This window comes from Hymenobacter sp., assembly GCF_031398885.1.
Classification (GTDB): Bacteria; Bacteroidota; Bacteroidia; order Cytophagales; family Hymenobacteraceae; genus Hymenobacter.
In genome coordinates, this window is the sequence record NZ_JANNOD010000025.1 from 1 (window position 1) to 54,279 (window position 54,279).

Here is a 54,279-nt window from a genome sequence, read left to right on the forward strand (position 1 = left end):
TTAAGAATTAAGAATTAAGAATTAAGAATTAAGAATTAAGAATTAAGAATTAAGAATTAAGAATTAAGAATTAAGAATTAAGAATTAAGAATTAAGAATTAAGAATTAAGAATTAAGAATTAAGAATTAAGAATTATACTCTGCTGCGAAAGAACCCGACAATCAGATGTTAGATAATGATTGTTAATTGTTAATTACTAATTGTTAATTCTTAATTGTCAAAGAATGCCCCGTATTGCCCTTTTCCCCGGTTCGTTTGACCCCTTCACCAACGGGCACCTCGACGTGGTGCGGCGCGGGGCGGAGTTGTTCGACCGGGTAATTGTGGCCATTGGCACCAACAGCAGCAAGCAGCGCTACCTGCCCGTGGAGCAGATGGTGGAGCTCATCACCGGCGTGTTTCGGGATGAGCCGCGGGTGTCCGTTGCCCCGTTCAAGGGCCTGACGGCGGAGTTTGCGCGCGAGGTGGGCGCCCGGTATCTGCTGCGCGGCCTGCGCAACAGCCCCGACTTTGAGTACGAAAAACCCATTGCCTACGGCAACCAGCACGTCAACCCCGGATTGGAAACCGTGTTTTTGCTTACCTCGCCCACGCTCGGGGCCATCAGCAGCACCATTATCCGGGACATTCACCGCTACGGCGGCAACGTGGACGCTTTTTTACCCTTCGCGTTTCCGCCCCTCCCCGGCCAAGCAGGGGTGCCGGGTGGCCCCGCGGCTACTGGTTGAGGGCGGTGCCCACCACCCGCAAGCCCAGCAGCCGCGTGGGGTGGCGCTCCTGAAAAACGGGCAGTACCAGGTATTTTGCCGCCCCTATTTGCAGTTGGCCACGGCTCATCAACTCGCTTTCGTTGCTGCCCAGCAGCAGCAGGTCGCTAACCCGGCGCGTGCGGTGGTCGTAGGACGCCACCAGGGCCAGCCCCTGGTGCCGAAACAGGACCATCGAATCCAAGGGGGCGTTGCGCTGCACCAGCGGGGCCACCACTGGGTCAACAAAACCCGCCGGAACGGGCAGGCGCGGCCCCAGCCGTTGGCTGACTTCGTCGATGGACAGGCCGAGCAAACCCGGCACGTCAACTTTTGCCCCGCTTCGCAGCGGGACGGCAACGACAGGCGCAGCGCGGTCCTGCAGGGGCTCGTGGGTGCCCGAGCAGGCCCCCACGAGCCCCCCGCCCACCACGAACAGCACTGCCAGCATAGGTCGCATGACCGTAAGATACTGCTATTTTCCAGCCGCCGGAATTTCCTTCGTCGGCTTGCCGGCCATGGTGGTCAGGTAATGGCGCACCACCAAGGCAATCGAAGCGTAGGAATCCTCCAGCTTGGCCAGCGCTTCTTGGGGCGACATCCAGCGCACCTCTTCAATGTACTCTTCCGTTTGGGGCTTCATCAAGCTGTCGTCCAGGCTTTTCATGAGGTACCAGTCGGTCTTCTTCAGCATCTTGTTGCCCTTGTAGGCGTAGCTGTGCCAGGTGCTGGGCAGCTTTTCACCCAGCTCCAGCTTGATATTGGTTTCTTCCTCTACTTCGCGCAGGGCGCCGGTGGCCGTGTCCTCGTCGCTCTTGAGCTTGCCCTTGGGCAAGTCCCATTTTCCGAGGCGGTAAATCATGAGCACCTGGTCGTCTTTCACCACCAGGCCGCCGCCGGCTTTGGCAATTTTGAACTGGTCTTTGAAGTGCAGAGTGATGAATTTTTTCTTGCGCACGAGCATGGTCAGCGACTTCAGCTTTTTCAGCTTCTTGACTTCCATCAGGCGCAGCAGGCGGTCGACAAACAGCGGGCCGGCGTCGCGCACCAGCACGTCGCCCACCAGGTCCTTCGACGTAAAATCGTCGTCGGGGCTGAGAATCAGGTCGAACTTGTGCTTGTATACCTTTTCGCTGAGCTTCTTGATGACCAGCGGTATATCGTTGATGAAAATATTCATCGGGAGATGCGAATTGAGAAGTTGATGACGAGCAACGGGGGACGCCGAAGCCGGAAAATGAATTGATAATGAAGCCTCAGGCCGCGCCTGCAAGATACGGGGCCGTGCCGGTTTGCCCGCCCGCCGCATCTTTGCGGCATGACGCGCATCGGCCTGCTTTCCGACACCCACGGCTATTTCGACGAGCGAATGGCGCACCACCTGCGCGGCTGCGATGAAATCTGGCATGCCGGCGATTTCGGCGATGCCCGCGTGGTAGACCAGCTGCGGGGCCTGGCGCCGGGCTTTCGGGGCGTGTACGGCAACATCGACGGCACGGACGTGCGCCGGACGCAGCCGCTGGTGCAGGACTTTGTGGTGGAAGGCCTGCGGGTGCTCATCACCCACATCGGCGGCTACCCGGGGCACTACGCGCCCGCGGCCCGGCCCCTGCTGGCGGCCGCCCGGCCGGGGCTGTTCGTCACCGGCCACTCGCACATTTTGCGGGTGATGCCCGACCCCAAGCTGCGGCTGCTCCACCTCAACCCCGGCGCGGCGGGCCGGCACGGATTTCACCAGGTGCGCACGCTGCTCCGGTTTGGGATTGAGGCCGGCAAGGTGGTGGACCTGCAGGCCGTGGAGCTGGGCCAGCGCGGCAGCTGAGTGCGCGGGCAACGGGTTTAAAAATTGCTGCACGACCGCCGGGACGCACCCGCCGCCGCAGGCCGCCGAAACCAACAAGCCCCGCTGCCTGCATCACAGGCAACGGGGCTTGTCACATTTCTGGGCTGGTCGTACTGGCCGGCGGCATGAATTGCCGCGCGCGGCTGGCGGACGAGGGCGCAAGCGCCTTACAGCGCGATTTCGGGCTTGGGGTGTTCGCCTTCCTGGCCGTCTTCGTTCACGGGCTTGGTCACAGCTTCGGCGGCGTCGAACGCGGCGGCGTTGTCGGCCTTCTCGTCGGCATCCGAGCCGGCTACGGCGTCTTTCACCTTCTCCACGGCGTCGCCCAGCACTTCTTTGGCTTTCTCAACGGCGGCAGCGGCGGTGGTTTTCACGGCGGCAACGGCGCCGGCTACCCCAGCGGGGGCGGTGAAGCGCGACTTCAGCTCTTCCAGGTCCACGTTTTTGAGGACGGGCGTGCGGAGCAGCTCCTTGATGATGTGCTGCTTGTTGTTGGCGCGGGCAATGTTCTTGCGGTGCTTGCGCTTGAGGCGGGTAACGGACATGGTGGCCGGAATGGTTAAAGTCTGGGGGCTTACGAAACGGAGGGCAAAAGTAAGGCTTACTTGTTGAAAGTGCAAGCCCGTGAGGCATTTTGCTGAATTCCGGCGTCTTCGGGCAAGCGTCGGACGGACGGGTTCGGGCGCTACTTTTGCCGGGGCCGCCCCGGCGCCCAGGGCCAGGCTGCCAGCGTTTCGATTTCTTCGTTTTCACTCCGCCCGTTGTTCGCCTTCATGACCGCCGAAATCCCCGCCCCGCCCCTTGTTGACCTGCGCTCCGACACCGTGACGCGCCCCACGCCGGCCATGCTGGCGGCCATGTTCGCGGCTCCCGTCGGCGACGACGTGTACGAGGAAGACCCCACCGTGCGCCGCCTGGAAGAAGCCGCCGCCGCCGCCCGGTTCGGGCTCGAAGCCGGCCTGTTTTGCCCCTCCGGCACCATGACCAACCAAATTGCCATCAAGGCGCACACCGAGCCGCTGAGCGAGGTCATCTGCGAGCAGACGGCCCACGTGTACCTCTGGGAAGTGGGCGGCATTGCCTTCCATTCGAGCGCGTCGGTGGCGCTGCTGGCCGGGCACCGGGGCCGCCTCACGGCCGCTCAGGTGGAGGCCGCTATCCGGCCCGAAAACCTCCACTACCCCACCACCCGCCTCGTGTGCCTCGAAAACACCCACAACCGCGGCGGCGGCAGCTGCTACCGCTGGGACGATTTGGTGGCCATCAGCGACGTGGCCCGGCGGCACGGGCTGGCCCGGCACCTCGACGGGGCCCGCATTTTCAACGCCCTGGTGGCCACCGGGCAGCGCAGCGAGGACTACGGGCGGGTCTTCGACTCGATTTCGGTGTGCCTTTCCAAGGGCCTGGGGGCACCGGTGGGCTCGGTGCTGCTCGGCTCGGCCGCGTTCATTCAGAAGTGCAAGCGCATCCGCAAGGTGATGGGCGGGGGCTGGCGGCAGGCCGGCTACCTGGCCGCCGCCGGCTTGTACGCCCTCGACAACCACGTGGACCGCCTGGCCGACGACCACGCCCGCGCCGCCCGCCTGGCCGAGGCCCTGCGCCCGCAGCCCTACGTGGCCGAAGTGCTGACCCCGGACACCAACCTGGTCATCTTCCGGCTGCACGAAAGCCAGCCCGCCGCCGAGTTTCTGGCGGCGCTGGCGCGGCAGGGCGTCCGGGCCAGCAGCTTCGGTCCGCAGTGGATTCGCTTCGTGACCCATCTCGACGTAGACGACGCCATGGTGGCCCGCATCGAAGAAGCTTTGGCGGGGGTAGCGCAAGTCGCGGCGTAGCGCGGGCCGGGCGGGTTGGTGCGCGAACGGCCCGCGGGCGGCCGCGCCAAATCCGCACCCCACCAAATCCGCGCCTGGCCAACCTTACGTAGCAGTACCTCCCGCCCTTCTTTCGTCCTGCTATGAATCTGTTCCTCATCGGCGATGTGCACGGCTGCTTCCACACCTTCAGCGAGCTGCTGACGCACTGGCGGCCGGCTACCGACCACCTCATTCAGGTGGGCGACCTGGTGGACCGCGGCGCCCACGTGCCCGAAACCGTGGAGCTGGCCCGGCAGCTCAGCGCGCAGCACCCCGACTCCGCCACCTTCCTCATGGGCAACCACGAAGACGCCCTGCTGCGTCATTTCGGCCCCGGTGGGCCGTATGCGGGTTGGCTGGAATGGGGCGGCCGCAGCACCTCCAACCAGTACAGGCTCCGGCCGAAGCAGCTGGCGCAGCACCTGCCCTGGCTGGAAAAACGGCCCCTGCTCTGGCAAAACGAGCACGTGCTGGCAAGCCACGCCGGCATCACTGCCTCGCCCCACGCCTTCGACCCCGAAAGCCCCGACGGCCTGCTCTGGGCACGGGGCCCGCTCAAGCGGCTGCCCGGCCAGCTGCAAGTGGTGGGCCACACGCCGATGAACGGCGGCGAACCCGTATTCGACCGCGCGTCCAACACCTGGTACATCGACACGGGCGCGGTGTTTGGCCGCAGCCTGACCGGCGCGCGCCTCTCGCCCACCGGCGCGCTGCTCGATATCGTATTGGTGCCGGTTGACCCGCGGGATTTGTTGAACAGGCCCCGTTTCACTCACCCTTCTCTTCGCTGATTTATGCCCAACCAAGCCGCCATTGACCACCTTTCCGCCGCTGACCCGCTGCTGGGCGGCCTGATTGCGCGGGGCCGCGACATTCATCCGAGCCAGCACGAGGACCTGTACCTGGCGCTGCTACGCGCCATCGTGAGCCAGCAGATTTCGACCAAGGCGGCGGCGGCCATCTGGAAACGGTTTCAGGCGCTGTTTCCACCCGAGGGCTACCCCGAGCCGCGCGCGGTGCTGGCCCTGAGCGAAGATGAGCTGCGCGCCGCCGGCCTTTCGCGCCAAAAGGCGGGCTACCTCAAGGCCATTGCCGAATACAACGAACGCGGCCTGCTCGACTACGAGCACCTTACCAGCCTCTCGGAAGAAGCATTCACCCAGCACCTGACGGCGATAAGGGGCGTGGGCCGGTGGACGGCCCAGATGCTGCAGATATTTGCCCTGGACCAGCCCGACGTATTTTCGGAAGGCGACCTGGGCGTGCAGAACGCCATGCGCCGGCTCTACGGCCTCGAAGAAACCGGCCGGGCCCTGCAAAAGCGCATGGTGCTCATCGCCGAGGCGTGGCGGCCCCACCGCACGCTGGCCTGCAAGTACCTGTGGCAGTCGCTGGACCAGGGCACCCAGGTTCCGCCCACGGTGTAGGTGATGGAGCAACAAGGCGGCGGGCGAGGCTCGTCGCGCGGAGCGCGGCGAAGCATTCCGCGTGAATAGCTAAACCTTGGTTGGTTACTGGCCCGCGCGCGCGGTTTCGTCCCGGACTTGATGCGCCGCGTGCGCCGCATGACGGGCTTGCCCCGTCTTTCCCATCGCAAAAACGTCTTCTTTGATAAAAATTTCGCCGTCCTGGCGCAGGATGGCGAGGTTATCGACGAGGATGCGCAGGTTGTAGGTTTCCTGGTTGAGATAGCGGAGCACGGGGCCGAGCAGGTCGGGCGTGGTGTCGTGCAGGGCCAGCGAGATGTGCGGCAGCCAGCAGTCGGGGCCGCTGAACTTGTCGGTGCGCAGGCACAACGGGGCGGTGGCGGCCAGGATGCGACGGTGCAGGGCGTTGAGAGCATCGGAGCGCAGCACGGGAACGTAGATGACCGGCTGCGCACCCGGAAACACGCCCAGGCCGGTGGTAAAGGCCGGAAACGGCTCGGTGGTGGCCGCGACTTTGGCCACCACGGCTTTGAGCGAGCTGAGCTTTTTCACCCCGGCCAACTGGTAGGTCAGGTGCGGGTCGAGGGTGGCCTGCACGTCGTCGAGGCCAAATTTTTCCTCCAGCTTTTTGATGACGGCGTTGATGCGCAGCGCGTGGGGCGCGCTCAGCAGCGAAGTAATGGCGAGCATGGGGCGGATACGTTCGTTGAATGCGTGGGGCTTCGCAGCGGCTCGGTGACTCAACTTCCCGACCGCGCAAATGTTGGCGGCTGGAGTGCCCCAGCCGTCGCCGGCGGGCCGCAGGGCAGATGGCAAATGCGGCCTTACCGCCGGCCGGCCATCTGCTGGTTGAACTGCTCGCTCTGCCCGCGCGGTATGCTCAAGAACCTAAAATCTTCGCCTCGAATACTCTTGGCAAGCTGCACCAACTGGCCGACGTGGTAGGCGTAATGGGCCACCTGCCGCTGCACGGCGGCCAGCACCGCATGCTCCTCGCCCCGAATGGCGACCGTGCGCAACAAGTCATCGGGCGTGAGCTCATCGAGCAAGTCAAACAGGACACGCCACGCCGCTTCCCACTCCCGCCGGAGCGCAGGCACGGCAGCGGCGGACGTCGGCTCGTCGAACTCGGCATCGCGCCGCCGGGTAAGCGCACCGGCCGCTGTAGGCCGAGCGGGCGTATCTTCCGGCGGTATTGGCTGAACCCTGCCAGGGGTTGCGGCAAACATTGCCGAAGCAATAGGCCTTACTCTGCTGCCGCCGAGCCGGTGGCCCCACGCTTTCCTTGCCCATGGTAATTCTCCTGTTCTTCGCCGCGCACTGGTACCTGTCGCTGTTCACCCAAACGTTTTTCCAGCACCGTTACGCGGCCCACCGCATGTTCACGATGGCACCCCTGACCGAGCGGCTGTTCTTCCTCCTGACCTATGCCACGCAGGGCAGCAGCTTCATGTCGCCGCGGGCCTACGCGCTGCTGCATCGCATGCACCACGCCTACTCCGACACGCCCCAGGACCCGCACTCGCCCCACAACAGCACCAACGCTTTCACCATGATGTGGAAGACCCGCAGCATCTACCAGGACTGCGTGAAGGGCACTTCGGTGGCCGCCCAGCGCTTCGCGGGCGACTACCCGGTCTGGAATTCGCTTGAAGACTTCGGCAACAAGTGGTACTCCCGAGTGGGCTGGGGCGCGGTGTACGTGCTGTTCTACGTCAACTTCGCCACGGCGTGGTGGCAGTATTTGCTGCTGCCCGTTCACCTGAGCATGGGCGCGGTGCACGGCGCTATCGTGAACTGGGCCGGCCACAAGTACGGCTACCAGAACTTCGACAACCACGACCAGAGCCGCAATTCCCTGTTTTTTGACTTCCTCACCGGCGGCGAGTTGTTCCAGAACAACCACCACAAGCTGCCCAGCCGCGTCAACTTCGGCGTGAAGAAGTGGGAGCTGGACCCCTCCTACCCCGTCATCTGGGCGCTGGACAGGCTGGGCGTCATCCAACTGCGCCTCGTGAAGGTGGCCGCCCAGGAAACGGCCGCCGCCCAGGCCGCGGCAGCAGCGTAGCGGCCCCACAGCTACAACTGACAAACGAAGAAGGCCCCTTCCAGACGGAAGGGGCCTTCTTCGTTTAACTTCAAACGGACGCTATTGGAAGCTAACCCGGTTGATGCTGTATTCACTAATTGGCTGAGTGGGTGCGGGCATCCGCATGCCAAATAAGACGTCGAGGTTGGCGTAGAGCACGTAGCTGGCGCCATCGCGCCGGGCCAGGGTGGTCGGAAACTGCGCCGCCGTGGTGAACGAGCCCGCCAGCGTGGCCGCCCCGAAGGCGTTGGTCGTGGCCAGGCGGAACACCCGGGCCTGGGCGTTGCTCACAACTTGCAGGGTGTTGTTGTCTTGCAGCAGCAGGCCATCGGCGGCCGTCAGGTTCTGGGTGGTGGCCACGGTGGTGAAGGTGGCGGGGGCGGCGAGCGGAATCTTGAACAGCTTGCCCTCGTCGGATTTAACGGCCAGTAGGTAGCCGTCCGGGTGAAACACGATGCCGTTGAGCCCAAACGCACCGGCCGGGGCCGCAAATTGCGGGCTTTCCACGAAAACCGAAGCCGCGTTTGTGGTGGCATCGACTTTGTAGATGATGCCCGAGAAGCTGTCCGTCACGTAGGCGTTGCCGCTGTTGTCCACGGCCACGTCGTTGGCGAAGTGGTTGGCGTTGGGGCGCAGGGTACCCAGCTCCACTATTGTGGGGGCCGCCGAGGCGTTGGCGTTGTTGTAGATGGCCAGCCGGGCCAGCTTGTTCAGGGTAGTCATGGAGGTGCGCTGCTGGTTGGCGCCGGGGTCCGACACGGCCACGAGCACGCGGTTGCGCCCTTGGGCGTTGTCCAGGTACAGGCCAATGGCCGACACCAGGCCGGTGGTGTTGGTAAAGGCGGGGCTGTAGGTGCCGTCGTCATCCACCTGGCCCACTTGGCCAGTGGTGAGCGAGGTCACCAGGAAGCGGCTGTTGGGGGCATCGTACTGCACGCCCTCGGGGTACAGGCCGGCTTGCGTAAAGATGACGACGGCCGGCGCCGCGGGCGCGGCCGGCGAGTCGTCGTCGTCGGAGCAGGACGAAAGCAGGGCCAGGCCCAGCAGGGCCACCGGGGTCAGGCGCCGGACGGCGGCGGATGAGGTATTGAAGGGGAAAATGGACATGGGTAAATAAAATGGTGAATAAGAACGAAGACGGGAGAATTCGTGTACAAACACGGATTATACAACAAGTACCGTCGTTTGGTTATGATATCGCGCCGCAACCTTTTTTGACCGGCGGGCCCAACCGGGCGCCGTACCTTTGCCCTGCTATACTGCTGACCCGATGATTTCTATTTCCGACCTCGACTTCCACTTTGGCTCCCGCACGCTGTACGACAACGCCAGCCTGCACATCAAGCCCAAGGACAAAATCGGCCTCATCGGCCTCAACGGCACCGGCAAGTCCACGCTGCTGCGCCTGCTGGTGGGCGAGTACAAGGCCGACGGCGGCTCAATTTCAATGGCCAAGGACGTGAGCCTGGGCTTCCTGAACCAGGACCTGCTGAGCTACGACACCCACGAGAGCATCCTGCACGTGGCCATGCAAGCGTTCGAGGAAGCGCTGGAATTGCAGCACAAAATCGACGACATCCTGGTGTTGTTCGAAACCGACTACTCCGACGACCTGGTGGACCGGCTGGCCGCCATGCAGGAGCGGTTTGAAGCGCTGGGCGGCTACACCATGCAGTCGCGCGCCGAGGAGATTCTGGAGGGCCTGGGCTTTAGCACCGATGAACTGGCCAAGCCGCTGAAGACCTTCTCGGGCGGTTGGCGGATGCGCGTGATGCTGGCCAAAATCCTGCTCCAGCAGCCGTCGCTGCTGCTGCTCGACGAGCCCACCAACCACCTGGACCTGCCCAGCATCAAGTGGATAGAAAATTATTTGGCTGATTACGAAGGCGCGGTCATCATCGTGAGCCACGACCGCGAATTCCTCGACCGCACCACCACCACCACCGTGGAGGTGACCGGCGGCAAGCTGGTGCCCTACGCCGGCAACTATTCCTACTACCTCGAAGAAAAGGAGGAGCGCAACCTCATTCAGAAGGGCGCTTTCGAGAACCAGCAGTCGCAGATTCGGGCCGCCGAGCGGTTCATTGAGCGCTTCAAGGCCAAGGCCAGCAAGGCCAAGCAGGCCCAGAGCCGCGTGAAGGCGCTCGACAAGCTGGAGCGCATCGAGGACGTGGCCAGCGACGCGGCCAAGATTAACATGAAGTTTCAGTTTAAGGTGGAGCCCGGCCGGCACATCCTGCGCATGGAGCACGTGATGAAGAAGTACGACCAGAAGCTGATTTTCCGCGACACCCACGTGCACATCGAGCGGGGCGACAAAATCGCCCTCATCGGCGCCAACGGCAAGGGCAAGTCGACGCTCATGCGCCTGGTGGCCGGCACCGAAGCCCCCACAGATGGCAAGCACCAGCTCGGCCACAACGTCATCATGTCGTTCTACGCCCAGCACCAGTTGGAGTCGCTGACGATGGACAACGAAATCATCCAGGAGATGCTGGAGGCCGGCTCGAAGCGCAGCGAAATGGAGCTGCGCTCGGTGCTGGGCTCGTTCCTGTTCACGGGCGAGGAGGTATTCAAGAAAATCAAGGTGCTGAGCGGCGGCGAGAAGAGCCGCGTGGCCCTGGCCAAGACCCTGATTTCGGAAGCCAACTTCCTGCTGCTTGACGAACCGACCAACCACCTCGACATGGTGTCGGTCAACATCCTCATTCAGGCCCTGGAGCAGTACCAGGGCACGTTCATCGTCATCAGCCACGACCGATTTTTCGTGGAGAACGTGGCCACCAAAATCTGGTACATCGAGGATTTCCAGCTCAAAGAATACCCCGGCACCTACGCCGAGTACGAGCAGTGGCAGGACGACCGGGAGAAGGCCACCAAGAAAGCCGGCCTGCCCAGCCCCTCGGCCGCGAAGCCCATGCCCAAGGTGGAAACGCCCAAGCCGAGCAGCAACGGCAATAGCAACGGTGCCAAAAAGTCGTCCAAAGAACTACAGGAAGTCGAAGCCCGCATCATGCAGCTCGAGAAAGAGCTGGCCGTGTACGAGGCCCAGCTAGCCGACGCCGGCACCTACTCCAACGCCGCGAAGCTGAAAGACGCGACCGTAAAATTCGACGTCGTGAAGAAGGAATTAGACGTGCTGAACCGGCGATGGGAAGAGCTGGTGTAGTTATCCTAATCCACTTCTCTCCTTTGCATGACTGCTTAAGAGGCTTTTTGGTTAATACTACAAACCCAATGGCTAAGGGCTTGGTGATGTAGCGGCATTCTGTATTCCGACAATCTAGACTATTTCTGAAAAACACTAACTAATACAGTAATAAATATTTTTAAATCATTTTTTCAGCTAAGCAAGCAGGTGGATAATAGACCGGGAGTTGAGGATTTATTCACCGGTCGCCATTTTATCAGCTCAATATTAGAGGTCGTCAGATTATTGAGCAGGCTTTGTACGAATCAATGTTTACTCGTATTTAATTCTACTTGCTTGAGTAAATCATCCAAATTATTACGTTGGAAAAGTTTTCCATTTACAATTACAGCATTAATCTTTTTTGTATTGCTGATGTTTTCAAGTGGATTTGCATCCAATAACACCAAATCTGCCAGCTTTCCTTTCTCGACTGACCCAAGTTCTTTTTCTTTATTTAAGAACTTTGCAGGGTTGATGGTTGCTGTTTGTAACGCCTCTGAAGGTAACAAACCTGCTTTTACCATCAGCTCAAGTTCGTCATGCAGACTAAAGCCAGGAAATAAAAAAGGATTTGCTACATCAGTGCCAGCAAGCATCTTTACTCCTGCCCGTTGCATAGCGGCGACTATCCTCAAAGATTGCTGAAACAACAAAGCCCTTTGGGTACTGTCACCAATTATCCGAGAGGGTAATTGCTTTTTCCAGTTTTCAATGATGGATGAAGGCATATACTTCAAACGATAGTCCTTTAATAGTTGGCTTACATCTTTCTCGTAGGATACAACCTGCAAATTTCGCAATGTTGCGCACTGCCAGGTCTGATTACGAATAAAAGTAGCGAACAAAGCGCGTGCCTTTTCCTCGTTATAAAATTGGCTAGCTTTAAAATTTTCCTGATTTCTTTTGATGGAGCTATACGCTGGAGACAGTGCAGGGTCAATAATTTCTAGCTCCTTTCTGATTTCTGTTTCATTATCCGCAACAGAAATAAGGATATCGGATAAGTGCTCTACGCTGCTCTGCCCTAAATTTGAAGCCTCGGTAGCAGTGGACGAAAAAGGTACGTGACCAGCAAAATCAATGCGCTGTTTTTTTGCTTCATCCACGATAGCTAAGTATATCTCTCTGTTTAGCAGATTGTAAACTTTTATGAAATTTACTCCTTTGGTTTTATACGAACGCACAATACTTCGGGCGTTTTCGGAATCAGAGGGATAAGCGAAAAGAAGCGTGTCCCGGCGGCCGGGGGGGCCGTCTAAAATCTTTCCGGTTACTGCCCCAAATCGTGGCCCTGGTAGTTTTGATGCACTGATAGCGGAACGCAGTTCATTAATATCTTCCAGGCTCATATCCGAGGCCATGTCACGGATACCAGTCACACCATTGGCAATGAAAAGCGCACAGAAGTACTCTGCTCTGCCTGGACGCAAACTGTGCGTGTGCATATCCCAAAGGCCGGGCATTAAGTATTTTCCTTGCCCGTCAATAATGACAGCCTGACTTGGAGGTTTAGCAGCACGACCGACAGCAACGATTCTGTTACCCTTGATAACTACCGTTTGTCCGGCTGCTACTTTATTGTTTACTGCATCTATAATGGCAATGTTCTTTATCGCCAGAAATTCATTCTGTGCAGAACTAATAAATGGAGCGAAAAGAAACAAGAAAAAGAAAGCGTAATTTTTCATATAATTGAAATTTGAGTGAAGAAAGTTGATGACCACTAACGGATTGCTGATGTACCAGCATTAGCGTACCGCCAGTCTGAGTTTGTTAAAATAATTAAATATAAAAAATTATTTTAGTGCTTACGCATCAGCCAGTACATTGAAAAATTCATGTTGTGGAAAGCTTTCTTAGCATAATTTATCACAACACCCGAGTTGCCTGAATCATTATATCTGGTGGAAAAGTCAAACCCATTTTTTTTGCAGCACTTAAATTTAGTGTCAAATAATATTTTTCAGGACGTTTAATAGGTAAATCACCTGGCTTTGCCCCATTTAGAATTTGCATTACATAATGAGCGGCTTCTCGAAATTGTTGTAGTAAATCTGGTGCCCAGCTCATGAGTCCACCCGCTTCCGCAAATAAAGTCGCTTGGTATATTGCAGGTATCTGTTTTTGCGCAGCAAAATCTGCAATCAACTTGCGGTTGACAACAGAAAGGCCGCCCTGAAAGCATAAGAGGCCATTCATCTTTTCATCGGATATAGTTTGTAGCGCCAATTCTAATTGCGCCAATGAATTAGCACGGTATGGTTTCACTTCTATTCCAAGCTCAGCAGCAGTTGTTGTTGCTTCAGAAAGCTGTGTCTCATGGCCACCTTTACCGGGGGTAGTTGAAAGAAGGGCCACGCGGGTTACAGCAGGAACTGTTTTTTTTAGCAGCTGGAGGCGCTTCGAAGTAACACCAGGAGGAAGTTCATCCATACCTGTGTAGATACCACCCGGTCGTTCAAGGCTCTCAGCAAATCCATTACTTACCATACCGGGACAAGTACCAATTACCATTGGCATGTCAGGATTAGCCTTTCGTACTTCAAGTGCTAGTGGAAGCGAAGTAACAACGATAAGAGTTAAGTCTAATTTTAAAAGTTCAGTCGCCATAATACTGTTGTCAATAGTATTGGGGCGGATGAATCTTTTTTCGATAATGATATTTTTGCCCTCTCTAAAACCAAGATTGTATAGCTCTTGCGTAAACGCTGTAGCAATTTCCGGAAAACCAGCACTGGATAAGTACCCGACACGATGCATTTTTGAGGATTGAAAATATCTATTGCAGGATGAAATGAACGGTGCTGCGCAAATTAGAATAGCGAGTTTTTTTATAACCCTTCGTCTGCATTTTAATTCGTAGTTGCGCTCTGTTGAGTTAATTAGCATATAATGAGTTGTGAAAGAGTTGTGGAAAAATTAATTTAATTAGAAATCCAGGGCAACTACAGCTAACGTCCGCATTGCCGATACTCGCATGTTGCAGCAATGTCTGCTCAGTGCGCAATATTTCTGCGGTTATCGAGTCAGATTAGGCTGCTTGCCGCAACTGATATGTTATAAATACAGGCTAAGGGGAGAAGCCGGACGGGTGCGCTGGGCAACGTGCGTGTAGATTTCGGCGGTTTTGATGCTGCTGTGGCAGCGCAAATTCTGAACGACGCGAATATGTAATATTTTTTCATCGCCTTGTTTCCACGGTAATCAATCCGGCAGCCCTCGGCGCCCACCAACCATAGAATCATGCCCTCCCCGGGGACAGACCACCGCCAACACTTTATTCGGGCCTGCTTTGCATTCGCGGCTTTCAGGGCGCCGCGGGCAGGTCCATGTTGTGCATCACGGCGATGAGCCAGACGTCGTTGTTCTTGGTCATGACAAAATTCAGCAGGCCTTTTCGGGGCGGCATCTCCTGGCCTTCCGGGCTTTTGGCGCCGGTCATTTCCCACCAGGCGTCCACGCCGGCTACGTCCGGCTTGATGAACCGGACGGTGCTCCGCGCAATGTTCTGATGGGTGTCCTTGAACCGGGTGGCGAACAGCGGAGCATACAGCTTCTCCACTTCGCTGCGTCCGTGGGCGCTCACGCCCCGCACGTTGGTAAAATCCGCCTCCTCGGCGAATACCCCGGCAAAGGCTTTGGCGTCGTGCTTGTTCCAGGCATCCAGAAAATCAGTCAGCACTTTTTCGATACGGGCTTCCTCTTTGGCGTTGCGGCGCTCAGGGATTTGGCCGCTTACGGGCACCGAAGCCAGCAGGAGCAGGAACGCGGTTAGAAAATTTTTCATCGGGCAAAAATTTGTGGCGAAGTGGGACTGCGTTATTTCTCCCCGCTGATAACCAGCGCCCCCGAGTCAATCAGGATGTCTCCTTGCGGATACTTGTGCCGCACGGCCTGGTACACTTCGGCTTTGATTTCGGCCTGCGTTGCTTCGTCTGCTTTGCTCAAGCCGGCCACCACCGGGGCGGCTATTTCGGTCATCATGTCCCAGTACACGTCGACGGTTTGGCAGTTCAACTGCCCGCTGACTTCCTGTTGGGCAACGTTTTTGAAGCCGGCCTGCGAGAACAGGTCGGCCATGAGGCCCTCTTTCGCGCAGCGAAACATGCCGGGCGCCCCGGACGGCGGCGGCGATAATTCCAGCTTGCGGTTGATGGCGCCCATGATGGCCGTCACCCAAAAGTTTTTCTCCGGCCCACCCCACACCGCCGCGGCGACTTTTCCGCCGGGCTTGAGCACGCGGTATATTTCCGCGGCGGCCATCGTCATGTCGGGAAAGAACATGAAGCCGAACCGGCAACTGATGGCGTCGAAGTAATTATCGGCAAACGGCAGCTCCGACACGTCGCAGGCCCGCGTCTCGATGTTCGTGATGCCCCGGCGCGCGGCATTTTCCCGGGCGATGACCAGCATGTCGTCGGCCAGGTCCGTGATAACGACTCGTCCGCCGCGCAGGCGGGCGGCAATGGTGAGGCCCGGCTCGCCGGTGCCGGCGGCCACGTCCAGCACCACCTCCCCGTTTCGGGGGTTGAGATGGTCAACGATGGCATCGCCCATGGGCTGCAAAAAGTTCATGGTCAGGCCGTCCCATTTCTTCCAGCCGGCGGAAAATTTATTCCAGGACTCCTTTTGCTGCTCGCGAATTTGTTCGAGTTGTGCTTCCATAGTTGAGGCTGTTGCGGTGGCGTGACGAGAAAATCCTGCTAATATAATAATATAAATTACTATATTTTTAATTCGGGAGTGGTCAAGTTGCCTGCGCTAGCGAGGCAATGCTCCCCTGGTCAGGCCGGCATCAGGGCGGCGGCGTTACTTTCGCGGCATGCGCTTCCCGCTTTCCGCTTGCCTGCTCCTGGCCACCGCTTGCCTGCTCCTGGCCACCGCTTGCGTGCCCCTGGGCACGCCCATCACCGACCCCAACGCCGCCGGCCGCGCCCCCGGCCAGCAGAAACCGCCCGAGTACTACGCCGACAAAACCCTGCGCTACCAGGACTACACCTACGCGCCCGAGGTGCGCAGCGTGCAGTGCTACGTGGCCTCGGGCCAGCCCAACGAGGTATTTCAGCCGCCGGTGGTGCCGCTGGGCCAGAGCCCGGCCATTACGCTGGAGTTCGACGTGCTCGGTGAGCAGAGCCAGCGCTACACCGCCCGGCTGGTGCACTGCAATGCGGACTGGCAGCCCTCGGTGCTCACCGACCTGCAGTTTCTCAATGAGATAAACGAGTTTTTGGTCACCGACTACCGGGTGGGCGTGGGCGGCAAAACGCCCTACTTCCACTACCGCCTGCGGGCGCCGGGCGTAAAGCTGAGCGGCAACTTCCTGCTGGTGGTGCAAAGCCCGGGCGGCGTGCCCGTGGTCTCGCGCCGCATTTTGGTGTATGAAAACCGCGTGCAGGTGGGCCTCCAGCCGGGGATTGTGGTGGGCGGGCAGGAGCGCTATACCCTGCAGCAGCTCGATTTCGGCATTAGCTACGCCAGCGTGGATTTGGTGAACCCGGCCGTGGAAGTGAAGGTGGTGCTGCGCCAGAACTTCCGCTGGGACAACGCCAGGTACAACCTGCGCCCCACCTTCGTGCGCGACGCCGAGCGCCGGCTCGACTACCAGTACTTCGGCTTCGAAAACGCCTTTCCGGGCCTGAGCGAATACCGGTTTTTCGACACCCGCTCGGTGCAGGCCGCCGGCATTGGGGTCTTGCGCGTGGACCCGCGCCCCAACCCGGTGACGGCCACGCTACAGCCCGAAGTCAGCCGCGCCAAGCAGGCCTACAACCAGTACCAGGACGCCAACGGCCAGCGCGTGTTCGAGAGCCGCGAGTACGGCAACGGCGACGTGAATGCCGACTATGCCGACGTGACCTTTCAGTTGAAAGCCGACCAGCCCGCGCCCGGCCCGGTGTACGTGCTCGGGGCCCTCACCGACTGGCAGCTCAAGGACGAGTTTCGGCTGGCCTACGACGAGACCACCCAGCTTTACACCGGCCACGCCCTGCTCAAGCAAGGCTACTACAACTACGACTTTGCCGTGGCTGGCGGGCCCGGCCAGGCGCCCAACGAAGTATACTTCGAGGGCACTCACCAGGAAACCGAGAACCAGTACGACCTACTGGTGTACTACCGCCCGCCGGGCACCCGCGCCGACCTGCTCATCGGCTACCAGGCCGTGAACATGAACGGCCGGCAATGAGCCCGTTGCCAAAGCATCACCGCGCTGCCCTGCCCGTGCCCATCCGTTGGCGGGCGCATAGCCGCCCCGGGCAGGGGCTCCGCCCGAAACAGCCAAGAATAACTGGCATTATGTTGGTTACCCCCCCGCCGGACACGCCGCGCAACCCTGTTTCGCGGCGTGCGTTTGCAAGCTCAACCGCCGCATCGCACGCGGTACATCCTCACTTCTTTCGTCATGAATTTCTCCTTTTTGCGCACGGGCGCCGCGCTGCTCCTGCCGCTGAGCTTAATCAGCGCCATTCCCACCAGCCCAAACCAGGGCGCCAAGCCTGACCCGCAGGTGCTGGCCCAGTTCGGCCTGTACGAGAACCCCACCCTGCAGCGCCTTATCGTTGACAAAGGCAAGAAGATGACCAGCGTGTCGGACCGCCCCGGCGACTATGGTTTCACCATCGTCGACTCGCCCATCATCAACGCCTTTGCCACGCCCGACGGCCACGTGTACTTCACGCGCGGCATCATGGCCCACTTCAACAGCGAGGCCCAGTTTGCCGGCGTGCTCGGCCACGAGCTGGGCCACATCACGGCCCGCCACGGCCAGAGCCAGCAGCGCCGCTCCACCGTGGCGGGCATCGGCCTGCTGCTGGGCTCGATAGTGGCCCCCAAGCTCACGCAGTCAATTGGCGGCATCGCGCAGCAGGGCCTGGGCGTGCTGTTTCTGAAGTACGGCCGCGACGACGAGCGCGAATCCGACCAGTTGGGCGTGAAATACTCGACTAAGATTGGCTACGACGCCAGCCAGATGGCCGACTTTTTTCAAACTTTGCAGCGCAGCGAGCAGCAGAGTGGCGGCTCCAGCACGCCCACCTTCCTCTCTTCCCACCCCAACTCGGCCGACCGCTACCAGACCGTGAAGGGCCTAGCCGCCCAGGCCAAGCAGAACGCCGGCGGCCGCCAGCTCACCGTAGGCCGCGACTCCTACCTGCGCCTGATTGATGGCCTGCCCTACGGCGAGGACCCGCGCCAGGGCTTCGTAGAGGGCGGCGTATTTTACCACCCCGACCTGAAGTTCCGCCTGCCCATTCCGTCGGGCTGGAAATCGCAGAACTCGCCTACCCAATTCCAGATGGCCGAGCCCAACGGCAAAGCCATTGTGGTGCTCCTGCCCGCCGGCGGCAGCTCCCTAGACGCTGCCGCGCAAGCCCTCGCCAAAGGCATCGGCCTGCAGTCGGCCAACGCCCAGCGGACCACCGTCAACGGCTTCCCGGCCGTGGTGATGCAGGGCGACCAGGCGGCCCAGCAGGGCCAAGCCGGCGCCCGCGTACTGGCCCATGTCATCCAGGATGGCAGCAGCTACTACGGCATCGTGGGTCTGACTTCGGCCGAGGCTTTCGCCAGCTATTCCAGCACCTTCAGCGGCGTGGCCCAGGGCTTCGCCCGCCTCACCGACGCCGGCAAGCTCAGCCGCCAGTCGGAAAAAATCCGCATCCGAACCGCCACCGGCACCCAAACGCTGACCCAGGCCCTCGCCGCTGCCGGCGTGCCCGCCAGTCGCCACGAGGAGCTGGCCATCCTCAACGGCATGCAGCGCACCGACCGACTGAGCAAGGGCACGCTGTACAAGGTGGTGGGGCGGTAACCCAATTCGGCAGGTACCTTTAAAACAAACTCCCACCAGCTTACTCCTACCAGCTTATGGAAACCCAGGCCATTGAGATTATCGAAACCGAGGTTGTTTTAGAGAAGGCCATGTCGCTCAATCACTCCCGCCTCACGAGCCGGCTCGTGGCCTTGCTGTTGCCCTACGAAGACAAGTATGACATCCTGCCTGAGCTGGAGTTTGAGCTGGAAACCGGCCGGCTAAAGCCCGATATTGCGTTGCTTCCGCAGTTGAGTTACAACTGGGAGAAAGACATCATCCGCTACCCGCATCCACCTGTTACGGCCATCGAAATCCTGTCGCCCACCCAGTCCCTCGACAGCCTGATAACCAAAATCAGGGAAGGCTACCTGCCAGGCGGAGTTCAGTCGGCATGGCTCGTGCTGCCTGGCATTCGCACGATTAATCTCTACCTGCCCAATCAGCCCGTCATTCCGTTCAACCAGGGCACTCTGCGCGACCCGACCACCGGCATAGAGCTGCAGTTAGAAACGGTTTTTCGCTAAGGCCGGACAATTGCGCATCAATCAAAAAGGCCCGCGATTGCGGGCCTTTTTACATTCGTAAAGTCCGAAGAATCCGCGCGAATCCGTGGCTTACACGTTAAACCGGAAGTGCATGATGTCGCCGTCCTGCACCACGTAGTCCTTGCCTTCCACGGCCATCTTGCCGGCTTCCTTGATTTTCACTTCGGTCTTGTACTCCTGGTAATCCGGCAGCTTGATGACCTCGGCGCGGATGAAGCCCTTCTCGAAATCGGAGTGGATGACGCCAGCGGCGGCGGGCGCTTTGTCGCCGCGGTGAATGGTCCAGGCGCGCACTTCCTGCACGCCGGCGGTGAAGTAGGTAATCAAGTTCAGCAGCTCGTAGCTGGCGCGGATGAGCTTGTTCAGGCCCGACTCGGTGAGGCCGTACTCGCCCAGGAACAACTCCTTTTCCTCGGGGTCTTCCATGTCGGCAATCTGCGCCTCGATGGCGGCCGACACCAGCACCACTTGGGCGCCTTCGGCTTTCACGTGCTCGCGCAGGGCGGCCACGTGGTGGTTGCCGTCGCTGGCAATGCTGGCCTCGTCCACGTTGGCCACGTAAATCACGGGCTTGATGGTGAGCAGTTGCAGGTCGGCCACTGCCTCCAGCTCGTCGGGAGTGGCGGCCAGGGCGCGGGCGTTCTGGCCGGCTTCCAGGGCGTCTTTGAAGCGCTGGAGCACGGCCACTTCTTTCTTGGCCCCGGCGTCGCCGCCCTTGGCGCTGCGCTCCGACTTCACCAGCTTCTTGTCGACGCTCTCCAAATCTTTGATTTGCAGCTCGGTGTCGATGACGTCTTTGTCGAATACGGGGTCGACGCCGCCGGCCACGTGTACGATGTTGGGGTCGTCGAAGCAGCGCACCACGTGGATGATGGCGTCGACCTCACGGATGTTAGCCAGAAATTTATTGCCCAGGCCCTCGCCCTTGCTGGCGCCTTTCACGAGGCCGGCAATGTCGACAAACTCGATGATGGTGGGCAGCACGCGCTTGGGGTTGACGAGGGTTTCCAGAATCTGAAGCCGCTCGTCGGGCACGGTGATGACGCCCACGTTGGGCTCGATGGTGCAGAACGGGTAGTTGGCCGATTCGGCCTTGGCGTTCGAAAGCGCGTTAAAAAGGGTGGATTTACCGACATTCGGCAAGCCGACGATACCGCAGCGGAGGCCCATTGCTTCGAATTAAGAATGAAGAATTAAAAATGAGGAATTGCGGGCAATTCGGCCGCAAAGGTACGGCAGTGGTGCGCAGCCTTTGCTGCGCGTTGTGCGCGCGGTGAATAGGCAAACCCACAAAACCTACGGCCGGGGCACTCGCGGTGCTTGTACGCGCAGCAAAGGCTGCGAGCCACAACAAAACGGCGCGAACGGACTTTCATCCGCTCGCGCCGTTAAAATTTGGCCGAAAAATTAACCGCTAACCGCTAGTAGTTGTCCTCGCTTTTGTTAGGGTCGAAGCCGGGGCGCTCCACTTCCGGCCGGGGCCGGTCGCGGTCGTCGTACTCGCGGGGGCGGTCGAGCTCAGCCACTTCCTCGGGGGTCAGCAGCTCCTCGCGCACGTACTCCACCGCGTCCTGCAGGGCATCCACGAACTTGAGGAAATCTTCCTTGTAGAGGAAAATTTTGTGTTTTTCGTAACTCACCGAATCGTCGCCGTTCTGGCGGCGCTTGCTCTCGGTGATGGTCAGGTAGTAGTCCTGGCCGCGGGTAGCTTTTACGTCGAAGAAATACGTGCGCTTGCCGGCTTTAATGCGTTGGGAATAAATTTCTTCCTGGTCGTGACGTTCGTCCACGGGAATGGGGCGGGGGTATGAGTGGGAAATAGATTTAGAATGAGTGATTAATGGGCCGAAACTACGAAAGCCGTGCCAAACATAACCACCGGGGGCAGGCGCACTGCCGGCCGGGGGGCCGCGTTGAACGTCCCGCGTGCCGTTCTTTATACTCCCAACCTTTCCCTAATACCCGCCCCGTTCCATGCCCCTCGACCTCGCCGCCGTCCGCTCCTTCGAAAACCTGGAATTTCTGGCCCGCCAGCTGGTTGACGGTTTTATCACCGGGCTGCACCAGTCGCCGTACCACGGGTTTTCGGTGGAGTTCTCGGAGCACCGGCTCTACAACCCCGGCGAGAGCACCCGGCACATCGACTGGAAGGTGTTTGCCCGCACCGACAAGCTTTTCGTGAAGCGCTACGAGGAGGAAACCAACCTGCGCGCCCACCTGCTGCTCGACGTGAGCCCGAGCATGTACTACCCCGCGCCGGGCCACGACAAGCTCAAATTCAGCATCCTGGCCGCCGCCGCCCTCACCACCCTGCTCACCCGGCAGCGCGACGCCGTGGGCCTGGTCACCTTCGCCGACGCCGTGGAGCTGCAGACGCCGGTGCGCTCCACCAGCACCCACCGCCACACCCTGCTGCTGGCCCTGCAACAGCTGCTGGAGCGCCCGCCCGCGCCCAAATCGGGCCGGGGCACCGACGTGGCCGGCGCCATTCACGCCATTGCCCAGCAGATTCCCAAACGCTCGCTCGTCATCCTGTTCAGCGACATGCTGGGCCGCGGCCCAGCCGAGCAAAACGCGGCCCTGGCCGCCTTGAAGCACCTCAAGCACCAGCACCACGAGGTGCTGCTGTTTCACGTGCTCGACCGCGTCACCGAGGCCAACTTTGAGTTTGCCGAGCGGCCCTACATTTTCGAAGACGTGGAAACCGGCCTCGAAATCAAGCTCCAGCCCTCCCAAATCAAGGACCAGTACCGGGCAGCCATGACGGCCTACGAGCAGGAGCTGGCCCTGCGCTGCGGGCAGTTGCGCATCGATTTCGTGCCCGTGGACGTGCGCGAGCCGTTCGAAAAAGTGCTGTACGCGTACCTGGTGAAGCGCGGCAAGGTGCGCTAGCGGGCCGGTTCCGGCGACGCGCGGCCGTAAGTTTGCGCTCTACCTGTTCCGCCCGCCGTGCGCCCCCTTCACCTTGTCCTGATTCTTGCGGTTGCCGCATTGGTTTTCGCGCCCATCACCGGCTACATCGCGGCCAGCCACGGCCGCTCGTTCCGGCGGTGGTTCGCCCTGGGCCTCGTGCTGCCGTTCGTGTCGGTGTTCGTGGCGCTCTTCGTGGCCATGCGGGCCCAGCTGGCCGAAGAGAAGGCAGCGCGAGGGCCCAAGCCACCATCCGAAACCTGATTCCCGGGGAGGAATTCCGGCAGCGGCCGCGCCGAAGGTGCCCATTTTTGGCGCAATGACCGCGGGCTCGTCCGTACCTTTGCGGCTCGCTTGCCATTGTTCTTGTCGCCGTGATTGAAGCGCTTGTTGTCATTCTGACCCCGCTGTTTTTTATGCCGCTCATGACGGCATTTATGGCCTACAGCCACGGCCGCTCGTTCTGGCGCTGGTTTGGCGTGGGGTGTGGCCTGCCCTACGTGTCGTTGTTCATCATCATGTTCGTGGTGCACCGCGACAAGAAAAAGCTGGCCGCGCTGGCGTTGGCCTAAGCGCCGCGGGGCGCCGCCTTGGTTCTTGCTCTCACCCATTTGCTTCTTATGTCCGCTTACTCCGTTCTCCTCGTGTTGCATTCCTGGTCCCGCTGGCTCGTGGTCGTGTTTGGCGTTTTCGCCCTCTACCGGGCCTACGTGGGCTGGACGGGCCGCCGCCCCTTCGCCGGGGCCGACAACGGCTTGGGCGCCAGTTTCGTGGGCTCGATGCACCTGCAGGTGCTGCTGGGCCTGGGCCTGTACTTCGGCCTGAGCCCCTGGGGCCTGAAAGCCATGCAAACCGCCGGCGCCATGAAGAACCCCGAAGCCCGGTTCTTCGGCCTGGAGCACGTCGTCGTGATGCTGCTCGCCGCCGTGCTGGCCCAGGTCGGCCGCAGCCTGTCCAAGAAAGCCGCCGGCGACGCCCTCAAGCACAAAAGGGCCCTGACCTTCTTCGGCATTGCCCTGCTGCTGGTGCTGCTCATGATTCCCTGGGGCATCTGGAATCCTTACCGGCCGGTATTTCGTTTTTAATTTTTCGGGTTTGCGTATTAAGTTTGAAGCGCGACGCACAACCAGCACCCCGCAGCTAGCTATTTTGCCCGGTCGTTCCCTAGTTGTTTTTCCCTTGTCCACCGCGCCGAAACGCTCCTATTCCGTCGAGGACTTCTCCGACTTGATAAGCGCCCGCCTCCGGCAGCTAGAAGGCCGGCAGGAAGCCCGCCAACGCTACGGCAGCCTGCTGGCCGTGCTACGCCAGCAGGTGGACTCCTATCGCCAGCGTAAAACGAACAGTAAATAGCTGTCTTACCGCACAAGAAAAAGCCTTCCCCTACGCAGCGGGAAGGCTTTTTTTTATGCGGCGAAACCCGACTATAAGTTCGTTCCGCCCGACGCCTCCACGCGCTGGCCATTGACCCAACCCAGCGGGCCGCGTCGGAACATGGGAAAGCCACGCGGGCGTTGGCCGGGGCGTTGCCGCGGACGCGACGCCCGCAAAATCGGTTTCGGTGGCCCCGGCGAAACAGGGCTTTGCGGGTACGATGGCAACTTGCCCGCGCGGCCCAAGCTCGGCTGATTCTCCCCTGGCGGCTCCTTAGGGCGGGCGCGGCCCGGCGTCCATGGGGCATGTTATCATATGTCGGCACCCGCATTGCTTTTTCGGCCCTGCTTCCGATATTGCTACGCCGGGCATTTTCCGGCTTTATCCCCTGACATTTAGCGCCTATGTCCTTCGACTACTCCACGCACCTGACGGCGACGGTGGCCGTCAACGCCCTTGAGAACGCCCCGGGCGGCGGTCCGCCCGCCCAGCACGCCTGCCTCGACTGCGGCGCGGCCCTCACCGACCGGTTTTGCGCCCACTGCGGGCAGCCGGCCGACACCCACCGCATCACGCTGAAGCACCTGCTGCTGCACGACCTGCCGCATTCCGTGTGGCACGTCGACAAGGGAATCGCGTACACGTTTTACCAGATGCTCACGCGCCCCGGCCTCACCATTCGGGGGTATTTGGCCGGGCAGCGCACCCGGCAATTCCGCCCGGTGAGCTACCTGCTGCTGCTGACGGGTCTCTCGGCCCTGGTCATGTCGGCCTTTCAGGTCGACCTGCACCGGGCCATGCTGATATCTCAGCCCGCCACGGCGGGTGGGCCCCCGGCGGCGCTCATGTCGGTGGTGATGGAGCGCTACCTGTCCATCGCCATGAAACACCCTTACCTGATGCAGTTGGTGCTCATGCCGCTCAACGCCCTGGTGGCGTGGCGGCTGCTGCGGCGGGCGGGCTACAACTACGCCGAGGTGCTGCTGGCCAATGCCTTCATCGGGGGCACCCTCACGGTTCTCAATCTGACCCTGATGCTGCCCGGGCTGCTGGCGGGCAACCAGACGTTCCTCAAGGTGACCTCGCAGCTAATTTTTATACCCACGATATTTTACTCCCTCTGGGTGAATGCGCAACTGCTGCTGGCCGCCCCCGCGCTTACCGCGGCGCGACGCTACGGCCGGGCCCTGGGCATTTCCCTGCTGCAAATCGGGGTGCTGCTGCTGGCTGCGGTGGTGTGCATCGCCGTGCTTACGGTGCAGGTGCTGAACGAGCGGCCGGATTTGCGGCCGAAAGCTGTTCCGAAGAAGCCGCAGGCGGCCGCCACGCGCTAGCCTATGGATTTGTTCAGCATCTATGACGGCACGGCGTGGTTGAAGCTGAACCGGCCCGACCAAACAGTGCCGAACCCAGCCGCGGTGGGTGAAACCGGCGAGGAAATGCACCGCTTTGGAACGCTTGGTATGGACGAAGGAAGCAGTACGTGATGTGCAGGAAAATCCATATTGGGTGCTTGCTAAACTGCTTTAATTAGGGGCACTCGTGCAAGAGTTACGACCGCAGCACCGAAACCCTGCCCTCCAGCTTCCGGTAAGGCAGGGTTTCGCCTGTAACGCCCGCCTCCCAGACCGGGAGCGCAGGATTTGACCCCTCGGCAAGCCGCCCCAAACAGTGGGCACAGGGTTTCAGACGGAAGCAGGCGACCTAAAGGGTGGGGATGAGGGCTGCGAGGCCCCGCCCCGCGCCCCGCGCCTGGGGCACCCCGCGGCTGGCGCGGGCGGCGGCCCAACCCCAAGAATGCGTTAGCAAAACCGCCTGAGGCGCAGTTATTTTCGCTACCTTCCCGGCTCATCATCCACCGCTTCTCACCACTTTATGTTCCTGTCCTACCTCCGCAACCCGTTTCTGAACAAAAACCTGGCCCGCACGGACTTCCGCGACCTCATGGCCGACCACCTGCGGCTGATGGCCGGGCAGAACGGCACCGGCCAGTACACGGCCATGATGGCCGCCCTGCAGCCCCACCACGACGCCTACGCCGCCTTCTTGGGCACCCAGGACGCGAACGTGGGCCAGCGCCTGGGCAATACCGACGCCGTGGAACAGCTCCTGGCCGAGTTCAAGCGCTGGGCCCGCACCGAGCTGCTCGTGGACGTGGCCTACGTGTTCGGGCGCCAGAAACCCAACCCCGAAGCCCTCACCGCCTTCCTGCCCAAAGGCCGCAGCGAGTACAGCGGGGCCACGCTCCTCACCCTGCCCGTGCTATTGGAGCGCGTGGCCACCCTCACCACCACCCACAAGGCCGAATTAGGCCAGGAGCTGCTTGACCGCGCCGCGCAACTCAAGCGCGACTACGCCACCGCCCGCAACGCCCAGGGCGCGAGCAAAGGCGAGGTGCAGGGCGGCAGCGGGGCCGAAAAAGCCCTGCGCAAAGCCGCCGCCCGCCAGCTAAAGCTCAACCTGCTCGACCAGGTGAAGCTGCACCTCGACGAGCCCGACGCGGTGCGGGCCCTCTACAGCCCCCAAATTTTTACCCAGCCGACCAAGGAGGCCCTGCCTGCCGCCTAGCGGCTGCGGTTCCCGTTTCACCTCACCACCAACCTGATTACCTACTTATATGGGATTTTTTTCTGCCATTCTTGGCAATGCCGGCGTTGCGCAACCCAACGAGCTAAACGCCGAATACGAAGTTCTGCTGGCCGAAGGCGAGGCCATTGAAATTGGCTTTAAGCTGGTGCGCGATGTCTTTATTTTCACCAACAAACGCCTGATTCTGGTCGACAAGCAGGGATTGACCGGCAAAAAGGTCGAATACCTTTCGGTGATGTACAAAAGTATTTCCCGCTTCGCCATCGAAACCGCCGGCCACCTGGACCTCGACGCCGAACTGAAAATCTGGGTTTCGAGCGAAGCCCTACCCAGCGTGACGCGCAAATTCAACAAGCAGGTCAACATTTACGACCTCCAGAAAGTACTGGCAACGCACGTGCTGGGATAGGCGCTGCTTTCGGCTGCCCAGTACCTAGCCAAAGGGCCTGCCGCTGATGAAGCGGCAGGCCCTTTGGCTATAAATTTTTAATCAAGTCTTCCAACTCGCGCTGACTAATGTTGGCTGTATCTGCCTTGTCGTAGATGTAAAGCAAGCTCACCAGTTGGGTAGCTTCATCGGTCACGAACACCGTTTCCAAGTGGGTGATGATGCGAGCTCCACCGCTTTTGCCCCGGCCTTTGCTGCGAATGGCCAGCCGGATTTTGTACGCATTCTGCCCCAGTGGCGTACCGGAATCCGGTTTGGCCAGCAATTGAAGTTCCAATGATGCCAAGTCCGCTTTCAACGATGGGTATTTCTTGAGTAGCTTTTTGGCGGCCAGCAGAAAACTCGGCGTGGTAACAACGCTAACTGGCATCGTCCAGAAACGCCCGCAGCGATGGAAGCGGCTGGCCAGCGCGCCGCGCCGCCTGCACCTCGCGGAAACCATTGCTGATACCCTGCATGGTTTGCAGCTTCTCCCGCAGTTGCTGCTGCTGGCGTTGCAGCTTTTCCCAGTCCGAGTAAGGGACTACAACCGCCGTGCGCTCGCCGGCTTCGTTGGTCAAGTATTGCACGGTTGTTTTCATAAGACTTCAAATTTAAACCGGAGAAATAGCTGGTTCGGCTGGTTCCCGGGTGGCCTACTGCCCCAACACGATGGCAAACACCAGCGGCGCCACAATCGTGGCGTCGCTCTCGATGATGAACTTCGGGGTTTTCTCACCCAGCTTGCCCCAGGTGATTTTCTCGTTGGGCACGGCGCCGGAGTAGCTGCCGTAGCTGGTGGTGGAGTCCGAAATCTGGCAGAAGTAGCCCCAGAGCGGCACCTCATGGCGCTGCAGGTCCTGGTGCAGCATGGGCACCACGCAGATGGGGAAGTCGCCGGCAATGCCCCCGCCAATCTGGAAAAAGCCCACCTTGCTGGCCTCGGTGGCGGTTTTGGTATACCAGTCGGCCAGGTACATCATGTACTGAATGCCCGTGCGCATGGTGTGCACGTTCTTGACATCGCCCGTGATGACGTGGCCGGCGTAGATGTTGCCGAGCGTGGAATCTTCCCAGCCCGGGCAGATGATGGGCAGGTTTTTCTCGGCCGCGGCCAGCATCCAGGAATTTTTGGGGTCAATCTGGTAGTACTGCTCCAGCTCGCCGCTCAGCAGAATCTGGTAGAAGAACTCGTGGGGAAAATACGCCTCACCGGCCTGGTCGGCCTTTTCCCAGAACTTGAGCACGGTGTGCTCCAGACGGCGCATGGCCTCGTGCTCGGGGATGCAGGTGTCGGTCACGCGGTTCATGTGCCGGTCGAGCAGGGCCTGCTCATCGGCGGGCGTGAGGTCGCGGTAGTTGGGCACCCGCTCGTAGAAGTCATGGGCCACGAGGTTAAAGATGTCCTCTTCCAGGTTGGCGCCGGTGCAGCTGATGATGTGCACTTTGTCCTGGCGGATAAGCTCGGCCAGTTGGATGCCCATTTCGGCGGTGCTCATGGCCCCGGCCAGCGTTATCATCATCTTGCCGCCGTCGGCCAGGTGCTGGTTGTAGCCGTCGGCCGCATCGATGAGGGCCGCGGCGTTGAAGTGGCGAAAGTGGTGGCGCAGGAAGTTGGTTACTTGCATTTTTTTAGCTGCTAGCTAATAGCAGTTGGCTGTTAGCTTTTTATCGGAATGAGTTCAATAGGGCTTGGTTACGCAAGAGAGAAAGCTAACAGCCAACCGCTATTAGCTAACAGCTTGCTAAGAAGGCGACTCAATCATCAGGTTGTGATTGGTGTAGATGCAGATGTCGGCCGCGATGTGCAGGGCGTCTTCCACCATTTGGCGGGCCGAGAGGTGCGGGGCGTGCTTCTTGAGGGCCAGGGCGGCGGCCTGGGCGTACATGGCGCCGCTGCCAATGGCGGCCACGTCGGAGTCGGGCTCCAGCACGTCGCCGGTGCCGCTGAGGATGAGCAGCTCGTCGCGGTCGGCCACCACCATCATGGCTTCGAGCTTGCGCAGGTACTGGTCCTTGCGCCACTCCTTGGCCAGCTCGATGGCGGCGCGCTTGAGGTTGCCGCCGTAGCTGGTCAGCTTCTCGTCGAACTTATCGAGCAGCGTGAAGGCATCGGCCGTGGAGCCGGCAAAACCCGTCACGACTTTCCCATCCTGGAGCTTACGGATTTTGCGGACGTTGCTTTTGGCCACGTGTTTGTCCATGGTGGCCTGGCCGTCGGCGCCGAGGGCAATTTCGCCGTTGTGGCGGATGCCGAGGACCGTAGTAGAACGAATTTTTGCTTGCATAAGAAGTCGAAATTACAACGCGCCCTCCCACCACCGGCCCCGCTCCGCAAAAGTGGCCGGATAAACAAGGCGGGACTCGCGGCCGAATGCTGGCCTCGATACGGCGGAACGCCTGGTGAACTAGTCTGTTACGGCACGGACTAAGCTTTGGGCACCCCGGGCCCACCAGGCGCCGGCTTTTTGGTGAAACGGCGAATAAGCCAGTCAAACAACCGGACCCAACTGCTCCGCTGCCGCTCAAGCAGCAGCCCGGCCGCGCCCGCCAGCAGGGTTACGCCCAAGATTACCCAGCCCAGTTGTTGCAGGTTGTTGAGCTGCTGGCCGAACAGCACCCGCCACAGCACGAGAAGCGGGAAATGCAACACGTAGAGCGGAAACGACGCGTCGGCGACAAGGCGCAACGGCTTGGCCCACCTGCGGGGACCCGAAACCGTCCCGGCGGGCAAACCCCAGATTGCCCCCGCGAACAACGCGCCCACCACCCAATCGGTCACGAACTGGCCGGAAAAAAACAAGGGTCGGGTGCCCACCGCCGCGGGCAGCGCGGGCAGCGCGGCAGCTGCCATCCCGCCCAAAGCCAATAACAGCCCCACCAGGAGCCACCCGTGCGCGGCGCTCATTGCCGGTGCGGGCCGGCGGTGGGCCCCCACCCCAAATAGCCAAACGGGCAGCAGCAGCAAAATTTTGGGGCCGGCAACCACGGCCGCGAGGACCAGCCAAAGCCAGCCCCAGCGGGTGAGCCGCCGATACGTCCAGATGCCAAAAAGCGCGTAGTACCAGAATTCGTAACTCAGCGACCACAGGGGCGAATTCAGGGGCGGCGCCGCGGAAAGTGGCCCCACCTCGTTGCCGAAAAACAGGCTTAGCAAGTACCGGGCGCCGGAATATTCCCGCACGTAGCGCGCCGCCACGGCCGCATCGGCGGTGCCAATGAGCCATTCGACCAGCGCCGTGACCACCAGGGCCGGCACCAGCCCCGAATACAGGCGGCTGAGCCGGGCCAGGGCGTATTGCCGGGGCCCGCGGTTGTTGCGGGCCGTAGTGGCGGCAATGACGTAGCCCGAAATCACGAAGAAAAGCACCACGGCCGCGTGCGCCGCTTTGCCCAGCGCAGCGTGCAGGGCCGGGTAGGCGGTGGTCCATTGGCTGCTGGCGTGGAAAACCACCACCACCAGCGCCGCCACGATGCGCAGCGCGTCGAGCGCCGCGCTGGTGGTGGGACCAAAAGCTGGCTTGGGCGGACTAACCATGGGGTTCATGTTGCTTACCGGAGCAATTCCTTCGGCAAAAAAAAACCAGCCGGCGGCGGCTGGTTTTTTGGTGTGCTGGAGGCCGACTCAAATCAGCATCCGCATGGGGTCTTCCAGCAGGCCTTTCAGCGTTTGGAGGAAGGCCGCGCCGGTGGCGCCGTCCACCACGCGGTGGTCGCAGCTCAGGGTCACCTTCATCAGGTTGCCCACCGCCAACTGGCCGTCTTTCACGATGGCCGTTTGCTTGATGCCGCCCACGGCCAAAATGCAGGAATCAGGCGTGTTGATGATGGCGGTGAACTCGTCGATGCCGAACATGCCCAGATTGGAGATGGTGAAGGTGCTGCCCTCCCACTCGGCGGGTTGCAGCTTCTTGGTTTTGGCGCGGCCGGCCAGCTCCTTCACTTCCGTCGCGATTTGCGAGAGGCCCTTTTGGTCGGCATTGCGAATCACCGGCACGAGCAGGCCCTCGTCCACGGCCACGGCCACACCGATGTGGATGACGTGGTTCTGGCGGATTTTGTCGCCCAGCCACGAGGAGTTCACCGCCGGGTGCTGGCGCAGGGCCACGGCCGCCGCCTTCAGCACCAGGTCGTTGAAGCTCAGCTTAATTGGCGACAGCTCGTTCAGTTTGACGCGGGCCTCAATGGCCTTGTCCATGTTAATTTCCATCGTGAGATAGAAATGCGGCGCCGTGAACAGGCTTTCCGACAAGCGCCGGGCAATCACCTTGCGCATCTGCGACACGGGCACGTCGGTGTAGGTACCCGACGCGGGCGCGGCGGGCGCCACCACTGCCGCCGGGGGCTGGGCCGCGGGCGCCGGCTCAGGTGTTGCCGCCGGCTCCGGCTGGGGCGCCGCGGCCAGGGCCGCGGGGGCAGCCGGAGTTGCAAGGGCCGGCGCCGGCGCCGCGCTTGGCTGGAAGTTCTCCACGTCGCGTTGCACAATGCGGCCGTTGTCGCCGCTGCCCACCACCTGGGCCAGATTGATGCCTTTTTCTTTGGCAATGCTCTTGGCCAGCGGCGAAGCCAGAATGCGACCACCCGGCACGGCGGGCACTTCAGCAGCGGACTGGGCCGGGGCGGCTGGGGCGGCAGCCGGGGCAGGCGCTTCGGCAGCTGCGGCGGGAGCCGCCGCCTCGACAGACGCAGGAATTTCTGCCGGAACGACATCAGCCGCCGGCGCGGCCCCGCCGCTCTGCCCACCCAGCAGGGCCTGAATGTCGGCACCTTCTTCGCCGATGATGGCCAGAATGCCATCGACGGCCACGGCCTCGCCGGCTTTGGGGCCGGTATAGAGCAGAGTGCCGTCTTCGTAGTTCTCCAGTTCCATGGTGGCCTTGTCGGTTTCAACCTCGGCCAGAATGTCCCCGGACTTCACCTGGTCGCCCACGTTTTTCAGCCAAGCGGCAATGGTGCCTTCGGTCATCGTGTCGCTCATTTTGGGCATGCGCACTACGGTGGCCTTCTTACCGTTGACAGCCGCGGCCGGGGCCGTGGCTGCCGGAGCAGCAGGCGCGGGCGCAACGGGCACGGACGCCGCAGCCGGCGCCGCAGGAGCTTCTTTCGGAGCCTCGGCTTTGGGCGCCTCAGCTTTTGGGGGTTCCGGCGCGGGCGCAGCGGCCGGTGCGGCGGCCGCGCCGCCCTGGGCCCCGGAAAGCAGGGCCGCGAAGTCCTCCCCTTCCTTGCCCACGATGGCCAGAATACCGTCGACGGCCACCGACTCGGTTTCCTTCGGCCCGATGTAGAGCAGGGTGCCGTCCTCGTAGTTTTCCAGCTCCATGGTGGCCTTGTCGGTTTCGACTTCGGCCAGAATATCCCCGGATTTAACTTTATCGCCTACTTTTTTGAGCCAGGCCGCGATGGTCCCTTCGGTCATCGTGTCGCTCATTTTGGGCATTTTTATGATTTCGGCCATCGGATTTGTCGCGCTTGGATTGAGGAGGCCAAAATTAGCCTGAAAAGTTAGTCGGTCGAATAATATCAGCGGATAAGCAAATAATCTCCGATGAGAATTGGCGCGGTTGTCGGAAATTATTTGCGCACCCGCCAAACTGCCTCAGCCCGCGGCCTGCAGGTGTGTTACGTCCAAAAAGTTCTTTACGGTGAACACCGTGCCCGTAAACTCCAGCTTGTAGAGGCAGAGGTTGCTGTGCTCGAAGCCCTCCATGTAGCGGAGCGGGTAGTTGAGCAACTGGCAGAGCAGCACCCGCATGGCGCGGCCGTGCATGCAAACGAGCACCGTTTCTTCCTCGGGCCGGGCCTTGAGCAGCTCGATGAACGGGCGCTGGCGGGCGGCCACTTCTTCCGGGCTTTCGCCGCCGGTGAGGCGGGCGTTGGTGCGGCCGGCGGCCCAGCCGGCCAGCACGTGGCGGTACTCCTCGTCTTCTTCCAGGGTGATGCGGGTGCCCTCGCGCACGCCCCAGCTGATTTCGTTGAGGCCGGCGTGGGCTTCGTGCGGCCGGCCCAGGTCCAAAAACCGCTGCACCGATTCCTGGGTGCGGCGCAGGGCCGAGGTGTACACCTTGGCGAACGGCACGTGGCCGTAAGCGGCAAAAAACTGCGCGGCCTGGCGGCGGCCGGTGTCGTTGAGGCTTGAGTCGACGCCGCTGCCCTGCACGATGCCCTGCACGTTGAAATCGGTCTGGCCGTGGCGCAGAAGGAAAATGGTCCGGGGCCTCACTTTTGGCGGTAGTTTTGCGGGTCGATGCGTCAACAATCCTTCAAAGTACGAGGTTTGCTTTTTAGCGGTTAACGGTTAGTGATGAATGATTAGAGATTTGCAAAAAACACGCTGGCGTTAAATTCCGCATTTTCGCCACTAACCACTAACCGCTAATCACTATTACATCAGGATGACCCTGGAAGCAATAAAGCGCTGGACGGCCTCGCGGCCCACCCTGGCCGATGCCCTCGGCATCGAAATCACCGCCGTGACGGCCGACTACCTCGAAGGCCGCATGCCCGTCGACGGCCGCACCCACCAGCCCATGGGCCTGCTGCACGGCGGCGCCTCGGTGGCTTTGGCCGAAACCCTGGGCAGCCTCGCCGCCGCCCTGCGCGTGGACCCCGCCAAGCACGCCTGCGTGGGCCTGGAAATCAACGCCAACCACCTCAGAGGCGTGCGCGACGGCTGGGTAGTGGGCCGCGCCACCCCGGTGCACGTGGGCCGCAGCACCCAGGTGTGGGAAATCCGCATCAGCCACGAAGAGACCGGCGCGTTGGTGTGCATCAGCCGCATCACCATGGCGGTGATTGACTTGCCGGCCACCGGCACGAGCCCGGCCTAATGCAGACCGGCGAGCTACGGCACTTGCGCTGGCCCGCCGCGGCCGCCGGCCTCCCGGCGGCGGGCCGCCTGCGCCACTTGGTGGCCGGGGCCCTGCGCACCGGCCGGCCGCTGGCGGTGTGGCGCGAGCCCGGCGCCGACCACCCGCGCCTGCTGGTGGCCCGCTCCCTGGAAGCCGCTTACACCGGCCTGCCCCCGGCGCTCGATGCGCAGGCCCCCGCCGGCTTTGCCTTTTTTCCCTTCCGCGACTCCGACCACACCCCGGCCTTGTTCCTGCCCCCCGACGTGGTGTTCGACACCGGGCAGCCCGAAACCGTGGCCGTGGCCGCCCCGGCCCGCGACCTGGTGCCGGCCCTGACGGCCTGGCTGGCCGCCGCGCCCGTAGAGGAATTGGGCTGGCACCACAGCCCGCAACCGGCGCCGCACGCCGCCACCCGGACCGAGTACACCGCGCTGGTGGACGCGGGCGTGGCCGCCATTGAGGCCGCGGCCGTGGTGAAAGTGGTGACCTCGCGCGCCGCCCGCCGCGCGCTGCCCGCCGGCTTCGACCCGCTCGCGGCCCTGGCCGAGCTGAGCGAGAAGTACCCGCGTGCGTTCGTGTCGCTGGTGAGCGTGCCGGGCGTGGGCACCTGGCTGGGCGCGACGCCCGAAATTCTGGCCGAAGTGACGGCCGACGGCATCTTCCGCACCATGGCGCTGGCCGCCACCCAGCCCCTGACCGCCGCCGTCACGCCCCGCACGGCCATCTGGCGCCAGAAGGAAATCGAAGAGCAGGCCCTGGTGGCGCGCTACGTCGTGAACTGCTTCAAGCAGCTGCGGCTGCGCGAATACCACGAAACCGGCCCCCGCACCGTCATTGCCGGCCAGCTGCTGCACCTGCGCACCGACTTTGAGGTAAACCTCCGGCAAGTACCGTTTCCCAACCTGGGCACCGACATGCTGCGCCTGCTGCACCCCACCTCGGCCGTGGGTGGCATGCCCAAAGCCGCGGCTCTGCAGTTCATTCAAGCCCACGAGGGCTACGACCGCGCCTACTACAGCGGCTTCCTGGGCCCGGTGAACGTGGCCGCCCCCGGCGTGGCCCGCCTCTACGTGAACCTGCGCTGCCTGCAGCTGCGCCCCACCGAAGCCATTCTCTACGCCGGCACCGGCCTCACCGTGGACTCCGACCCGGCCCGGGAATGGCAAGAAACCGAATTGAAATTGCAAACCGTAGCCGCGGTGTTGAATTAAAAATTATGAATTAAAAATTAAAAATGAACCCCCGGTTTCGGCCCATAAATCACCCCGCTCATTACCAATGAATTTATTTTTAATTTTTAATTCATAATTTTTAATTGCTCCCATGCAGGCCGTCTACAACATCGCCGAAATCTGCGCCCGGCACGGCATTACCGACGTGGTGCTTTCGCCGGGCTCGCGCTCGGCGCCGCTCACGCTGGCCTTCGCCCGCCACCCCGATTTGACGGTGCGCGTGGTGCCCGACGAGCGGGCGGCCGCCTTCATTGCCCTGGGCATGGCGCAGGCCCAGCGGCGGGCGGTGGCGCTGGTGTGCACCTCCGGCACGGCCGGCCTGAACTACGCCCCGGCCGTGGCCGAGGCCTTTTTTCAGCAAATTCCGCTGGTAATTTTCACTGCCGACCGCCCACCGGAATGGATAGACCAGCTCGATGGCCAAACCATCCGCCAGCGCAACCTGTACGGCGCCCACGCCAAGGGCGCCTTCGAGTTTCCGGTCGATACTGCGCACACCGATGCGAAATGGCATTCGGCGCGCCTCGTGAACGAGGCCATTAATCTGGCGCAGGCCGCGCCCGCCGGGCCGGTGCAGGTAAACGTGCCGCTGCGGGAGCCGTTTTATCCGAAGACTGGGGAGGTGATTGAGTACGAGCAGGATGTAAAGATTATCCGGGACAGTGGAGCACAGGATTCAACAAACACATTCGGTATAGAACTGGTAACGGAACGACCCGATTGGACTGACCTGTTTACCAGAATTTTAATCGTTGTAGCACAAAAAGAACAGTCTAAAGAGTTGGACGATGCTCTTAGCTACTTCGCGCAACAAAGTGGTGCTATCATTGTAGCTGATGTCATTAGCAACGTCAACGATAAGAAGTCCACTGTTTCTTTACAGGACATATTTTTGACAAGTCCTAATTCACAGTACGCAGAAAAACTGCAACCAAGCTTACTGATTACAGTTGGAAAGTCTCTCATTTCAAAAGCACTCAAGCAATACTTACGGAAGCATCCTTCTCAGCAGCATTGGCACATCCAGCCACACAGTGCACCTGTAGCAGATGTATTTCGTTCGCTAACAGAGGTATTTCGAGTAAACACTACATACTTTTTTCAGGAATTCGCCCGTGAATTTTCGCAGGATACCCGACTGCAAGCCCAAAAATTTGGCAAGAGCTGGCGCGATGCAAACCGTCGGGCAGAGCTAGTATTAAATGACTTTTTTGCTGAACGCTTACAAACACCATTCAGCGAATTTTCGGCCTTTCGCCTCACCCTCAACGCTCTCCACAACAACACCGCCCTGCACCTGGCCAATAGCATGGCCGTGCGCTACGCCAACATCCTGGGCATCCCGCGGGGCCGGCAAATCGAAGTCTTCGCCAACCGCGGCACCAGCGGCATCGACGGCTGCACCAGCACGGCCGTGGGTGCGGCCCTGGCGCAGCCCGAGCGGCCCGTGGTGCTGCTCACGGGGGACGTGGCGTTTTTCTACGACCGCAACGCGTTTTGGCACAACTACCCCACGCCCAACCTGCGGGTGGTGCTCTTCAACAACCACGGCGGCGGCATCTTCCGGCTGCTTGACGGGCCGCGGCAGCAGCCCGAGCTGGAGGAGTTTTTTGAGACGCGCCAGGCCCTCACGGCCGAGAACACGGCCCGGGATTTCGGCCTGCGCTACTTCCCTGTTTCGTCGTTTGCCGAACTTGAAACCGCGCTGCCGGTTTTCTTTGCAGCCGAAACCGGCGGCGCCATTCTCGAAATCTTCACCGACAGCAAGACCAACGCCGCCTTTTTTGAGCAATATCGTAATGCCGTGAAAGCGGCTTTTGCCTGAACATTTAACACCACCCGAACGGTCATGCCGAGCGCAGCCGAGGCATCTCGCCCGCTCCGTCTTCACGATTGAGTCACTACCCCGCGCGAGATGCTTCGGCTGCGCTCAGCATGACGTTCTTTTACTCTACTTAACTCTATGTCCGAGCCCATCACCTGGAGCCCCATCAAGGAATTTAAAGAAATTCTTTTCTCCCAGTACGGCGGCATCGCCAAAATCAGCATCAACCGGCCGCAGGTGCACAACGCCTTCACGCCGCTCACGGTGCAGGAGATGATTGAGGCCATGAACATCTGCCGCGACCGCACCGACCTGGGCGTCATCATCCTCACCGGGGAGGGGGGCCGGGCCTTCTGCTCGGGCGGCGACCAGAGCGTGCGCGGCCACGGCGGCTACGTGGGCGACGACGCCGTGCCCCGCCTCAACGTGCTCGACCTGCAGCGCATCATCCGCACCATCCCCAAGCCCGTGATTGCCATGGTGGCGGGCTGGGCCATCGGGGGCGGCCACGTGCTGCACGTGGTGTGCGACCTCACCGTGGCGGCCGAGAACGCCCGCTTCGGCCAGACCGGCCCCAAGGTGGGCTCGTTCGACGGCGGCTTCGGAGCCTCCTACCTGGCCCGCATCGTAGGCCAGAAGAAAGCCCGCGAAATCTGGTACCTCTGCGACCAGTACGACGCCCAGGAAGCCTTCGACATGGGCCTGGTAAACAAAGTGGTGCCCCTCGACCAGCTGGAGGAAACCACCGTGGCCTGGTGCCACAAAATCCTGCAAAAAAGCCCGCTTGCGCTGCGCATGCTCAAATCCAGCTTCAACGCCGAGCTCGACGGACAAGCCGGCATTCAGGAGCTGGCCGGCAACGCCACGCTGCTCTACTACCTGAGTGACGAGGCCAAAGAAGGCCGCAACGCCTACCTGGAAAAGCGCCAGCCGGACTTCTCGAAGTTTCCGAAATTTCCGTAAGTGGCCGCAAGTTGCCCGCCCCCAGGGCCCGCCGCACTTCCTCCGCGAAGCGCGGCGGGCTTGTTTGGTTGGCGTGGCCCGGGCGCGGATTTGCTACCCCCGCCGCGCCGTCCCCGAAGCAGCGGGAAGGCATGTTTATCCCCGCGCCGCTTCCCGTTTTCCGAAAGTGGACGCCCGAAAGTCAGTTGCGGTAATCCAACCGCTGGTGGCCATTGTAAGAAACTCCCTCAAAATAACAAAACCTTACAGGGTTTCAAAATAATGACAAACGCCAATATCACATTGGCTGAAACAGAAAAAGATGATTTAGACGCATTTTTTCAATTTCAGCTTGACGAAGAAGCGAATTATTTAGCAGTCTTCACATCCAAAGACTCAAACGATAAAACCGCTTACGTTGAGAAGTATACAAAATTTTTGATTGACCCGACAATAAATATGCGGACAATAAAAGTAAATGATATAATTGCGAGTAGTGTTGCCAAGTTTGTAATTAAAAATGACGCTGAAATCACTTATTGGATAGACAAAAAGTTTTGGGGACAGGGAATAGCCACAACTGCACTTAAAGACTTTTTAAAAACCGAACAAATCAGACCAATTTATGGACGTGTTGCATTTGATAATCATGGCTCACAAAAAGTTTTAGAGAAATGCGGTTTTGTAAAAACTGGAAAGGGAAAAAGGTTTGCTAATGCTCGACAAACAGAAATTGGAGAACATATTTACAAAATTTCGGACTGATAATAGAATAACAGCAAACTCCCAACATGGGGCTTTCCACTATGCTGGTTGAAGAATATGTTCTCATCAGCATGTCGCTTATTGACTACAGTTCGGGGCGCGCGAATAAACCCTGACAAAAGAATATAACTTCAATTTCAGTTTTCAATAGGCTTCTGTTCCGGCTGACGTAAAATAGAATACCACCACATCGGCGAGCCGTGGCCGTTGGCCCAGAACAAGTCGTGGCATAACCTGGCCTTTTACTAGTCGCTACTACTGATTATGGGATTAGTCAATCTGAAAAAAGGGCTGAAAACGCTGGACAAGAACCAACTCGTTGCCCTGATTGCTGATTTATATAAAAAGAACAAAGCGGCCCGGGAGTACCTGGATTTCTACGTACAGCCCAACGAACAGGAGCGGTTCGAAAAATACCAGGTCAGGGTGGTGGAAGCCTTTTTTCCCAAGCGCGGGCATCCGCTTCGGCTGCGCGAAGGCAAGCAGGCCATCAGCGACTTCCGGCAGCTGGAGCCGGCGGCGGAGCTGCTGACCGAGCAGCTGCCGTATTCAAGCCAGCAGCCCGAGCTGGCCGGTTTCGCCCAGTGGCTGGGGCAGTTCCTGAGCACGGAGAAGTTCCGTGATTTTTCGGCGCGCTTCCTCCGCCTGGGGCAGGCGCTGCAGTCCACCGCCGACTACGAAACCCGGCGGGCGCTGCTCGACGCCCGGCGGGCGTTGGAAACCAACTTTTAAGTCGCTAGCCAGCAGTCTCCTTGCTGCTTGGCGGCCCATACCTGGCCAGCCAGGGGGCCCATTGCGTCAGGCGGCCCGCCAGCAGGCCTTATTTTGCGACGATGACGGACGCCGACTTTCACCAAGCCATCCGGCGCATCCGGCGGCTGCACTGGCTGCACTACCCGGCGCAGGCGCTGCTGATGGGCGGCGCGGTGCTGGCCGCCGGGAGCCGGACGGCCGTGAGCACCACCCTGGAGCCGCGCCTGGCCACTTGGCCGGCCCTGCTGCTGCTGGGCGCCCTGGTGCCGGTGGCGGGCCTTCTCTTGTTTGGCTTGTACCGGCGCATGCGCGGCAACCTGCGGCGCCCGGCCGAGGAAAACCTCCGCATCTACCAAAGCCGGGTGTTTCTGCGGAACAGCCTGCTGAGCCTGTTGGCATTGCCGCTGCTTGCTTCTTACACGGTGACCCACCAAGTGCTGGACCTGGTGGCCGGCGCGGTTATGCTGCTGGCGCTCAGCTGGCGGCTGGCGCCCACCGCCGCCACCTACCAGCGCTGGCTGCTGAGCTGAACCAACGCACTCCCCCATTTTCCTTGCTCCTCATGGCCTCCTCTTCCCGCCTGCTTCCCGCCTCTCTCCTGCTCAATGGCCGCGAGTTCGGCTACGCCGCCATCCGCGAATACCCCGCCCAACTCCACGAGCCGGTGAACGGCTACGAGGCCAGGGTGCTGGACTTGGTGCGGCAGTGGCTGACCGGCACCCAGGCGTTTACCCTCACCACCTCGGGCAGCACGGGCACGCCGCAGGCCATTGTGCTGCGGCGGCGGCAGTTGGAGGCCTCGGCCCGGCGCACGGGCGACTTTTTCGACCTCGGGCCCGGCGACCGGGCGCTGGTCTGCCTCAACTGCGAGTACATCGGCGGGCTGATGATGCTGGTGCGCGGGCTGGAGCGGAACATGCACCTGACCGTGGTGGAGCCGCAGGGCAACCCGCTGCTGGACCTGGTGGCGCCCGACGCGGAGTTTGACTTCGCGGCCTTCGTGCCCCTGCAGTTGCGGGCCTTGCTGGCGGCGAACCAGGCGCCCCGCCTCAACGCCATGAAGGCCCTTCTGGTGGGCGGCGCCACCGTGGACGCCGCCCTGGCCGAAGCCACCCGCGGGCTGCGGGCGCCGGTGTACCACACCTACGGCATGACCGAAACCTGCTCGCACGTGGCCCTGCGCCGCCTCAACGGGCCCGGGGCCAGCACCGCCTACCGGGTGCTCACCGGCATTGCGGCCGGGCAGGACGCGCGCGGCTGCCTGACGCTGCGCGGCGACGTGACCGACGACCAGCTCATCATCACCAACGACCAGGTGCAGCTACTCGACGCCCACAACTTTGAGTGGCTGGGCCGGGCCGACTTCATGATAAACTCCGGCGGCGTGAAAGTGCCCGCCGAGAAAGTGGAGCTGGTGCTCGACGTGGCGCTGGCCGAAATCGGCGAGGCGCGCCGCTGCTTCGTGGCCGGCCGGCCCGACGAGCGGCTGGGGCAGGCCGTCGCGGCTTTTATCGAAGGGCCTTCCCTTTCGGCGGAGCTGGAAAAACGGTTGCAAGAGTTGCTGGCCGAGCGGCTGGGACGCTACGAGCGGCCCCGGCAACTGGTGTACGTGCCCGCATTCCAAGCCACTGCCAGCGGCAAACTCGACCGGCCGGGCACCCTGCGCGGGTTGGCCGAAGACGACGCCGCCAGCGCGCGCGCGCACTAGCGGCCGGCGCGCGTGGGCCCGCTGCCCACGGCTGCCCACATTTATTCCCGGCGCAGGCCTTCCTGCGTGAAAAGCGGGTCTTTTTGCTTTATCACCTTCAGCAAGTCGCCGAGGAAAAGCTTCGCCCGCAGGTAGAAAACCGGGCCGTTGAGCTCCCGCTGAATGGTATTGGGCACGAACACGGGTTGCCGCCACCCGGCGCCCGCGCCCAACCCGGCCCAGCGGAACACCCGCAACTGGGCCGCCACCGAGGGCTCGACCACGCCCAAAAACTCCTTGGGGGTCCGGCTGGTACTGCCGGCCTGGGTGGTGTAGCGCACGTAGGCCGACCCGAGCCCGAGCTGCAGGTTGCTGCTCAGTTCCCAGCGGGACGTCTCCAGCAGCACGTACTCGCCGTAGGCGGCCAGGTAGCGGAAGCGCAGCTCGGCGGCGGCATTTTCGGCGGCATCATCGGGCCGGGCCTGGCGGGTGGGCACTCCGGCGCTCAGAAAATAGACGGCCGCCCCGGTGCGGAGGCGGTTTTTGAATTCCACGCCCAGCTTAAGGCCGTTGATGGTGGTGAGGCGGTGGTTGAGAATGGCGTAGCGCGAGTCGTACTGCACCACCACCCGGCGGTGGGCCAGGCGCGGCACGGCCCGCCGGCCCACTACCGTGTCGGGCGGCGTGGGCGCGCGCAACGGCGCCGCTTGGCCGGCGGAAGCCAGCAGCAGCGTGCCCAGCAGCGGGACGGTGAATGCCATGATGGGCGGAATACGTGCAAACGGGCGGCCGGTGTTGCCGGCCGCCCGTGCACAACCGCGGGGGCAGCGCCGGGTTATGGGGCCAGGGCGGCCGTCACTGGAGGTCCATGTCCAGGGCGGCGTTGCGCCGGAAGTCGGCCGGCAGCGGGTGAGTTTTGGTATAGGCGGCGAGGAAGGTTTTCCGCTCGGCCCGGAAGGCGTCGGCCATCCGGCGCATTTGGGCGGGCGTGGTGGTGGGCGCAAATTCCGGCCGCGGCACGGCGCCGGGCGGGCCGTACTCGAACTTCCACAGCGACTGGGCCAGGTAGTTGTTGACATCGGCCCCTCGGCCGGTGTAGCGCAGGGTTTCGTCGAAGCGCGGGAAGTCGAGCGTGAGCCGGACCTGGTCGCCGGGACTCAGGTACACGGCGGTGCGCTGGCTGGCGTAAAAAAACTCCGCCGGCGTGCCCGCTTGCAGGCCGGGCACCGCCAGCCGGAAGTCGCCGGCCGGGCCGAGCGGGGCTTTGACCTTGACCCGGCCGTAGGATAGGCGCACGCTGTCGCCGGCCGGGGCGTGGGCGAGGTGGCCGCTGAGCACGGCCGGGGCGGGCGGCGTCGGCGGCGCGGCGGCCAGCGGCGCGGGGCCGGCCAACAAACGGAGCGCGGCGCTCAGGGCGAGCACGGGGAGGAACGATGACATGGGCGGGCAGAATGGGGAAAGTGGTTCGGAAAGGTAGGAGACGGATGCCCGCCGCAGGGTTGCTTTGCCGGACGCCGCCGCCGTTTCGCCGCCACCCGCCAACGCTTCGCCCCGATTACAGTAACGCACCAGTCGCTTCAAAGCGTACATTCGTCTCAAATAGTACGATTTCACGAAGTTTATGCCGACGCCCGACTTTCTGTTTTCCCTGGCCAACCCGGTCGCCATGCTTGGCTGGGCGCTGCTGGTGCTGGCCCCGCGCTGGCGCGGCACCCGCGCCGTGGTGCTGAGCGGCGCGCTACCCCTACTGCTGGCCGCTGCCTACGTGGCCTTTATTGGCTACCAGACGGTAGCGCACCCCGCGCCGGGCGGCGGCTTTGGGTCGCTGGGCGAGGTGGCCGCGCTGTTTCGGGAGCCGTGGGCGCTGCTGGCCGGCTGGGTGCACTACCTCTGCTTCGACCTGGCCGTGGGCGCCTGGGAAACCCGCGACGCCCACCGGCGCGGCGTGCCGCACTGGGTCCTCGTTCCGTGCCTGCTGGCCACGTTCCTGCTCGGGCCGCTGGGGCTGCTGCTATACTGTGGCGGGCGGCGGCTGTTTCGGCCGGCGCCGCCCGCGGCGGCCGCGCCGGCGGCCTGAACACCTGTTTCCCCATTCCCATACCGCTTTCGCCATGACCAGCCCCGCGCTTTTTCCTGCTGCCGAGCCCCGCACCGGGGGCGCCGCCCGCCGTTTCCTGGCCGACCAGCGCCGGGCCAATCCGGCCCTGTTCTGGACCGGGGCGCTGAACGTGGCCCTCGCGCTGCTGGCCCTCGCGCTGCTGCCCTTCGACCACCGCGTGGTTACGGGCCTGCCGGTTTGGATGAAACCGCTCAAATTCTCGGTTTCCATCGTGGCTTACGCCTGGACGCTGGGTTGGCTGCTGGCCCAACTGCCAGAACCCGCGCAGCGCCCCGCACGCCGCCTCGGCCTGGGGGTGGCGGTGAGCATGCTGGTGGAGCAAGCCGTTATTTTTATTCAGGCGGCGCGCGGCACCACGTCCCACTTCAACGTGGGCTCGGCGCTGGATGGGGCGTTGTTTGGCATCATGGGCTGGTTTATTCTGGTGAACACCCTAATGACTTTTTGGGCGCTGTGGCTGATGTGGCGTCACCGGCCGCGGGGGGCGGCCGGCCTGGTGTGGGGCATGCGCCTGGGGCTGTTGGTTTTCATCGCGGGCAGCCTGGTGGGCGGGGTCATGATTCGCCTCAACCAGCACACCGTGGGCGCCCCCGACGGCGGCCCGGGCTTGGCGGCCCTGGGCTGGAGCACCCGCGCCGGCGACCTGCGCGCGGCCCATTTCCTGGGCATGCACGCCCTGCAGGTGCTGCCGCTGCTGGGCTGGGCCGCCAGCCGCTACCGGCCGCGTCGGGCCGCGGGCCTCACCTGGGCCGGGGCCGCGCTCTACGCCGGGGCCGTGGGCGGGCTCTTTGCCTGGGCTTTGCTGGGCCGGCCGCTCTGGGCCGGGCAATAAAAGGCCGAGAGGCAGTACTTACCGTGAACGAGGCCGCGCATCTTTTTCAGCAGTGGCAGGCCAACCCGCGCCGTGAAAGCCCGGCCGGCGGGGCAGCTTTCTACGTACCTTGTTGCCGCAATAACCGCCGCCGTTATGGATGTCCTTAAACTAAAGTCTGCTGTGCTGGAACATCTCAACGACGAGGAGTTCTACCAGTTCTGCATGGACAACCGCGACTGGCGCATCGAGCGCGACGCTGACCACCAAATCTCCATTATGCCGCCCGCCAGCTCTGAATCCGGTGCCGCCAACGGCGAATTAAACTATCAACTGGCTCATTGGAATCGCCAACACGCGCAGGGCATTGTCTTCGATTCGTCGGCCGGCTTCACGCTTTCGATGGGGGCCATGCTCTCGCCCGACGCCAGCTGGATTGCGCAGGCCCGCTGGGATGCCCTCAGCGCCGATGACCGGCGGGGCTTTGCCCGCATTTGCCCCGATTTTGTGGCGGAGTTGCTCTCGCCCACGGACCGCCTGACCGAAACGATGCGCAAACTGGAGCACTGGCTGGAGGCGGGGGCCCAACTCGGCTGGCTCGTCGCGCCGGCCACGGAGTCGGTATACGTTTTTGAGCCCGGCCAGCCCGTGCGCCCCGTCGTGGGGTTCGACCAGGACCTGGTGGCCGGGCCGCTCCTTCCTGGCTTCAGGCTGCAGCTGCGACGGCTGCGGCTGACCTAATGCTCCCAATTGCCCTGACCTCCCGGCTGCCTTTTACCACCCTTCACATGGAACCCATCAAGCTGAAAACCCCGGTGCTCGACCGCCTTACTGAGGAAGAGTTTGCCCAGTTTTGCCTCGACCACCGCGACCTGCGCATCGAGCGCAACGGCAGCGGCCAGATTACAATCATGCCCCCCGTATTTACCGAAAGCGGCTTTGCCAACAACGAGCTGTCCCGCCAGCTCGGCAACTGGAACCACCAGCACCGCCGGGGCCGGGTCGGCGACTCGTCTACGGGCTACACGCTGCCGGGCGGGGCCATGCTTTCGCCCGATGCCTCGTGGGTGGCCGAGGAGCGCTGGCAGGCGCTGGCCTCCGACGACCGCCGCCGCTTCGCCCGCATCTGCCCCGATTTCGTGCTGGAGTTGGCTTCTTCTTCCGACCGCCTGCCCGACCTGCTGGGCAAGATGCACGAGTGGCTGGGGGCCGGGGTGCGCCTGGCCTGGCTCGTGGTGCCCAGCACCGAAACCGTCCACGTCTTCGAGCCGCCCCACCCGCCCCGCCTCGTGCAGGGCTTCGACCAGGTGCTGAGCGGCGACCCAGTACTGCCCGGCTTTGCATTGGAATTGAAGGAGCTGCGGCTGCAGCCGTAAGCAAAAGGTGAGTGGCGCCGGGGCTCCCGGTTGCCAAAGCTTGGGTAGTGAAAGGGAATTTTCAACCAGCGCCCAAACCAAACAACATGGCCAATCCCGAAGAAGACCCAAACCTGTCGGAGCTAAATATGCAGGAATTGCTGGCGGAGCAAAAGAAACGAAAAACCTCCCTGCTCACCCATCAATTCATCATCGGGCTCATGGCGGGTGTGGCCGTTTTCTCCGTGGTTAATAAGGGCTTCACTTTTTCACTCGGGTTACCGCTGCTCTTCATCCTGATTTTCGTTCGCTCCGGTAAAGGATTGAAAGAAAAATTACAAAGCGTTCGGGCGGAAATAGCAGCAAGAAACAAGTAAGCGAGCAGGTAAATTTTTTGCTGGCCGCGGTTTCGCGCACTGCGGTCAGCGAAAAATTTACCTATCCAGCCAGCTTTTGAACACCTGTACTTTCTCGCGGCTCACCAGCACCTGGGCGTCGGGGGCGGTGGGCCGGAGCACGGTTTGCAGGCGGGAGTTGGTGTAGTGGATGATGTCCTGGATGGCCAGCTGCTGGGCCAGGTAGGCGCGGTTGAGGCGGAAGAAGCGGCGTGGGTCGAGCAGGGTTTCGAGCTGGTCCATCGTGTAGTCGACCACGTACTTGCGGCCCTCGGTGGTTTGCAGGAAGGTGGCTTTTTCGAGGCTGAAGAAGTAGGCAATCTGGTCCACGGGCACCACCTTCAGGTGCTCGCCCACGCGCACCACAAACTGGGTTTTGTAGCTGGCGGCCGGCGGCGCCTGCTGCATCTGCTGCATCAATTGGGCCAGCAGGCCGGGGTCGAAAGCGGGGGCGGCGGGCGCGGCAACCGCGGCGGCCCGCAGGGCGCGCAGCTTGCGCAGGGCGGCGGTCAGCTCTTCTTCGTCGATGGGCTTGAGCAGGTAGTCCACGCTGTTCACCTTGAAGGCTTGCAGGGCGTACTGGTCGTAGGCGGTGGTGAAGATGACCGGGCAGCGCACCTGCGTCCGCTCGAACAGCTCGAAGCTGAGGCCGTCGGCCAGGTGAATGTCCAGGAACAGCACGTCCGGCGCGGGCTGCGTGCTTTCGAGCAGGGCCACGGCCTGGACCACCGATTCGGCCATGCCGAGCACCTGCACGGGCTCGGCCTGGCGGACCAACAGGTCGGCCAAGCGGCGGGCGGCCAGCGGTTCGTCTTCGACAATGAGGGCGCGGAGGGACATGTTGTTGAGGAAGTAGCAGAAACAAAAGAACGTCATGTCGAGCGCAGCCGAGACATCTCGCTTGTTTCGTTGTAATGGCATTAATTACTGCCGCACGCGAGATGTCTCGGCTGCGCTCGACATGATGTTACAATGTCAGCAGGGGCAAGCTCACCACAAACTCGGCGCCGTCCTTGCCAATCACCAGGGGCTTGCTGGTGAGGAAGGCGTAGCGGGCGGCCAGGTTTTTCAGGCCCAGGCCCGACGACTCGCCCGGGGCCAGGCGGCGCGGGCGCAGCGTGTTGCGCACGGTGAGGATGCGGGCCGCCGCGTCGAGGGTCACGCGCAGGCGCAGCGGGTCGGCCTGGAAGGCGGTGTTGTGCTTGACGACGTTTTCGAGCAGCAGCTGCAGGGCCAGGGGCGGCACGAAGAAAGCGGCCAGCTCGGCGGGCGGCGGCAGGGTCATTTCCACGGCCAGCGCCTCGCCCAGGCGGGTTTTCTGGAGGAATAAATAGCTTTCGGCGAAGCGTATTTCATCAGCCAGCGGCACCAGCTCCTGGCTTTCGCTGTCGAGCACGTAGCGGTACACTTGGCTGAGCTGGCGGATGAAGCGCACGGCCCGGACGGGGTCGTTTTCTTCCACCAGGCTCGTGAGCGCGTTCAGGGAGTTGAACAGGAAGTGCGGGTCCACCTGCCGGCGCAGCGAGTCGAGGCGGGCCACGGCGGTTTCTTTTTCGAGGCGCTCGGCCCGCACGGCGGCATCGCGCCACTGGAAGAAGAACGCCCGGCTGTGGTTGAACAGCGAGATGATGACCGTGATGATGAGCGGCAGCAGCACCTGCCAGTACATGGCCGCGGTAAACAATCGGGCTACCGGCTTGCCCTGCATCACCAACAGCACGGCGTTCATGAGCAGAATGACCAGCAGCGAGCCGCCCAGCGACACGCTCAGCGTGAGCAGCAGGCGCCGGCCGGGCTGCACCGTCCAGGCGTAGCGGCGGTTGAGCCACTCCACCACGAAGCCGTTGGTGAGCCACAGGCCCGTGCTGTACATGAGCGTGTAGGCGTAGGTGATGGCAAACTCCGACCCGCTGCGCAGCGCCCCGGGATTTACCAGCGCGCTGATGACGAGCGAGAGCAGCAGCAGGACGCGCAGGGCCTTCCACACGCTGGGCCACGAACTCGTAATCGGCAGGTAGCCGCCGGTGAAGGGCGCGCGGGATTCGGGAGCAGCCACGGACGAGGGCGGGGAAGTTGGCATCAAAGTAAAGAGAAAGCCCGTACGGGGGCGCCACCAGCCGGCGACGCCCCCATGCGGGCAGGAACAGAATTATTTGTTGGCGGCGAAGTCGGCCGAGATTTTGGCTAGTACAGCGTCGGCGTTTTTCTCGCCCCAGGTCGGGCTCAGGGCCGTGGCGGGCTTGAAGGTGCCGAATAACACCTTGGCCTTTTCATACAGCGGCTTGGCTTTCTCGGCGCCCCCGCCGAACACGGCCGGCCGGAAATTCAGGTCGTTGGCGCGCAGCAGGTATACCCGGGGGTTGTTCGGCGCCAGGGCCTGGGCCTGGCCCAGGGCTTCCTGCACGCGGCCCGTATACACCACGCCGCGCGTCATCGGGCTCACCATGATGCGGCCCTGCAGCACGTAGGCCTGCAGGATGAGCAGTTCGGCCTGGTCGGCGCCGGGCAGCTTTTTGGCGGCGTCGAGGGCGGCCTGGGCCTGGTCGAACAGCTTGTCCTGCGCGTCGCTGTCCTTGCCGGCAAAGCCCAGCTTGAGGTAGGCGCGGGCCTGGTAGTAGCGGGGCTCCCAGGCGGCGGGCGCGGCGGCGGCGGCCCGCTCCAGCTTGGCCAGATTGGCCTGCACGGCGGCCGGCGTGGTAGCCGCGTTCTGCTCGGCGATGGTGGCCACCATCATCTGGGTAAAGGCGTTGGGCGCGGCGGTCACCGGTTGGGCCACTACGGCCGGGGCGGCGGGCTGGGACTGGGCGGCGGCCGGGAACGAAGCGGCGGCCAGGGCGAGGAAGAGCAGGTGCTTTTTCATGAGCTTGACAAAATGAATGTGAGAAATGTGTAAATTTTGAAAATGTGAGGCTTGGCGCTTCCGGAGCAGCGGCCGGTTGCGCTGCCGGCGTTGATGATTCAAAGGTGGCAGCGGGCTGAGGCGGCCGAAAATCCTTGTTACCGAAGCGTCGGATGAGACGGACGAAGCGTCGATGCAGACGAACTGGGGCGCGGGGCAGCAGGCTCGGAAAGGTGCCGGGGACAGCCTGGCGGAGGGACAGGGACTGGCTATCTGATGACCAGTGGCCGCACGGCCGCCGAATTGCGCAGCAGCACGGCGTACTGGAAGTAGTCGGTGGTGGCGGCCCCGGTGCGGGTGGGGGCCAGGGTCTGGTTCATCAGCGGGGCCCGGGTGGTGACCAGCCGCAACGAGTGGCGGTAGGGTGCCTGGGGCGCGTCGAGCCGGAACAAGGTGAGCGGAGCGCCGGCCGGGGCCGCGGCCAGCAGGTCCCGAATGCCCGGCACGAGCACCACCGGCCCCGCCGAATTCAGCCAGCCCACGTTCACGCTCCGCTCGGGGGGGCGCACGGCGGCCGGGATGGCACCGGCGGGAATCATGGTTTCGCTGGCGGCGGCGAAAATGGCCACCGAAACCACCCGCCCGCGCAGCGGCAGCGCCGAGGAACGCACCAGCGCCGCGAAAGGCTGACTGTTGCTCACCGCTGATTGCAGGACATGGTAAACCCCCCACAGCCTGTACATTTTCTCCTGTTGCAGCCCCAGGCGCTCGTAGTCGGCTTGCAAATTGAGCAGCATCACGCTGTCGCGGCGGATGCGCGGGCCCTGCAAGTAAGAAGCGTTGCGCAGCACCTGAGCTATTTGTGCGCGGCCCGCCACCGACAGCCCCCCCGCGGCCGAATCGGGGCCGAAAGCGGGCAGAAGCCGGTGCGCCAGCTGGGCCAGCGCCTGCTGGGTGGGCGGAGCGCCCGCGCTCAGACCCCGCAGGGTGTCGAGCACGGCGCTACGGCCCGCCGCAACCGGCTCCTGGGCCAGGATGGCGCGCAGGTGCTGGAGGGCGATGCCCGTGTCCTGAAAGCGGTCAAGGCCAATGAAGCGGATGCGAGCCGCGGGGGGCAGCGTCTGGTTTAGCTGACGGATACGGCGCACTTTGTCGTAAAAATCCTGGTTGCCCCACTGCTCCTTGCCGTCCCAGGCACGAAACACGGTTTGCAAGTCGGACTCGTGGCCGGTGGCCAGGTAGCGGTTGAAGAAAAACGCTTGACTGGGGTCAATCTCGGCCACGTAGTTGCGCAGGCCCGTTTTCTGGTTTAGGTGCCGCAGCAGAGCAAAATCTAGCTCCTGGGGCGCGGCGCTGCCGTGCGACTCGCCCAGCAAAAACAACTGGTTGGCATAAAAGCCGGCCTCAAAGTCGGGAAAAGCGGCCGTTCCGTCCATCGGAACCGTGCGCTGCTGCCCCCGCAGGTACGCCAACGTGGCCGGATCGGGCTGCCCCAACGTAAGCCAGGCATAAACCGCGTAGCCCGCCCCGCCTAGCCCGAGCAGCAGCACCGGCAGCAGGAAAAGGACCAGCAGCCCGCGAAACAATAGCTTTTTCATGATGCGAAACGAGAAAGGGTGGGGAAACCAGAACGAAGGCGTCGCCGCCGGGGCTGGTGATTCAAAGGTGGCAGCGCGCGGCAGCTGGTAAAATTTCCTGTGGCCGAAGCGTCGGATGAGGCGGACGAAGCGTCGGCCGCGCCGGACGGGGAGGAAATAAAAAAGCGGCCACCCCCAGTTGGGAGCGGCCGCTTTTCAAAGAGGCCAGTCTGTGTCTGGCTGTCAAACTGGCGTTGTATGCCCTAACCATTGAGCCAAACAGGAGTACGCAGCCTCAATCCAATAAGTCCGGCGGAACGGTCTTGCGCACGAAAGGCAAGGAGCGCATGAGCATCGTAAATGAGGCCTTGCGTGACAGCAATGTTCGCAGTTCGGCCTCGGCCTGAGCAATATCCTGCGCGTCGTTTTCGGCACGGGCGCGGTTGTACTCTCCCCACGCCAGTAGAAGTTCTTTGTAGCGCTTTTCAATGAGGTAACGCACCTCGCGGGTGCTGGCTTCTCCACTTGCGCTACCATTGCCGTTATGCACCTTATCGAGTAAGATAGCCGTGTTGACTGCTTTCTGATTGGCGGGGTCTTTGGCTTTGAAACCAGGCATTTCACCCATTGCCGCCAGCGTGTAGTAAATGTTGTTTTCTACATCATCGGTGGCAACACAAGGGTCGAGTAGGCCACCAGCGGGAAGGCGTTTGTCGCGCAGCAGGTTGGCCTTATGGGCAATGGGCAGGAGATTGTTCCAGTCAAAAACCCGGCTGGGGTCGTCGGCGAACGGAACAAAGTGGTCCACATCCATTTCCCAGGAGCTGGCAAACTTCTGTTCAGTGAGGTAGCATTTCGCGTAGAAATGTTCATCAAACGCCGCGAGCAGGTCCGAGCTTCGGTAACCGCTGGGCCGGTCGGGGGCGGTGGTAGCCGTCGGACTGGCCTGGTAGTTGGCATAGGCGGTGAGGTAGCGTTGCACTGCGGGCGCGGATAGGGCGGCCGGCGCTGCGGCAGGACGGTTGAGGCGTATCATTCGGAGCAGCGGCTTACTATTCGACCTCTAATCCGATGAGTTGGGCTTCGACCTCTAGCCGCAAAGCTGGCGACATGTACCGGCCTTCACTTACGAGTAATTCCTGAAGCTGTCGGCGGGCGTCGGCTTTGTCGGGTAGCTGCGCCAGCTCGTTGATGCGCTTGATGATGGCATCGGCCACGTTGGAATATTCATTTTCGACGCCAAAGTGCGTTTGCATCAACTCCGAATAACTGCTGCCCGCTGCTTGGTCGCCCATGGCCTGCCCCGTGCTGAGGTCAAACACCGTGGCATTTTTGATGCTGGACGCAACGGCCGGGGAGTGCGTGGCAACGATGAACTGCAGGTTCGGAAACAACTCGGTGAGCAGCGGCAGTATCTGGTACTGCATTTCCAAATGCAGGTGCGTTTCGGGCTCGTCAATCAGCACGAAGCCACAGGGGTCGTAGGTGTAGTCGCTGGCCTGTTTGCGCAGCAGGTCGATGCGCATCAGCAGCTCGGTGAGGATGCTGAGGAAAGCGGAAAAGCCCGCCGAAAGTTGGTTGAAGGTGAAGCGGCGGCCATCGGAAAGGTTGATATAAAACTCGAAATTTTCACGAACGAATTCAAGCTTGGTGCCGGGGTCCTCGAAGATTTTGGCGAGGGTATCTTCTAGCTTGGCGAAAAATAGTGCTTGTTGTTTCGCGCCTTCCTTCTTGCCATCCATGGCATCGAAAACCTGGAAGACCTTTTTGTTGACGAGGTACTGCTTGAAGAACTCGGCGGGAGATTGGTTCGGTTGCGGATTTGAAAGCTGCTTATCTAATGCATCCTCCCGCGTGACGGTTGCTACATCCTTGACATCAATCTTCCGGGTGGCCTCAAAAAAAGCAAAGATGATTTGGTCTTTGAATACCAGAAATCCCGAGTAAGGAAGTGCATCGACCTTAGCGAAAGCCGGCTCAATCCTGCTATACTCTACAACACCTTTTTGCCAAGCAGCCTTAATAGAGGGCTGCGCGTTGTGGTCATTGTCTATTAGTGATTTGAGCTCTTCAACATGCTGACCTCTTGTTTGACGAGATGTGTAGTCGTTAATAATAATCGTGTTCAACTCCCGCAACACCGTCGTTTTCCCCGACCCGTTGCGTCCCGTCAGAATCAGATGCTTGAACTCCTCGCCGGCTTGAAACACCGGCACGGTCAGGTTCTTGACGGCGTAGGCATCGTTGATGACGAGGGATTGCAGATAAGGAAATTCGTGACGATTTATCATATAACTACAACTTAAAAACAGCACCCGGCAGGTGGGCTGCGAAACTACGCACCACTACCCGGAGTAGCTGATGCCGCTCACTGACGCCCCTACTCCGGGGCCACGCTCGTGTCGGCGGGCCGGGCCTTGTTGATGGACATCATCAGCACCACGAACACCATGCGCGGGGCCGAGGGCGTGACATCGACCCGCTGGTAAGCGCCCTGGTCGTTGGGCGTGGCGCCGTAGCGGTAGCCGAACACGTTGGCGCGCCCCAGCAGGTTGGAGGCCGACACGTGCACGATGGTCAGGTTCTTCCGAAACGAGGTGACGTAGCTAAAATTCACGCTCAAATCCTGGTAGCTGGGCGTGCTGATGGCCCGGAAGCTGGGGTCGTAGCTGAGGCGGGGGCTGCTGTAGCTGGCCGTGGCGCCCACCAGCGTGTGCAGCTTGCCCAGCCAGTACTTGCCCACCACGCTCACGTTGTGGCGCGAGGCGAACGTGGGCACGGCCTGCGCGGGGTCGAGGCGCTGCTGGCGCTTGGTGTCGAGCAGGCCGTAGCTTACCCAATAGTCCAGGTTCTTCACGGTCTTGCGGTCGCGCCAGAACAGGTCCACGCCGCGGGCGTAGCCGCCGCCGGTGCTCTGATAGCTGGTGGGCTGAAACTGGGTGGCGGCGTCGAAGCGGGTGAGGTGGTCGTAGTTTTTGTAGTAGCCCTCCACCCGCAGCGTGCGGTCGGCGCGGATGCGCTGGTAGGTGAGCAGGTAGTGGTCGGCCCGCTCGAAGCGCAGCGCGGGGTTGGCGTGGGCACTCAGCAGCAGGTCGTTGGCGGGCGTTTGGTAGAACTGCCCGTAGGCGGCCGATACTTGGCTGGCGTCGTCGAGCTGGTAGGCCAGGGCGGCGCGCGGGGCGGCGTTCCAGCGGCCCAGCACGGCCGAGTACTCGGTGCGGGCCCCCACCCGGCCGGCCAGCTGGCTGGTGAAGGAGACGTTGGCTTCGGCAAAGCCGGCGGCCCGCTGCTCGGCGAAGGCGCGGCGGGGCAGGTCGGTGGCGCCGCTTTCGGCCTGCTGCCGAGCCTGCTGGCCAAAGCGCTGGCCCAGGCCCTCGGCGCCCACTTTCAGGTTCCAGTAGGTGCCCACCGAGTCGTTAGTGAGCACCACCCGGCCCACCACGGACTCCTCCAGCTCGTGCACGTGGCTGATGTTGGGCAAGTCACCCTGGGTGCCGAGGGCAATGGTTTGCTCGTCGCGGGTGGCGGCCAGGCCGGTGTTCACGCTCCAGCCCCCGCGGAGCGGGCTGCGGAACGAGGTGTTGAGGTAGGCGTTGGTGTTCCGCAGGTCCACGGGCTGGCCGTTTTCCCAGCCCACGGCCGGGGTGCGCACGCCGATGTGGGCTTTCGTGACGGCACCGTAGGCCTTGAGCATGCCCGCCGCGCCGGTCCGCTGCCGGAAGGCCACCGAGCCGCTGCCGTTTTCGTAGGCCGTGAGCACCCGCTGCGGCACCACCCCGAAGTAGGGCCGCATGTTCATGTAGTCGCCCGTCACGGCCAGCGAGGCCCGCTCCCAGCGCTGCTGCTGCGACAGGCCCACGGAGCCCAGCGAGAGCAGCGTGATGCCCGTCTGCGTTTCCGGCGCCAGGTCCTGGGTGTTCAGAATCACGGCCGCCGACAGCGCCTGCCCGTACTCGGCCGAGTAGCCGCCGGTGCTGAACACCGTGCCCTTGAAGAGGGTGGGCGAAAACCGGCCCCGGGCGGGCGTGCCGCTTACCGTGGCCCCGTACGGGCTTTGCAGCGGCAGCCCGTCGAGGAACTGCTTGGTTTCGCCGGCCGCCCCGCCGCGCACGAACAGCTTCCCTCTTCGCCGTTGCGGCTGGTGCCGGGCAGGGTGTTGAGGGCGCCGGCCACGTCAGCCAGCGCCCCGGCCGTGGTCAGGATGTCGAACGGCTTGAGCACGGCGGCGCGCTTCTCGTCGCTGGCTTCGAAGGCCCCGGCCGTCACCACTACATCGCCGAGGGCGGCGCGGCTAGCTTTCAGCCGGAGGTTGGGCAAGGCCACCGCG

Annotated in this window: 61 protein-coding genes (1 of these 61 only partly in view); 32 read left to right on the plus strand and 29 right to left on the minus strand. The window is 62.0% G+C overall.

The window, feature by feature from the left end:
* Positions 1-225: 225 nt before the first annotated feature.
* Positions 226-729, plus strand: a complete 504-nt coding sequence (gene coaD / locus RMO51_RS03645; protein WP_310392091.1) for a pantetheine-phosphate adenylyltransferase — start codon at positions 226-228, stop codon at positions 727-729.
* Here coaD and RMO51_RS03650 read toward each other — a convergent pair.
* Positions 719-1,207: a hypothetical protein gene (locus RMO51_RS03650; RefSeq protein ID WP_310392092.1), complete on the minus strand. Its 489-nt coding sequence runs from the start codon at positions 1,205-1,207 to the stop codon at positions 719-721. The two genes, coaD and RMO51_RS03650, sit on opposite strands and share 11 nt — an antisense overlap.
* A gap of 15 nt (positions 1,208-1,222) precedes the next feature.
* On the minus strand, positions 1,223-1,927 hold the full coding sequence (locus RMO51_RS03655) for an NUDIX domain-containing protein (RefSeq protein WP_310392094.1): 705 nt from the start codon (positions 1,925-1,927) through the stop codon (positions 1,223-1,225).
* 138 nt (positions 1,928-2,065) lie between these two features.
* Between RMO51_RS03655 and RMO51_RS03660 the strand changes: the two genes are divergently transcribed.
* Positions 2,066-2,569, plus strand: a complete 504-nt coding sequence (locus tag RMO51_RS03660) for a metallophosphoesterase family protein (protein WP_310392096.1) — start codon at positions 2,066-2,068, stop codon at positions 2,567-2,569.
* A 188-nt stretch (positions 2,570-2,757) separates the two neighbouring features.
* Here the strand turns inward: RMO51_RS03660 and RMO51_RS03665 are convergent, their stop codons facing one another.
* Entirely contained in the window at positions 2,758-3,135 is a 378-nt protein-coding gene (locus RMO51_RS03665) for a hypothetical protein (RefSeq protein ID WP_310392097.1), read from the minus strand.
* A gap of 228 nt (positions 3,136-3,363) precedes the next feature.
* On the opposite strand from RMO51_RS03665, the gene RMO51_RS03670 reads away from it, so the two are divergent.
* The 3 genes from RMO51_RS03670 to RMO51_RS03680 all read left to right on the plus strand — a co-directional run bounded on the left by RMO51_RS03670 (position 3,364) and on the right by RMO51_RS03680 (position 5,870).
* Positions 3,364-4,422, plus strand: coding sequence for a GntG family PLP-dependent aldolase (locus RMO51_RS03670; RefSeq protein WP_310392099.1), 1,059 nt, complete (start codon positions 3,364-3,366; stop codon positions 4,420-4,422).
* Between the two features lie 122 nt (positions 4,423-4,544).
* A complete protein-coding gene (locus RMO51_RS03675) occupies positions 4,545-5,234 on the plus strand; it encodes a metallophosphoesterase family protein (RefSeq protein ID WP_310392101.1) in 690 nt (229 codons plus the stop codon).
* A 3-nt stretch (positions 5,235-5,237) separates the two neighbouring features.
* Positions 5,238-5,870 (plus strand): DNA-3-methyladenine glycosylase 2 family protein, encoded by a 633-nt coding sequence (locus RMO51_RS03680; protein WP_310392103.1) that lies wholly within the window; start codon positions 5,238-5,240, stop codon positions 5,868-5,870.
* Between the two features lie 84 nt (positions 5,871-5,954).
* On the opposite strand, the gene RMO51_RS03685 is transcribed toward RMO51_RS03680, so the two are convergent.
* Positions 5,955-6,560, minus strand: coding sequence for a 2'-5' RNA ligase family protein (locus tag RMO51_RS03685; RefSeq protein WP_310392105.1), 606 nt, complete (start codon positions 6,558-6,560; stop codon positions 5,955-5,957).
* Between the two features lie 134 nt (positions 6,561-6,694).
* Positions 6,695-7,099 carry a DUF1572 family protein gene (locus tag RMO51_RS03690; protein ID WP_310392106.1) on the minus strand — a complete coding sequence of 135 codons (405 nt, stop codon included), beginning with the start codon at positions 7,097-7,099 and terminating at the stop codon, positions 6,695-6,697.
* 62 nt (positions 7,100-7,161) lie between these two features.
* Between RMO51_RS03690 and RMO51_RS03695 the strand changes: the two genes are divergently transcribed.
* Entirely contained in the window at positions 7,162-7,938 is a 777-nt protein-coding gene (locus RMO51_RS03695; protein WP_310392107.1) for an acyl-CoA desaturase, read from the plus strand.
* 81 nt (positions 7,939-8,019) lie between these two features.
* Here the strand turns inward: RMO51_RS03695 and RMO51_RS03700 are convergent, their stop codons facing one another.
* Positions 8,020-9,066: a hypothetical protein gene (locus RMO51_RS03700; RefSeq protein WP_310392109.1), complete on the minus strand. Its 1,047-nt coding sequence runs from the start codon at positions 9,064-9,066 to the stop codon at positions 8,020-8,022.
* 163 nt (positions 9,067-9,229) lie between these two features.
* Here RMO51_RS03700 and abc-f point away from each other — a divergent pair, with 163 nt between their 5' ends.
* Positions 9,230-11,128, plus strand: a complete 1,899-nt coding sequence (gene abc-f, locus RMO51_RS03705) for a ribosomal protection-like ABC-F family protein (protein ID WP_310392110.1) — start codon at positions 9,230-9,232, stop codon at positions 11,126-11,128.
* Between the two features lie 287 nt (positions 11,129-11,415).
* Here abc-f and RMO51_RS03710 read toward each other — a convergent pair whose 3' ends face one another.
* The 4 genes from RMO51_RS03710 to RMO51_RS03725 all read right to left on the minus strand — a co-directional run bounded on the left by RMO51_RS03710 (position 11,416) and on the right by RMO51_RS03725 (position 15,817).
* Positions 11,416-12,840 (minus strand): amidohydrolase family protein, encoded by a 1,425-nt coding sequence (locus RMO51_RS03710; RefSeq protein WP_310392112.1) that lies wholly within the window; start codon positions 12,838-12,840, stop codon positions 11,416-11,418.
* A 181-nt stretch (positions 12,841-13,021) separates the two neighbouring features.
* Positions 13,022-14,041, minus strand: a complete 1,020-nt coding sequence (locus RMO51_RS03715; protein WP_310392114.1) for an ABC transporter substrate-binding protein — start codon at positions 14,039-14,041, stop codon at positions 13,022-13,024.
* Between the two features lie 418 nt (positions 14,042-14,459).
* Positions 14,460-14,939 (minus strand): SgcJ/EcaC family oxidoreductase, encoded by a 480-nt coding sequence (locus tag RMO51_RS03720; RefSeq protein ID WP_310392116.1) that lies wholly within the window; start codon positions 14,937-14,939, stop codon positions 14,460-14,462.
* A 32-nt stretch (positions 14,940-14,971) separates the two neighbouring features.
* Complete coding sequence (locus tag RMO51_RS03725; RefSeq protein ID WP_310392117.1) at positions 14,972-15,817, minus strand: class I SAM-dependent methyltransferase; 846 nt, start codon at positions 15,815-15,817, stop codon at positions 14,972-14,974.
* A 157-nt stretch (positions 15,818-15,974) separates the two neighbouring features.
* Between RMO51_RS03725 and RMO51_RS03730 the strand changes: the two genes are divergently transcribed.
* From RMO51_RS03730 to RMO51_RS03740, 3 genes are all read left to right on the plus strand, one after another.
* Positions 15,975-17,336 (plus strand): DUF5103 domain-containing protein, encoded by a 1,362-nt coding sequence (locus RMO51_RS03730; protein WP_310392119.1) that lies wholly within the window; start codon positions 15,975-15,977, stop codon positions 17,334-17,336.
* Between the two features lie 216 nt (positions 17,337-17,552).
* The gene (locus tag RMO51_RS03735) at positions 17,553-18,956 is read left to right on the plus strand and encodes a M48 family metalloprotease (RefSeq protein WP_310392121.1); all 1,404 of its coding nucleotides are present in this window, start codon (positions 17,553-17,555) and stop codon (positions 18,954-18,956) included.
* 56 nt (positions 18,957-19,012) lie between these two features.
* The gene (locus RMO51_RS03740; RefSeq protein ID WP_310392123.1) at positions 19,013-19,483 is read left to right on the plus strand and encodes a Uma2 family endonuclease; all 471 of its coding nucleotides are present in this window, start codon (positions 19,013-19,015) and stop codon (positions 19,481-19,483) included.
* A gap of 90 nt (positions 19,484-19,573) precedes the next feature.
* On the opposite strand, the gene ychF is transcribed toward RMO51_RS03740, so the two are convergent.
* Together ychF and RMO51_RS03750 are read right to left on the minus strand one after the other, a co-directional pair.
* Positions 19,574-20,674 carry a redox-regulated ATPase YchF gene (gene ychF, locus RMO51_RS03745; protein ID WP_310392125.1) on the minus strand — a complete coding sequence of 367 codons (1,101 nt, stop codon included), beginning with the start codon at positions 20,672-20,674 and terminating at the stop codon, positions 19,574-19,576.
* 251 nt (positions 20,675-20,925) lie between these two features.
* The gene (locus RMO51_RS03750; protein WP_310392126.1) at positions 20,926-21,294 is read right to left on the minus strand and encodes a DUF3276 family protein; all 369 of its coding nucleotides are present in this window, start codon (positions 21,292-21,294) and stop codon (positions 20,926-20,928) included.
* Between the two features lie 184 nt (positions 21,295-21,478).
* On the opposite strand from RMO51_RS03750, the gene RMO51_RS03755 reads away from it, so the two are divergent.
* The 9 genes from RMO51_RS03755 to RMO51_RS03795 all read left to right on the plus strand — a co-directional run bounded on the left by RMO51_RS03755 (position 21,479) and on the right by RMO51_RS03795 (position 26,786).
* A complete protein-coding gene (locus tag RMO51_RS03755) occupies positions 21,479-22,396 on the plus strand; it encodes a DUF58 domain-containing protein (RefSeq protein ID WP_310392128.1) in 918 nt (305 codons plus the stop codon).
* Positions 22,397-22,453: 57 nt separating this feature from the next.
* Positions 22,454-22,678: a hypothetical protein gene (locus tag RMO51_RS03760; protein ID WP_310392130.1), complete on the plus strand. Its 225-nt coding sequence runs from the start codon at positions 22,454-22,456 to the stop codon at positions 22,676-22,678.
* A gap of 110 nt (positions 22,679-22,788) precedes the next feature.
* Complete coding sequence (locus RMO51_RS03765; RefSeq protein ID WP_310392132.1) at positions 22,789-22,986, plus strand: hypothetical protein; 198 nt, start codon at positions 22,789-22,791, stop codon at positions 22,984-22,986.
* Between the two features lie 48 nt (positions 22,987-23,034).
* Positions 23,035-23,499, plus strand: coding sequence for a hypothetical protein (locus RMO51_RS03770; RefSeq protein ID WP_310392133.1), 465 nt, complete (start codon positions 23,035-23,037; stop codon positions 23,497-23,499).
* Positions 23,500-23,593: 94 nt separating this feature from the next.
* Positions 23,594-23,767 (plus strand): hypothetical protein, encoded by a 174-nt coding sequence (locus tag RMO51_RS03775; protein ID WP_310392135.1) that lies wholly within the window; start codon positions 23,594-23,596, stop codon positions 23,765-23,767.
* Positions 23,768-24,192: 425 nt separating this feature from the next.
* Positions 24,193-25,122 carry a DUF3667 domain-containing protein gene (locus RMO51_RS03780; protein ID WP_310392137.1) on the plus strand — a complete coding sequence of 310 codons (930 nt, stop codon included), beginning with the start codon at positions 24,193-24,195 and terminating at the stop codon, positions 25,120-25,122.
* Positions 25,123-25,125: 3 nt separating this feature from the next.
* Positions 25,126-25,275, plus strand: a complete 150-nt coding sequence (locus RMO51_RS03785; protein WP_310392139.1) for a hypothetical protein — start codon at positions 25,126-25,128, stop codon at positions 25,273-25,275.
* A 388-nt stretch (positions 25,276-25,663) separates the two neighbouring features.
* The gene (locus RMO51_RS03790) at positions 25,664-26,356 is read left to right on the plus strand and encodes a hypothetical protein (protein ID WP_310392141.1); all 693 of its coding nucleotides are present in this window, start codon (positions 25,664-25,666) and stop codon (positions 26,354-26,356) included.
* 49 nt (positions 26,357-26,405) lie between these two features.
* A complete protein-coding gene (locus tag RMO51_RS03795; protein ID WP_310392143.1) occupies positions 26,406-26,786 on the plus strand; it encodes a PH domain-containing protein in 381 nt (126 codons plus the stop codon).
* Between the two features lie 67 nt (positions 26,787-26,853).
* On the opposite strand, the gene RMO51_RS03800 is transcribed toward RMO51_RS03795, so the two are convergent.
* From RMO51_RS03800 to RMO51_RS03830, 7 genes are all read right to left on the minus strand, one after another.
* Positions 26,854-27,195, minus strand: coding sequence for a hypothetical protein (locus RMO51_RS03800; protein WP_310392145.1), 342 nt, complete (start codon positions 27,193-27,195; stop codon positions 26,854-26,856).
* Positions 27,185-27,406, minus strand: coding sequence for a type II toxin-antitoxin system prevent-host-death family antitoxin (locus RMO51_RS03805; RefSeq protein ID WP_310392147.1), 222 nt, complete (start codon positions 27,404-27,406; stop codon positions 27,185-27,187). The genes RMO51_RS03800 and RMO51_RS03805 overlap by 11 nt, the downstream gene beginning before the upstream one ends.
* A 54-nt stretch (positions 27,407-27,460) precedes the next feature.
* Positions 27,461-28,432, minus strand: a complete 972-nt coding sequence (locus RMO51_RS03810) for a deoxyhypusine synthase family protein (RefSeq protein ID WP_310392149.1) — start codon at positions 28,430-28,432, stop codon at positions 27,461-27,463.
* A 117-nt stretch (positions 28,433-28,549) separates the two neighbouring features.
* Positions 28,550-29,092, minus strand: coding sequence for an ATP-dependent protease subunit HslV (hslV, locus tag RMO51_RS03815; RefSeq protein ID WP_310392151.1), 543 nt, complete (start codon positions 29,090-29,092; stop codon positions 28,550-28,552).
* 140 nt (positions 29,093-29,232) lie between these two features.
* Positions 29,233-30,351, minus strand: a complete 1,119-nt coding sequence (locus tag RMO51_RS03820; protein ID WP_310392153.1) for an acyltransferase — start codon at positions 30,349-30,351, stop codon at positions 29,233-29,235.
* 78 nt (positions 30,352-30,429) lie between these two features.
* Positions 30,430-32,259: a pyruvate dehydrogenase complex dihydrolipoamide acetyltransferase gene (locus tag RMO51_RS03825; protein WP_310392155.1), complete on the minus strand. Its 1,830-nt coding sequence runs from the start codon at positions 32,257-32,259 to the stop codon at positions 30,430-30,432.
* 141 nt (positions 32,260-32,400) lie between these two features.
* Positions 32,401-33,024, minus strand: coding sequence for a histidine phosphatase family protein (locus RMO51_RS03830; RefSeq protein ID WP_310392157.1), 624 nt, complete (start codon positions 33,022-33,024; stop codon positions 32,401-32,403).
* 172 nt (positions 33,025-33,196) lie between these two features.
* On the opposite strand from RMO51_RS03830, the gene RMO51_RS03835 reads away from it, so the two are divergent.
* From RMO51_RS03835 to RMO51_RS03870, 8 genes are all read left to right on the plus strand, one after another.
* Positions 33,197-33,631 carry a hotdog fold thioesterase gene (locus RMO51_RS03835; RefSeq protein WP_310392159.1) on the plus strand — a complete coding sequence of 145 codons (435 nt, stop codon included), beginning with the start codon at positions 33,197-33,199 and terminating at the stop codon, positions 33,629-33,631.
* The gene (locus RMO51_RS03840) at positions 33,631-34,863 is read left to right on the plus strand and encodes a chorismate-binding protein (RefSeq protein WP_310392161.1); all 1,233 of its coding nucleotides are present in this window, start codon (positions 33,631-33,633) and stop codon (positions 34,861-34,863) included. The genes RMO51_RS03835 and RMO51_RS03840 overlap by 1 nt, the downstream gene beginning before the upstream one ends.
* A gap of 112 nt (positions 34,864-34,975) precedes the next feature.
* Positions 34,976-36,709: a 2-succinyl-5-enolpyruvyl-6-hydroxy-3-cyclohexene-1-carboxylic-acid synthase gene (gene menD, locus RMO51_RS03845; protein WP_310392163.1), complete on the plus strand. Its 1,734-nt coding sequence runs from the start codon at positions 34,976-34,978 to the stop codon at positions 36,707-36,709.
* Positions 36,710-36,847: 138 nt separating this feature from the next.
* Complete coding sequence (menB, locus tag RMO51_RS03850) at positions 36,848-37,672, plus strand: 1,4-dihydroxy-2-naphthoyl-CoA synthase (protein ID WP_310392166.1); 825 nt, start codon at positions 36,848-36,850, stop codon at positions 37,670-37,672.
* A gap of 261 nt (positions 37,673-37,933) precedes the next feature.
* Positions 37,934-38,416, plus strand: a complete 483-nt coding sequence (locus RMO51_RS03855; protein WP_310392169.1) for a GNAT family N-acetyltransferase — start codon at positions 37,934-37,936, stop codon at positions 38,414-38,416.
* Between the two features lie 264 nt (positions 38,417-38,680).
* A complete protein-coding gene (locus tag RMO51_RS03860) occupies positions 38,681-39,148 on the plus strand; it encodes a DUF6155 family protein (RefSeq protein ID WP_310392171.1) in 468 nt (155 codons plus the stop codon).
* A 101-nt stretch (positions 39,149-39,249) separates the two neighbouring features.
* Complete coding sequence (locus RMO51_RS03865; protein ID WP_310392173.1) at positions 39,250-39,699, plus strand: hypothetical protein; 450 nt, start codon at positions 39,250-39,252, stop codon at positions 39,697-39,699.
* Positions 39,700-39,731: 32 nt separating this feature from the next.
* Positions 39,732-40,877: an AMP-binding protein gene (locus tag RMO51_RS03870; RefSeq protein WP_310392175.1), complete on the plus strand. Its 1,146-nt coding sequence runs from the start codon at positions 39,732-39,734 to the stop codon at positions 40,875-40,877.
* 41 nt (positions 40,878-40,918) lie between these two features.
* Here the strand turns inward: RMO51_RS03870 and RMO51_RS03875 are convergent, their stop codons facing one another.
* Positions 40,919-41,617 (minus strand): hypothetical protein, encoded by a 699-nt coding sequence (locus tag RMO51_RS03875; RefSeq protein WP_310392177.1) that lies wholly within the window; start codon positions 41,615-41,617, stop codon positions 40,919-40,921.
* 94 nt (positions 41,618-41,711) lie between these two features.
* Positions 41,712-42,296, minus strand: a complete 585-nt coding sequence (locus tag RMO51_RS03880; RefSeq protein WP_310392179.1) for a hypothetical protein — start codon at positions 42,294-42,296, stop codon at positions 41,712-41,714.
* Between the two features lie 181 nt (positions 42,297-42,477).
* On the opposite strand from RMO51_RS03880, the gene RMO51_RS03885 reads away from it, so the two are divergent.
* The 5 genes from RMO51_RS03885 (at position 42,478) to RMO51_RS03905 (ending at position 45,518) form a co-directional block, all read left to right on the plus strand.
* Complete coding sequence (locus tag RMO51_RS03885; protein WP_310392182.1) at positions 42,478-42,933, plus strand: ABA4-like family protein; 456 nt, start codon at positions 42,478-42,480, stop codon at positions 42,931-42,933.
* A 34-nt stretch (positions 42,934-42,967) separates the two neighbouring features.
* A complete protein-coding gene (locus RMO51_RS03890) occupies positions 42,968-43,807 on the plus strand; it encodes a hypothetical protein (protein WP_310392184.1) in 840 nt (279 codons plus the stop codon).
* Between the two features lie 162 nt (positions 43,808-43,969).
* The gene (locus tag RMO51_RS03895) at positions 43,970-44,527 is read left to right on the plus strand and encodes a Uma2 family endonuclease (RefSeq protein WP_310392186.1); all 558 of its coding nucleotides are present in this window, start codon (positions 43,970-43,972) and stop codon (positions 44,525-44,527) included.
* Positions 44,528-44,574: 47 nt separating this feature from the next.
* Positions 44,575-45,162: a Uma2 family endonuclease gene (locus RMO51_RS03900; protein WP_310392188.1), complete on the plus strand. Its 588-nt coding sequence runs from the start codon at positions 44,575-44,577 to the stop codon at positions 45,160-45,162.
* Positions 45,163-45,248: 86 nt separating this feature from the next.
* Complete coding sequence (locus RMO51_RS03905) at positions 45,249-45,518, plus strand: FUSC family protein (protein WP_310392191.1); 270 nt, start codon at positions 45,249-45,251, stop codon at positions 45,516-45,518.
* 57 nt (positions 45,519-45,575) lie between these two features.
* Here the strand turns inward: RMO51_RS03905 and RMO51_RS03910 are convergent, their stop codons facing one another.
* The 8 genes from RMO51_RS03910 to RMO51_RS03945 all read right to left on the minus strand — a co-directional run.
* On the minus strand, positions 45,576-46,376 hold the full coding sequence (locus RMO51_RS03910) for a LytTR family DNA-binding domain-containing protein (RefSeq protein ID WP_310392193.1): 801 nt from the start codon (positions 46,374-46,376) through the stop codon (positions 45,576-45,578).
* Between the two features lie 127 nt (positions 46,377-46,503).
* Positions 46,504-47,592 carry a histidine kinase gene (locus RMO51_RS03915; RefSeq protein WP_310392194.1) on the minus strand — a complete coding sequence of 363 codons (1,089 nt, stop codon included), beginning with the start codon at positions 47,590-47,592 and terminating at the stop codon, positions 46,504-46,506.
* A 93-nt stretch (positions 47,593-47,685) separates the two neighbouring features.
* Entirely contained in the window at positions 47,686-48,396 is a 711-nt protein-coding gene (locus RMO51_RS03920; RefSeq protein WP_310392195.1) for a hypothetical protein, read from the minus strand.
* 248 nt (positions 48,397-48,644) lie between these two features.
* Positions 48,645-49,973 (minus strand): hypothetical protein, encoded by a 1,329-nt coding sequence (locus RMO51_RS03925; protein ID WP_310392197.1) that lies wholly within the window; start codon positions 49,971-49,973, stop codon positions 48,645-48,647.
* Between the two features lie 274 nt (positions 49,974-50,247).
* On the minus strand, positions 50,248-50,934 hold the full coding sequence (locus RMO51_RS03930; RefSeq protein WP_310392198.1) for a hypothetical protein: 687 nt from the start codon (positions 50,932-50,934) through the stop codon (positions 50,248-50,250).
* 70 nt (positions 50,935-51,004) lie between these two features.
* Entirely contained in the window at positions 51,005-52,243 is a 1,239-nt protein-coding gene (locus RMO51_RS03935) for an AAA family ATPase (protein ID WP_310392199.1), read from the minus strand.
* An 89-nt stretch (positions 52,244-52,332) separates the two neighbouring features.
* On the minus strand, positions 52,333-54,063 hold the full coding sequence (locus tag RMO51_RS03940) for a hypothetical protein (protein ID WP_310392201.1): 1,731 nt from the start codon (positions 54,061-54,063) through the stop codon (positions 52,333-52,335).
* Positions 53,985-54,279, minus strand: partial view of a carboxypeptidase-like regulatory domain-containing protein gene (locus RMO51_RS03945; protein ID WP_310392203.1) — the 3' portion only. Its footprint extends 314 nt past the window's final position; 295 of the gene's 609 nt are visible here — the last part of the coding sequence; its start codon lies off the right edge, out of view; it ends in the stop codon at positions 53,985-53,987. Before RMO51_RS03945 ends, RMO51_RS03940 begins: the two co-directional genes overlap by 79 nt.

Coding starts and splice junctions, on each gene's coding strand:
- coaD (WP_310392091.1), top strand. CDS start 226: ATGCCCCGTATTGCCCTTTTCCCCGGTTCGTTTGACCCCTTCACCAAC.
- RMO51_RS03650 (WP_310392092.1), bottom strand. CDS start 1,207: ATGCGACCTATGCTGGCAGTGCTGTTCGTGGTGGGCGGGGGGCTCGTG.
- RMO51_RS03655 (WP_310392094.1), bottom strand. CDS start 1,927: ATGAATATTTTCATCAACGATATACCGCTGGTCATCAAGAAGCTCAGC.
- RMO51_RS03660 (WP_310392096.1), top strand. CDS start 2,066: ATGACGCGCATCGGCCTGCTTTCCGACACCCACGGCTATTTCGACGAG.
- RMO51_RS03665 (WP_310392097.1), bottom strand. CDS start 3,135: ATGTCCGTTACCCGCCTCAAGCGCAAGCACCGCAAGAACATTGCCCGC.
- RMO51_RS03670 (WP_310392099.1), top strand. CDS start 3,364: ATGACCGCCGAAATCCCCGCCCCGCCCCTTGTTGACCTGCGCTCCGAC.
- RMO51_RS03675 (WP_310392101.1), top strand. CDS start 4,545: ATGAATCTGTTCCTCATCGGCGATGTGCACGGCTGCTTCCACACCTTC.
- RMO51_RS03680 (WP_310392103.1), top strand. CDS start 5,238: ATGCCCAACCAAGCCGCCATTGACCACCTTTCCGCCGCTGACCCGCTG.
- RMO51_RS03685 (WP_310392105.1), bottom strand. CDS start 6,560: ATGCTCGCCATTACTTCGCTGCTGAGCGCGCCCCACGCGCTGCGCATC.
- RMO51_RS03690 (WP_310392106.1), bottom strand. CDS start 7,099: ATGTTTGCCGCAACCCCTGGCAGGGTTCAGCCAATACCGCCGGAAGAT.
- RMO51_RS03695 (WP_310392107.1), top strand. CDS start 7,162: ATGGTAATTCTCCTGTTCTTCGCCGCGCACTGGTACCTGTCGCTGTTC.
- RMO51_RS03700 (WP_310392109.1), bottom strand. CDS start 9,066: ATGTCCATTTTCCCCTTCAATACCTCATCCGCCGCCGTCCGGCGCCTG.
- abc-f (WP_310392110.1), top strand. CDS start 9,230: ATGATTTCTATTTCCGACCTCGACTTCCACTTTGGCTCCCGCACGCTG.
- RMO51_RS03710 (WP_310392112.1), bottom strand. CDS start 12,840: ATGAAAAATTACGCTTTCTTTTTCTTGTTTCTTTTCGCTCCATTTATT.
- RMO51_RS03715 (WP_310392114.1), bottom strand. CDS start 14,041: ATGCTAATTAACTCAACAGAGCGCAACTACGAATTAAAATGCAGACGA.
- RMO51_RS03720 (WP_310392116.1), bottom strand. CDS start 14,939: ATGAAAAATTTTCTAACCGCGTTCCTGCTCCTGCTGGCTTCGGTGCCC.
- RMO51_RS03725 (WP_310392117.1), bottom strand. CDS start 15,817: ATGGAAGCACAACTCGAACAAATTCGCGAGCAGCAAAAGGAGTCCTGG.
- RMO51_RS03730 (WP_310392119.1), top strand. CDS start 15,975: ATGCGCTTCCCGCTTTCCGCTTGCCTGCTCCTGGCCACCGCTTGCCTG.
- RMO51_RS03735 (WP_310392121.1), top strand. CDS start 17,553: ATGAATTTCTCCTTTTTGCGCACGGGCGCCGCGCTGCTCCTGCCGCTG.
- RMO51_RS03740 (WP_310392123.1), top strand. CDS start 19,013: ATGGAAACCCAGGCCATTGAGATTATCGAAACCGAGGTTGTTTTAGAG.
- ychF (WP_310392125.1), bottom strand. CDS start 20,674: ATGGGCCTCCGCTGCGGTATCGTCGGCTTGCCGAATGTCGGTAAATCC.
- RMO51_RS03755 (WP_310392128.1), top strand. CDS start 21,479: ATGCCCCTCGACCTCGCCGCCGTCCGCTCCTTCGAAAACCTGGAATTT.
- RMO51_RS03770 (WP_310392133.1), top strand. CDS start 23,035: ATGTCCGCTTACTCCGTTCTCCTCGTGTTGCATTCCTGGTCCCGCTGG.
- RMO51_RS03780 (WP_310392137.1), top strand. CDS start 24,193: ATGTCCTTCGACTACTCCACGCACCTGACGGCGACGGTGGCCGTCAAC.
- RMO51_RS03785 (WP_310392139.1), top strand. CDS start 25,126: ATGGATTTGTTCAGCATCTATGACGGCACGGCGTGGTTGAAGCTGAAC.
- RMO51_RS03790 (WP_310392141.1), top strand. CDS start 25,664: ATGTTCCTGTCCTACCTCCGCAACCCGTTTCTGAACAAAAACCTGGCC.
- RMO51_RS03795 (WP_310392143.1), top strand. CDS start 26,406: ATGGGATTTTTTTCTGCCATTCTTGGCAATGCCGGCGTTGCGCAACCC.
- RMO51_RS03800 (WP_310392145.1), bottom strand. CDS start 27,195: ATGCCAGTTAGCGTTGTTACCACGCCGAGTTTTCTGCTGGCCGCCAAA.
- RMO51_RS03805 (WP_310392147.1), bottom strand. CDS start 27,406: ATGAAAACAACCGTGCAATACTTGACCAACGAAGCCGGCGAGCGCACG.
- RMO51_RS03810 (WP_310392149.1), bottom strand. CDS start 28,432: ATGCAAGTAACCAACTTCCTGCGCCACCACTTTCGCCACTTCAACGCC.
- hslV (WP_310392151.1), bottom strand. CDS start 29,092: ATGCAAGCAAAAATTCGTTCTACTACGGTCCTCGGCATCCGCCACAAC.
- RMO51_RS03820 (WP_310392153.1), bottom strand. CDS start 30,351: ATGAACCCCATGGTTAGTCCGCCCAAGCCAGCTTTTGGTCCCACCACC.
- RMO51_RS03825 (WP_310392155.1), bottom strand. CDS start 32,259: ATGGCCGAAATCATAAAAATGCCCAAAATGAGCGACACGATGACCGAA.
- RMO51_RS03835 (WP_310392159.1), top strand. CDS start 33,197: ATGACCCTGGAAGCAATAAAGCGCTGGACGGCCTCGCGGCCCACCCTG.
- RMO51_RS03840 (WP_310392161.1), top strand. CDS start 33,631: ATGCAGACCGGCGAGCTACGGCACTTGCGCTGGCCCGCCGCGGCCGCC.
- menD (WP_310392163.1), top strand. CDS start 34,976: ATGCAGGCCGTCTACAACATCGCCGAAATCTGCGCCCGGCACGGCATT.
- menB (WP_310392166.1), top strand. CDS start 36,848: ATGTCCGAGCCCATCACCTGGAGCCCCATCAAGGAATTTAAAGAAATT.
- RMO51_RS03855 (WP_310392169.1), top strand. CDS start 37,934: ATGACAAACGCCAATATCACATTGGCTGAAACAGAAAAAGATGATTTA.
- RMO51_RS03860 (WP_310392171.1), top strand. CDS start 38,681: ATGGGATTAGTCAATCTGAAAAAAGGGCTGAAAACGCTGGACAAGAAC.
- RMO51_RS03865 (WP_310392173.1), top strand. CDS start 39,250: ATGACGGACGCCGACTTTCACCAAGCCATCCGGCGCATCCGGCGGCTG.
- RMO51_RS03870 (WP_310392175.1), top strand. CDS start 39,732: ATGGCCTCCTCTTCCCGCCTGCTTCCCGCCTCTCTCCTGCTCAATGGC.
- RMO51_RS03875 (WP_310392177.1), bottom strand. CDS start 41,617: ATGGCATTCACCGTCCCGCTGCTGGGCACGCTGCTGCTGGCTTCCGCC.
- RMO51_RS03880 (WP_310392179.1), bottom strand. CDS start 42,296: ATGTCATCGTTCCTCCCCGTGCTCGCCCTGAGCGCCGCGCTCCGTTTG.
- RMO51_RS03885 (WP_310392182.1), top strand. CDS start 42,478: ATGCCGACGCCCGACTTTCTGTTTTCCCTGGCCAACCCGGTCGCCATG.
- RMO51_RS03890 (WP_310392184.1), top strand. CDS start 42,968: ATGACCAGCCCCGCGCTTTTTCCTGCTGCCGAGCCCCGCACCGGGGGC.
- RMO51_RS03900 (WP_310392188.1), top strand. CDS start 44,575: ATGGAACCCATCAAGCTGAAAACCCCGGTGCTCGACCGCCTTACTGAG.
- RMO51_RS03905 (WP_310392191.1), top strand. CDS start 45,249: ATGGCCAATCCCGAAGAAGACCCAAACCTGTCGGAGCTAAATATGCAG.
- RMO51_RS03910 (WP_310392193.1), bottom strand. CDS start 46,376: ATGTCCCTCCGCGCCCTCATTGTCGAAGACGAACCGCTGGCCGCCCGC.
- RMO51_RS03920 (WP_310392195.1), bottom strand. CDS start 48,396: ATGAAAAAGCACCTGCTCTTCCTCGCCCTGGCCGCCGCTTCGTTCCCG.
- RMO51_RS03925 (WP_310392197.1), bottom strand. CDS start 49,973: ATGAAAAAGCTATTGTTTCGCGGGCTGCTGGTCCTTTTCCTGCTGCCG.
- RMO51_RS03935 (WP_310392199.1), bottom strand. CDS start 52,243: ATGATAAATCGTCACGAATTTCCTTATCTGCAATCCCTCGTCATCAAC.